58 protein-coding genes (2 of these 58 running past the window's edge) are annotated in these 55,757 nt (G+C 66.9%); 27 read left to right on the top strand and 31 right to left on the bottom strand.

Annotated elements, in window-relative coordinates:
* The 8 genes from AB0L60_RS11190 to AB0L60_RS11155 all read right to left on the bottom strand — a co-directional run.
* Positions 1–967: the start of an NADH-quinone oxidoreductase subunit G gene (locus tag AB0L60_RS11190; protein WP_364610806.1), read on the bottom strand. The gene continues 1,508 nt to the left of window position 1, outside the view; 967 of the gene's 2,475 nt are visible here — the first part of the coding sequence; its start codon is at positions 965–967; the stop codon falls past the left edge of the window.
* A complete protein-coding gene (gene nuoF / locus AB0L60_RS11185; RefSeq protein ID WP_364610803.1) occupies positions 964–2,283 on the bottom strand; it encodes an NADH-quinone oxidoreductase subunit NuoF in 1,320 nt (439 codons plus the stop codon). Before nuoF ends, AB0L60_RS11190 begins: the two co-directional genes overlap by 4 nt.
* A complete protein-coding gene (nuoE, locus tag AB0L60_RS11180) occupies positions 2,280–2,996 on the bottom strand; it encodes an NADH-quinone oxidoreductase subunit NuoE (RefSeq protein ID WP_364610800.1) in 717 nt (238 codons plus the stop codon). Before nuoE ends, nuoF begins: the two co-directional genes overlap by 4 nt.
* Entirely contained in the window at positions 2,993–4,324 is a 1,332-nt protein-coding gene (gene nuoD, locus AB0L60_RS11175; RefSeq protein ID WP_364610797.1) for an NADH dehydrogenase (quinone) subunit D, read from the bottom strand. Before nuoD ends, nuoE begins: the two co-directional genes overlap by 4 nt.
* The gene (locus AB0L60_RS11170; protein WP_364610794.1) at positions 4,324–5,073 is read right to left on the bottom strand and encodes an NADH-quinone oxidoreductase subunit C; all 750 of its coding nucleotides are present in this window, start codon (positions 5,071–5,073) and stop codon (positions 4,324–4,326) included. Before AB0L60_RS11170 ends, nuoD begins: the two co-directional genes overlap by 1 nt.
* Entirely contained in the window at positions 5,070–5,624 is a 555-nt protein-coding gene (locus tag AB0L60_RS11165) for an NADH-quinone oxidoreductase subunit B family protein (protein WP_326311010.1), read from the bottom strand. The genes AB0L60_RS11170 and AB0L60_RS11165 overlap by 4 nt, the downstream gene beginning before the upstream one ends.
* A gap of 74 nt (positions 5,625–5,698) precedes the next feature.
* Complete coding sequence (locus AB0L60_RS11160; protein ID WP_033090134.1) at positions 5,699–6,079, bottom strand: NADH-quinone oxidoreductase subunit A; 381 nt, start codon at positions 6,077–6,079, stop codon at positions 5,699–5,701.
* Between the two features lie 328 nt (positions 6,080–6,407).
* On the bottom strand, positions 6,408–6,827 hold the full coding sequence (locus tag AB0L60_RS11155) for a hypothetical protein (RefSeq protein ID WP_364610789.1): 420 nt from the start codon (positions 6,825–6,827) through the stop codon (positions 6,408–6,410).
* 409 nt (positions 6,828–7,236) lie between these two features.
* Between AB0L60_RS11155 and AB0L60_RS11150 the strand changes: the two genes are divergently transcribed.
* The 3 genes from AB0L60_RS11150 (at position 7,237) to AB0L60_RS11140 (ending at position 9,247) form a co-directional block, all read left to right on the top strand.
* Positions 7,237–7,668, top strand: coding sequence for an FHA domain-containing protein (locus AB0L60_RS11150; RefSeq protein ID WP_364610786.1), 432 nt, complete (start codon positions 7,237–7,239; stop codon positions 7,666–7,668).
* Positions 7,669–7,902: 234 nt separating this feature from the next.
* Positions 7,903–8,334: a CBS domain-containing protein gene (locus AB0L60_RS11145; protein WP_354832789.1), complete on the top strand. Its 432-nt coding sequence runs from the start codon at positions 7,903–7,905 to the stop codon at positions 8,332–8,334.
* Between the two features lie 82 nt (positions 8,335–8,416).
* Positions 8,417–9,247 carry a dienelactone hydrolase family protein gene (locus tag AB0L60_RS11140; protein ID WP_364610782.1) on the top strand — a complete coding sequence of 277 codons (831 nt, stop codon included), beginning with the start codon at positions 8,417–8,419 and terminating at the stop codon, positions 9,245–9,247.
* A 200-nt stretch (positions 9,248–9,447) separates the two neighbouring features.
* Here the strand turns inward: AB0L60_RS11140 and AB0L60_RS11135 are convergent, their stop codons facing one another.
* Positions 9,448–9,936 (bottom strand): hypothetical protein, encoded by a 489-nt coding sequence (locus AB0L60_RS11135; RefSeq protein ID WP_364610779.1) that lies wholly within the window; start codon positions 9,934–9,936, stop codon positions 9,448–9,450.
* Positions 9,937–10,273: 337 nt separating this feature from the next.
* Positions 10,274–12,673: an MMPL family transporter gene (locus tag AB0L60_RS11130; RefSeq protein ID WP_364610776.1), complete on the bottom strand. Its 2,400-nt coding sequence runs from the start codon at positions 12,671–12,673 to the stop codon at positions 10,274–10,276.
* Between the two features lie 930 nt (positions 12,674–13,603).
* On the opposite strand from AB0L60_RS11130, the gene AB0L60_RS11125 reads away from it, so the two are divergent.
* The 3 genes from AB0L60_RS11125 (at position 13,604) to AB0L60_RS11115 (ending at position 17,120) form a co-directional block, all read left to right on the top strand.
* Positions 13,604–14,884 (top strand): GNAT family N-acetyltransferase, encoded by a 1,281-nt coding sequence (locus AB0L60_RS11125; RefSeq protein ID WP_364610773.1) that lies wholly within the window; start codon positions 13,604–13,606, stop codon positions 14,882–14,884.
* A 270-nt stretch (positions 14,885–15,154) separates the two neighbouring features.
* Complete coding sequence (locus AB0L60_RS11120) at positions 15,155–15,439, top strand: hypothetical protein (RefSeq protein WP_364610770.1); 285 nt, start codon at positions 15,155–15,157, stop codon at positions 15,437–15,439.
* Between the two features lie 199 nt (positions 15,440–15,638).
* Complete coding sequence (locus AB0L60_RS11115; RefSeq protein ID WP_364610767.1) at positions 15,639–17,120, top strand: FAD-binding protein; 1,482 nt, start codon at positions 15,639–15,641, stop codon at positions 17,118–17,120.
* 68 nt (positions 17,121–17,188) lie between these two features.
* Here the strand turns inward: AB0L60_RS11115 and AB0L60_RS11110 are convergent, their stop codons facing one another.
* Both AB0L60_RS11110 and AB0L60_RS11105 read right to left on the bottom strand, forming a co-directional pair.
* On the bottom strand, positions 17,189–17,551 hold the full coding sequence (locus tag AB0L60_RS11110) for a MarR family transcriptional regulator (RefSeq protein WP_364610764.1): 363 nt from the start codon (positions 17,549–17,551) through the stop codon (positions 17,189–17,191).
* A 99-nt stretch (positions 17,552–17,650) separates the two neighbouring features.
* Positions 17,651–19,417 (bottom strand): MFS transporter, encoded by a 1,767-nt coding sequence (locus AB0L60_RS11105; RefSeq protein ID WP_364610761.1) that lies wholly within the window; start codon positions 19,415–19,417, stop codon positions 17,651–17,653.
* Between the two features lie 562 nt (positions 19,418–19,979).
* Here AB0L60_RS11105 and AB0L60_RS11100 point away from each other — a divergent pair.
* Entirely contained in the window at positions 19,980–20,627 is a 648-nt protein-coding gene (locus AB0L60_RS11100; protein ID WP_364610758.1) for an MspA family porin, read from the top strand.
* A 194-nt stretch (positions 20,628–20,821) separates the two neighbouring features.
* Complete coding sequence (locus AB0L60_RS11095) at positions 20,822–21,463, top strand: hypothetical protein (RefSeq protein WP_364610755.1); 642 nt, start codon at positions 20,822–20,824, stop codon at positions 21,461–21,463.
* Between the two features lie 150 nt (positions 21,464–21,613).
* On the opposite strand, the gene AB0L60_RS11090 is transcribed toward AB0L60_RS11095, so the two are convergent.
* Both AB0L60_RS11090 and AB0L60_RS11085 read right to left on the bottom strand, forming a co-directional pair.
* Complete coding sequence (locus AB0L60_RS11090) at positions 21,614–22,567, bottom strand: MerR family DNA-binding transcriptional regulator (RefSeq protein WP_364610752.1); 954 nt, start codon at positions 22,565–22,567, stop codon at positions 21,614–21,616.
* 91 nt (positions 22,568–22,658) lie between these two features.
* Positions 22,659–23,534 (bottom strand): LysR substrate-binding domain-containing protein, encoded by an 876-nt coding sequence (locus AB0L60_RS11085; RefSeq protein WP_364610749.1) that lies wholly within the window; start codon positions 23,532–23,534, stop codon positions 22,659–22,661.
* 123 nt (positions 23,535–23,657) lie between these two features.
* Here AB0L60_RS11085 and AB0L60_RS11080 point away from each other — a divergent pair, with 123 nt between their 5' ends.
* The 5 genes from AB0L60_RS11080 to AB0L60_RS11060 are packed head-to-tail and all read left to right on the top strand — an operon-like array spanning position 23,658 to position 28,681.
* Positions 23,658–25,106: a form I ribulose bisphosphate carboxylase large subunit gene (locus AB0L60_RS11080; protein WP_364610746.1), complete on the top strand. Its 1,449-nt coding sequence runs from the start codon at positions 23,658–23,660 to the stop codon at positions 25,104–25,106.
* A 16-nt stretch (positions 25,107–25,122) separates the two neighbouring features.
* A complete protein-coding gene (locus tag AB0L60_RS11075) occupies positions 25,123–25,545 on the top strand; it encodes a ribulose bisphosphate carboxylase small subunit (protein WP_364610743.1) in 423 nt (140 codons plus the stop codon).
* Positions 25,546–25,570: 25 nt separating this feature from the next.
* Positions 25,571–26,665 carry an AAA family ATPase gene (locus AB0L60_RS11070; protein WP_364610741.1) on the top strand — a complete coding sequence of 365 codons (1,095 nt, stop codon included), beginning with the start codon at positions 25,571–25,573 and terminating at the stop codon, positions 26,663–26,665.
* A 16-nt stretch (positions 26,666–26,681) separates the two neighbouring features.
* The gene (locus AB0L60_RS11065) at positions 26,682–27,758 is read left to right on the top strand and encodes a class 1 fructose-bisphosphatase (protein WP_354832763.1); all 1,077 of its coding nucleotides are present in this window, start codon (positions 26,682–26,684) and stop codon (positions 27,756–27,758) included.
* A 44-nt stretch (positions 27,759–27,802) separates the two neighbouring features.
* Positions 27,803–28,681 carry a phosphoribulokinase gene (locus tag AB0L60_RS11060; RefSeq protein WP_364610739.1) on the top strand — a complete coding sequence of 293 codons (879 nt, stop codon included), beginning with the start codon at positions 27,803–27,805 and terminating at the stop codon, positions 28,679–28,681.
* Between the two features lie 74 nt (positions 28,682–28,755).
* On the opposite strand, the gene AB0L60_RS11055 is transcribed toward AB0L60_RS11060, so the two are convergent.
* Both AB0L60_RS11055 and AB0L60_RS11050 read right to left on the bottom strand, forming a co-directional pair.
* Positions 28,756–29,343 carry an HdeD family acid-resistance protein gene (locus AB0L60_RS11055; RefSeq protein ID WP_364610736.1) on the bottom strand — a complete coding sequence of 196 codons (588 nt, stop codon included), beginning with the start codon at positions 29,341–29,343 and terminating at the stop codon, positions 28,756–28,758.
* 71 nt (positions 29,344–29,414) lie between these two features.
* Entirely contained in the window at positions 29,415–30,086 is a 672-nt protein-coding gene (locus tag AB0L60_RS11050) for a YoaK family protein (RefSeq protein WP_364610891.1), read from the bottom strand.
* 185 nt (positions 30,087–30,271) lie between these two features.
* Here AB0L60_RS11050 and AB0L60_RS11045 point away from each other — a divergent pair, with 185 nt between their 5' ends.
* Both AB0L60_RS11045 and AB0L60_RS11040 read left to right on the top strand, forming a co-directional pair.
* Positions 30,272–31,438 (top strand): thiolase family protein, encoded by a 1,167-nt coding sequence (locus AB0L60_RS11045; RefSeq protein WP_364610733.1) that lies wholly within the window; start codon positions 30,272–30,274, stop codon positions 31,436–31,438.
* A gap of 200 nt (positions 31,439–31,638) precedes the next feature.
* Positions 31,639–32,748, top strand: a complete 1,110-nt coding sequence (locus AB0L60_RS11040; protein WP_364610730.1) for a winged helix DNA-binding domain-containing protein — start codon at positions 31,639–31,641, stop codon at positions 32,746–32,748.
* Positions 32,749–33,739: 991 nt separating this feature from the next.
* Here the strand turns inward: AB0L60_RS11040 and AB0L60_RS11035 are convergent.
* Positions 33,740–34,660, bottom strand: coding sequence for an alpha/beta fold hydrolase (locus AB0L60_RS11035; protein ID WP_364610727.1), 921 nt, complete (start codon positions 34,658–34,660; stop codon positions 33,740–33,742).
* A 133-nt stretch (positions 34,661–34,793) separates the two neighbouring features.
* On the opposite strand from AB0L60_RS11035, the gene AB0L60_RS11030 reads away from it, so the two are divergent.
* Positions 34,794–35,342 (top strand): TetR/AcrR family transcriptional regulator, encoded by a 549-nt coding sequence (locus AB0L60_RS11030; protein ID WP_364610724.1) that lies wholly within the window; start codon positions 34,794–34,796, stop codon positions 35,340–35,342.
* A gap of 181 nt (positions 35,343–35,523) precedes the next feature.
* Here AB0L60_RS11030 and AB0L60_RS11025 read toward each other — a convergent pair whose 3' ends face one another.
* Entirely contained in the window at positions 35,524–36,117 is a 594-nt protein-coding gene (locus AB0L60_RS11025) for a TetR/AcrR family transcriptional regulator (RefSeq protein WP_364610721.1), read from the bottom strand.
* A 129-nt stretch (positions 36,118–36,246) separates the two neighbouring features.
* Between AB0L60_RS11025 and AB0L60_RS11020 the strand changes: the two genes are divergently transcribed.
* On the top strand, positions 36,247–36,633 hold the full coding sequence (locus tag AB0L60_RS11020; protein WP_364610718.1) for a hypothetical protein: 387 nt from the start codon (positions 36,247–36,249) through the stop codon (positions 36,631–36,633).
* 218 nt (positions 36,634–36,851) lie between these two features.
* Here the strand turns inward: AB0L60_RS11020 and AB0L60_RS11015 are convergent, their stop codons facing one another.
* Positions 36,852–37,328 (bottom strand): helix-turn-helix domain-containing protein, encoded by a 477-nt coding sequence (locus tag AB0L60_RS11015; RefSeq protein ID WP_364610715.1) that lies wholly within the window; start codon positions 37,326–37,328, stop codon positions 36,852–36,854.
* Positions 37,329–37,428: 100 nt separating this feature from the next.
* On the opposite strand from AB0L60_RS11015, the gene AB0L60_RS11010 reads away from it, so the two are divergent.
* The 3 genes from AB0L60_RS11010 (at position 37,429) to AB0L60_RS11000 (ending at position 40,755) form a co-directional block, all read left to right on the top strand.
* On the top strand, positions 37,429–38,832 hold the full coding sequence (locus tag AB0L60_RS11010; protein ID WP_364610712.1) for an MFS transporter: 1,404 nt from the start codon (positions 37,429–37,431) through the stop codon (positions 38,830–38,832).
* 66 nt (positions 38,833–38,898) lie between these two features.
* Positions 38,899–40,041 (top strand): serine hydrolase domain-containing protein, encoded by a 1,143-nt coding sequence (locus AB0L60_RS11005; RefSeq protein ID WP_364610709.1) that lies wholly within the window; start codon positions 38,899–38,901, stop codon positions 40,039–40,041.
* Positions 40,042–40,158: 117 nt separating this feature from the next.
* Positions 40,159–40,755: a Uma2 family endonuclease gene (locus AB0L60_RS11000; RefSeq protein ID WP_364610706.1), complete on the top strand. Its 597-nt coding sequence runs from the start codon at positions 40,159–40,161 to the stop codon at positions 40,753–40,755.
* On the opposite strand, the gene AB0L60_RS10995 is transcribed toward AB0L60_RS11000, so the two are convergent.
* Positions 40,736–41,305, bottom strand: coding sequence for an NUDIX domain-containing protein (locus AB0L60_RS10995; RefSeq protein ID WP_364610703.1), 570 nt, complete (start codon positions 41,303–41,305; stop codon positions 40,736–40,738). The two genes, AB0L60_RS11000 and AB0L60_RS10995, sit on opposite strands and share 20 nt — an antisense overlap.
* A 75-nt stretch (positions 41,306–41,380) precedes the next feature.
* Between AB0L60_RS10995 and AB0L60_RS10990 the strand changes: the two genes are divergently transcribed.
* The gene (locus AB0L60_RS10990) at positions 41,381–41,833 is read left to right on the top strand and encodes an SRPBCC domain-containing protein (protein ID WP_354832733.1); all 453 of its coding nucleotides are present in this window, start codon (positions 41,381–41,383) and stop codon (positions 41,831–41,833) included.
* 3 nt (positions 41,834–41,836) lie between these two features.
* Here AB0L60_RS10990 and AB0L60_RS10985 read toward each other — a convergent pair whose 3' ends face one another.
* The 6 genes from AB0L60_RS10985 to AB0L60_RS10960 all read right to left on the bottom strand — a co-directional run bounded on the left by AB0L60_RS10985 (position 41,837) and on the right by AB0L60_RS10960 (position 45,893).
* Positions 41,837–42,061, bottom strand: coding sequence for a hypothetical protein (locus AB0L60_RS10985; RefSeq protein WP_354832731.1), 225 nt, complete (start codon positions 42,059–42,061; stop codon positions 41,837–41,839).
* Positions 42,062–42,096: 35 nt separating this feature from the next.
* A complete protein-coding gene (locus AB0L60_RS10980; protein ID WP_364610698.1) occupies positions 42,097–42,903 on the bottom strand; it encodes an HNH endonuclease family protein in 807 nt (268 codons plus the stop codon).
* Between the two features lie 275 nt (positions 42,904–43,178).
* Complete coding sequence (locus AB0L60_RS10975; protein WP_364610695.1) at positions 43,179–43,676, bottom strand: hypothetical protein; 498 nt, start codon at positions 43,674–43,676, stop codon at positions 43,179–43,181.
* Between the two features lie 147 nt (positions 43,677–43,823).
* Positions 43,824–44,945 (bottom strand): nitronate monooxygenase family protein, encoded by a 1,122-nt coding sequence (locus AB0L60_RS10970; RefSeq protein WP_364610692.1) that lies wholly within the window; start codon positions 44,943–44,945, stop codon positions 43,824–43,826.
* 139 nt (positions 44,946–45,084) lie between these two features.
* On the bottom strand, positions 45,085–45,495 hold the full coding sequence (locus AB0L60_RS10965; protein WP_364610689.1) for an NUDIX domain-containing protein: 411 nt from the start codon (positions 45,493–45,495) through the stop codon (positions 45,085–45,087).
* Positions 45,496–45,515: 20 nt separating this feature from the next.
* On the bottom strand, positions 45,516–45,893 hold the full coding sequence (locus AB0L60_RS10960) for an ArsR family transcriptional regulator (RefSeq protein ID WP_364610686.1): 378 nt from the start codon (positions 45,891–45,893) through the stop codon (positions 45,516–45,518).
* A 217-nt stretch (positions 45,894–46,110) separates the two neighbouring features.
* On the opposite strand from AB0L60_RS10960, the gene AB0L60_RS10955 reads away from it, so the two are divergent.
* Complete coding sequence (locus AB0L60_RS10955; RefSeq protein WP_364610683.1) at positions 46,111–47,250, top strand: MFS transporter; 1,140 nt, start codon at positions 46,111–46,113, stop codon at positions 47,248–47,250.
* A gap of 61 nt (positions 47,251–47,311) precedes the next feature.
* On the opposite strand, the gene AB0L60_RS10950 is transcribed toward AB0L60_RS10955, so the two are convergent.
* On the bottom strand, positions 47,312–47,881 hold the full coding sequence (locus tag AB0L60_RS10950; protein WP_364610680.1) for a TetR/AcrR family transcriptional regulator: 570 nt from the start codon (positions 47,879–47,881) through the stop codon (positions 47,312–47,314).
* A gap of 39 nt (positions 47,882–47,920) precedes the next feature.
* Here AB0L60_RS10950 and AB0L60_RS10945 point away from each other — a divergent pair, with 39 nt between their 5' ends.
* Positions 47,921–49,165, top strand: a complete 1,245-nt coding sequence (locus AB0L60_RS10945) for a KasA/KasB family beta-ketoacyl-ACP synthase (protein ID WP_364610677.1) — start codon at positions 47,921–47,923, stop codon at positions 49,163–49,165.
* A gap of 35 nt (positions 49,166–49,200) precedes the next feature.
* On the opposite strand, the gene AB0L60_RS10940 is transcribed toward AB0L60_RS10945, so the two are convergent.
* From AB0L60_RS10940 to AB0L60_RS10930, 3 genes are all read right to left on the bottom strand, one after another.
* Positions 49,201–49,614, bottom strand: a complete 414-nt coding sequence (locus AB0L60_RS10940) for a hypothetical protein (protein WP_364610674.1) — start codon at positions 49,612–49,614, stop codon at positions 49,201–49,203.
* On the bottom strand, positions 49,611–49,892 hold the full coding sequence (locus AB0L60_RS10935; protein WP_354832698.1) for a hypothetical protein: 282 nt from the start codon (positions 49,890–49,892) through the stop codon (positions 49,611–49,613). Before AB0L60_RS10935 ends, AB0L60_RS10940 begins: the two co-directional genes overlap by 4 nt.
* A 1,030-nt stretch (positions 49,893–50,922) precedes the next feature.
* Positions 50,923–51,201: a hypothetical protein gene (locus tag AB0L60_RS10930; RefSeq protein WP_364610670.1), complete on the bottom strand. Its 279-nt coding sequence runs from the start codon at positions 51,199–51,201 to the stop codon at positions 50,923–50,925.
* Positions 51,202–51,463: 262 nt separating this feature from the next.
* Between AB0L60_RS10930 and AB0L60_RS10925 the strand changes: the two genes are divergently transcribed.
* From AB0L60_RS10925 to mtnC, 4 genes are all read left to right on the top strand, one after another.
* Positions 51,464–51,949, top strand: coding sequence for a hypothetical protein (locus AB0L60_RS10925; RefSeq protein WP_364610667.1), 486 nt, complete (start codon positions 51,464–51,466; stop codon positions 51,947–51,949).
* Between the two features lie 506 nt (positions 51,950–52,455).
* Complete coding sequence (gene mtnA / locus AB0L60_RS10920) at positions 52,456–54,117, top strand: S-methyl-5-thioribose-1-phosphate isomerase (RefSeq protein ID WP_364610664.1); 1,662 nt, start codon at positions 52,456–52,458, stop codon at positions 54,115–54,117.
* Between the two features lie 33 nt (positions 54,118–54,150).
* The gene (locus tag AB0L60_RS10915; RefSeq protein WP_364610661.1) at positions 54,151–54,729 is read left to right on the top strand and encodes a cupin; all 579 of its coding nucleotides are present in this window, start codon (positions 54,151–54,153) and stop codon (positions 54,727–54,729) included.
* Positions 54,726–55,409: an acireductone synthase gene (gene mtnC / locus AB0L60_RS10910; RefSeq protein WP_364610658.1), complete on the top strand. Its 684-nt coding sequence runs from the start codon at positions 54,726–54,728 to the stop codon at positions 55,407–55,409. Before AB0L60_RS10915 ends, mtnC begins: the two co-directional genes overlap by 4 nt.
* A gap of 76 nt (positions 55,410–55,485) precedes the next feature.
* On the opposite strand, the gene AB0L60_RS10905 is transcribed toward mtnC, so the two are convergent.
* On the bottom strand, positions 55,486–55,757 hold the 3' end of the coding sequence (locus AB0L60_RS10905) for an ATP/GTP-binding protein (RefSeq protein WP_364610655.1). Its footprint extends 286 nt past the window's final position; 272 of the gene's 558 nt are visible here — the last part of the coding sequence; its start codon lies off the right edge, out of view — the gene reads right to left on this strand; it ends in the stop codon at positions 55,486–55,488.

Here is a 55,757-nt window from a genome sequence, read left to right as displayed (position 1 = left end):
CCAGTCCACGCGCCGCGGCCCTGATCGCCTCGGACCAGGAGGCGGGCTGCAGCGTCCCGTCCTTCCAGCTGCGCACCATGGGCGTGGTGAGCCGGTCCGGTTCGGTGGCGTACGCGAACGCGAAACGGCCCTTGTCGCAGTTCCATTCCTCGTTGACCTGCGGGTCGTCACCGGCGAGGCGGCGCATGACCTTGCCGCGGCGGTGGTCGGTGCGCTGGGCACAGCCCGAGGCGCAGTGCTCGCACACCGCCGGGCTGGACACCAGGTCGAAGGGCCGGGCGCGGAAGCGGTAGGTCGAACCGGTGAGCGCGCCGACCGGGCAGATCTGCACGGTGTTGCCGGAGAAGTAGGAGTCCAACGGCTCCCCGGCGGCGATGCCGACCTGTTGCAGCGCACCGCGATCCATCAGTTCGATGAACGGGTCACCGGCCACCTGCTGGGAGAACCGGGTGCAGCGCGCGCACAGCACGCAGCGTTCCCGGTCCAGCAGGATGGCCGCCGACAGTGGAATCGGCTTGGGATAGGTGCGCTTCTCGCCGTCGAAGCGGGATTCGGCGCGGCCGGTGGACATGGCCTGGTTCTGCAGCGGGCATTCGCCGCCCTTGTCGCAGACCGGGCAGTCGAGGGGGTGGTTGATGAGCAGCAGCTCCATCACCCCCTCCTGCGCCTTGGCGGCGGCGGGCGAGGTCAGCTGAGTGTGGATCACCATGCCCTCGGCCACCGTCTGGGTGCAGGAGGCGACTGGCTTGCGCTGTCCCTCGATCTCGACCAGGCACTGCCGACAGGCGCCGACGGGATCGAGAAGTGGATGGTCGCAGAACCGCGGGATCTGGGTGCCGATGAGTTCGGCGGCCCGGATCACCAGGGTGCCGGCGGGCACGGAAACCGTTGTGCCATCGATGGTTACGGTCACCATGTCGGTGGGGGTCACCCCGCCGCCGGTCGTGGAGCTCACTGTCGAGGTCATCGCGCTCCTTCAGCCCAGACGGTGGACCGGGCCGGGTCGAACGGGCAGGCGCCGAGGCGGATGTGCTCGGCGTACTCGTCGCGGAAGTACTTCAGGGAGGAGAAGATCGGGCTGGCCGCACCGTCGCCGAGAGCACAGAAGGACTTGCCGTTGATGTTGTCGGCGATGTCGGCGAGCTTGTCCAGATCGGTCTCGTGGCCCCGGCCGTTCTCCAGCCGCTGGAGCAGCTGGACGAGCCAGTAGGTGCCCTCGCGGCAGGGGGTGCACTTACCGCAGGATTCGTGGGCGTAGAACTCGGTCCAGCGCAACACCGCCCGCACGACGCAGGTGGTGTCGTCGAAGATCTGGAGGGCCTTGGTGCCGAGCATGGAGCCTGCCGCCGAGACGCCCTCGTAGTCGAGAGCGATATCGAGGTGCTCGTCGGTGAAGATCGGGGTGGACGAGCCGCCCGGCGTCCAGAACTTGAGGGCGTGGCCGGTGCGGATGCCACCCGCGTAGGTCAGCAACTCCCGCAACGTGATTCCGAGCGGCGCTTCGTACTGCCCCGGTCGCGTCACGTGACCGGAGAGCGAGTAGATCGTGAAGCCCGGCGACTTCTCGGTGCCGAACGACCGGAACCAGTCCACGCCATTGGCGATGATGGACGGCACGGACGCAATGGATTCCACATTGTTGACGACGGTAGGGCAGGCGTAGAGACCCGCCACCGCCGGGAACGGGGGACGCAGGCGCGGCTGGCCGCGGCGGCCCTCGAGCGAATCCAGCAGGGCGGTCTCCTCACCGCAGATGTAGGCGCCCGCACCGGCGTGCACCACGATCTCGAGGTCGAAGCCCGAGCCCTGGATATCGCGGCCGAGGTAGCCTGCGGCATAGGCCTGCTGGACCGCCGCCTGCAGGCGGCGCAGCACGGTCACCACCTCGCCGCGCACGTAGATGAAGGCGTGCGAGGCGCGAATGGCGTAGGCGGCGATGATGACGCCCTCGACGAGGGTGTGCGGGCTCGCCAGCATGAGCGGAATGTCCTTGCAGGTACCGGGTTCCGACTCATCGGCATTGACCACCAGATAGTGCGGCTTGGTGGTGCCGTCGGGACCGGGGCCCTGCGGGATGAAGCCCCACTTCATGCCGGTGGGGAAGCCCGCGCCGCCGCGGCCGCGCAGGCCGGAGTCCTTCACCGTGGCGATGACCTCGTCCGGGTTCATGCGCAGTGCCTTCGGCAGTGCGCGGTACCCGCCCTGGCCGCGGTAGGCCGCCAGGGTCCAGCCCTCCGGGTCCGCCCAGTGCTTGGAGAGGACGGGAGTCAGAGCGGTCGTCACTGCGCGCCTCCGTCGGTCGGCTTCTGTTCCGCGACATGCAGATCCCGTTCGGCGACATGCAGGCCCGCGAGGGTGGCGGGTCCGGCGGCGCCGTCGGTGGCGCCCGGCCGCTGGTCCTCGTATCCGGCGAGAATGCGGGCGGTCTCGCGGAAGGTGCACACCGGGATGCCGCTGCGAGATCCGGTCACGGGCTCCCCGCGCCGCAGCGAATCCACCAGTCCTCTGGCCGATTCCGGGGTCTGGTTGTCGAAGAACTCCCAGTTGACCATGACGACCGGCGCGTAATCGCAGGCCGCATTGCACTCGATGTGCTCGAGGGTGACCGCGCCGTCGGCGGTGGTCTCTCCGTGCGTGATTCCCAGGTGCTGCTTCAGCTCCGCGAGGATCTGATCGCCGCCCATGACCGCACACAGTGTGTTCGTGCAGACACCGACGTGATAGTCACCGGTCGGCGTGCGCCGGTACATCGAGTAGAACGTGGCCACCGCGGTGACCTCGGCATCGGTCAATCCCAGCTGCTCGGCACAGAATTCGATGCCGGTCCCGGAGACGTACCCCTCCACCGATTGCACCAGGTGCAAAAGGGGAAGCAGTGCAGAACGCGGATGGGGGTACCGGTCGATGATCTCGCGGGCCTCGAGTTGCAGACCCTCACGCACCTTCTCCGGGTAGGGAATCGGCCGCGTGGTGAGGTTGAGCAGGATCTCGGTCATCGATCGACACCACCCATCACGGGGTCGATGGAGGCGACGGACGCGATCACGTCGGCCACCAGGCCGCCCTCGCACATCGCCGCCACCGCTTGCAGATTCGTGAAGGAGGGGTCGCGGTAGTGGACCCGGTAGGGCCGGGTGCCGCCGTCGCTGACCATGTGCACGCCCAACTCGCCGCGCGGTGATTCGACCGCCACGTACACCTGGCCCGGCGGGACACGCAGGCCCTCGGTCACCAGCTTGAAGTGGTGGATGAGCGACTCCATGGAGGTGTCCATGATCTTGCCGATGTACTGCGGCGAATTGCCGAGTCCGTCCGGCCCGAGCTGCAGATCGGCAGGCCATGCAATTTTCTTGTCCTCCACCATGACCGGGCCCGGCCGCAGCCTGTCGAGGCACTGCTCGACGATCTTGACCGACTCCTTCATCTCGTTGACGCGGATGAGGTAGCGGCCGTAACAGTCGCAGCCGGTGTCGACCTGGACGTCGAACTCGTAGTTCTCGTAACCGCAGTAGGGCTGGGACTTGCGCAGGTCGTGCGGGAGGCCGGTGGCGCGCAGTACCGGACCCGTGATGCCCAGCGCCATGCACCCGGTGAGGTCCAGGTAACCGACATTGCGGGTACGGGCCTTCCAGATGGGGTTCTGGTTGAGCAGAAGTTCCATGTCCCGCAGGCGCTTCGGCAGCAGGTCCAGCAGCTCGCGCACCTTCCGCACGCCGTCGGCCGGCAGATCCTGGGCGATACCGCCGGGCCGGATGAAGGCGTGGTTCATGCGCAGACCGGTGATGGTCTCGAACACGTCCAGGATCAGTTCGCGTTCCCGGAAGCCGAACAGCATGGGGGTGAGCGCACCCAGTTCCATGCCGCCGGTCGCCAGCGCGACCAGATGCGAGGAGATGCGGTTGAGCTCCATGAGCATCACCCGGATGACATTGGCGCGCTCGGGGATGTCGTCGGTGATGTCCAGCAGCTTCTCGACCGCCAGGCAGTACGCCGTCTCGTTGAAGAACGGCGACAGGTAGTCCATGCGGGTCACGAAGGTGGTGCCCTGCACCCAGCTGCGGTACTCGAGGTTCTTCTCGATGCCGGTGTGCAGGTAGCCGATGCCGCACCGGGCCTCGGTGACGGTCTCACCCTCGATTTCGAGAATGAGCCGCAGCACCCCGTGCGTGGAGGGGTGCTGCGGGCCCATGTTCACGACGATGCGTTCCTCGGCGACCCCGTTGAGGGCAGCGGAGATCTCGTCCCAGTCGTTTCCCACCACGGTGACCGCGTGTTCGGGTCGTTCCTCGGTGTTGCGACGGGACTTGGTGTCGATGTCGTTCATCAGCTGTACGTCCTCCGCTCGTCGGGCGGCGGGATGCGCGCACCCTTGTATTCGACCGGGATCCCGCCGAGCGGATAGTCCTTGCGCTGCGGGTGGCCACGCCAGTCGTCGGGCATGGCGATGCGGGTCAGCGAGGGGTGACCGTCGAACAGGATGCCGAAGAAGTCGTAGGTCTCCCGCTCGTGCCAGTCCACCGTCGGATAGACCGTGTACAGCGAGGGCAGGTGCGGATCGTCGTCCGGCACCGAGACTTCCAGCCGCACCCGGCGGTTGTGGGTGATGGAGTTGAGGTGATACAGCGCGTGCAACTCGCGCCCGGCGTCCTCGGGGTAGTGCGCGCCGCTGACACCCAGGCACAACTCGAAACGCAGGGCTTCGGTGTCGCGCAGTGTCTTCGCCACCAGCACCAGGTGCTCGCGGCGGATGTGCAGGGTCAGCTCGCCGCGGAACACTACGATCTTCTCCACGGCCTCGTCGAAGGTCTTCGCCAGCGCCAGGCGCAGATTCGCGATGATCTCGTCGAAGACGGGACCGTAGGGCGCGGGCGTGCCGCCGGGCATGGAGACCGTGCGGACCAGCCGGCCATAGCCGGAGGTGTCGCCGGTACCGGAGACACCGAACATGCCCTTGCGGACGCCGATCACCTCGTCGGCGGGCTCGGCGGCTTCGGTTGTCTCCGGGGTGTTCTCAGTGGGTTCCACCGCCGCCTCCGGGGGGCTCTCCGTGCCGGTAGGTGCATCGAAGGTCATCGCAGCAGCCCCTTCAACTGAATGGTCGGGGTGCTCGCGAGTGCGGCGCGCTCGGCCTCGCGCACGGCTTCCTCGCGATTGACGCCGAGCGGCATCTCCTGAATCTTCTCGTGCAGCTTCAGGATCGCGTTCAACAGCATCTCCGGCCGCGGCGGGCAGCCGGGCAGGTAGATGTCGACCGGCACGATATGGTCGACGCCCTGCACGATGGCGTAGTTGTTGAACATGCCGCCCGAGGATGCGCAGACACCCATGGCCAGCACCCATTTCGGTTCGGTCATCTGGTCGTAGACCTGGCGCAGCACCGGGGCCATCTTCTGGCTCACCCGGCCCGCGACGATCATCAGATCGGCCTGGCGCGGCGAGGCGCGGAACGCCTCCATGCCGAAGCGGGCGATATCGAATCGCCCACCGCCGGTGGCCATCATCTCGATCGCGCAGCACGCCAGGCCGAACGTCGCCGGCCAGAGCGAACTCTTGCGCAGATAGCCGGCCAAATCTTCCACCGTGCTCAGCAGGAACCCGCTGGGCAGCTTCTCCTCGAGACCCATGTCGGACTACATCTCCCGGATCGGGACACCCCGTCTCGCACGGGGTGTGTCATTGGAAATCCCCTGTGCGCCAATCAATCCCAGCTGAGACCGCCGCGCCGCCACTCGTAGGCGTAGGCGACCGAGACGTTGAAGATGAACAACGCCATGGCGGCCAGCCCGAACACTCCCAGCGCGTCGAAGTGCACAGCCCACGGGTAGAGGAACACGATCTCGATGTCGAAGATGATGAACAGCATGGCGGTGAGGTAGTACTTCACCGGAAAGCGCTGGCCCGCAGCATTTCCCGGCCCGCCCGCGACAGCGTGGGGGGTGGGTTCGATACCGCATTCATAGGCTTCGAGCTTTGCCCGGTTGTAGCGTTTGGGGCCGATCAGGGCCGCCAGGAAAATGGAGAACACCCCGAACGCGGCGGCCACCGCGCCGAGAACCAGGGTCGGTACCTCGATATTCACAACAGCACTACCCCTCCTGCGAGCTGGACGACGCAATACGGACGGCAGCTGCCGAGGCGCGGGCTGACATCGTCGTCCGCCGGCCAGTCTCGTTCCCCGGGCACCGCTCAGCGACGGCACGGACCTTCGGGGAGTGAGGCGGCGGCTTCATTGATACCGATGCCCGCGCTCGTGTGAGCTACGGCACAGCCTACAACTCGGACGAGAAGATACATCACGATTCGCAATCGCGTTTGATCGAATTCGGAACGGTCTTTTATGACCGATCGGACGCAATCGCGAATGTCACGTGACATGGGTTTGCCCTGATCACGAGGGCGAACGAAGATCAGGCCGCGAAGCTATTACCGAGCACACCCAAGACAGCCTCGGTGAGCCGGATGGGGTCGATGGGGTGGGGCACCGCGGCCTCGGCGCGCGACCAATTGGCCAGCCAGGCATCGTCCGGGCGGCCGGTCAGCACGACGATCGGCGGGCAGTCCGCGATCTCGTCCTTGAGTTGCTTGGCCAGGCCGAGACCGCCCTCCGGGGCCGACTCGCCATCGAGGATCAGCAGATCCAGATTGCCGGCGTCCACGCGCTCGACGGCGACCGGCCCGGTCGCCACCTCGAGGTATTCGATGGGCGGCAGATCCGGGTGCGGCCGTCTCCCCAGCGCCAGCATCACCTGGCTCCGGGTATCGGCGTCATTGCTGTAGACGAGGACCCGCACCGCGGCGGGACGTTTCGCATCGGCCACGTTCCGCATGCTACGTCCCTGGTGGGGGAGTGCGGGGCAGCTTCGCCCGAAGTCGCGCGCGCGTCGCGGAATCGCCTGTCGCGCACTACGTCGATGGCCGATTGTTCGTCATTCGCGACCGGTACCATCCAGCGAACGAGGGGACCCATCACGCAGCGCCGCATCGAAACCGACGCGTGGACCGACGGGTTGGTGGGGCAGGCGGGAGCCGGGTGAGATGAGCACCCGGGTCGAGGTGGTGCCGGGCAGCCACCTGGTGGCCAGCGTGGACGGCGTGGTCGCGTGGGGCAATCGATACGCAATGGGCAGCCGGCGAACGAGCCCGCAAGGCCGTGGGATGCCGCGTCCGGCAGTGCGGGCAAGAAGGCATCGCGTGCCACTCGGCTCGGGGTCGTCGTGCACGGATACGATTGCGCGCGTGGCCATCTCAACGATCCGCGCGTGCTCTGTGCGGCATTCGGATGGAGCCGTGACCTGTGTGCTCACCGGGGGCATCCGGCCGCCGCTGGGTGTGCTGCTGCTCGATGACGGGACCTCGTATGCGCTCGACAGCGATCTGGTGATCGGGCGGGAGCCGGAACGATCCGACCAGGTGCGGCGCGGTGCGCAGGCGATTCGGATCCCCGAAACCTCCGGAGGCATGTCGCGGGTGCACGCCGAGATCCGGCTCGTGGGGTGGGACGTGCTGGTGATGGACCGCGGGTCGGCCAACGGCACCCATATTCGCCCGCCGGGCCGTCCGGATTGGGTGCCCGCGGCACCCAGGCGGCCGACAGTGCCGCAACCAGGCAGTCAGCTACTTCTTGGCGGCCGGGTATTCATCTTCGATTCTTTGATCGATCCGGGCTAATAACTCCCGGAAGGACCGAGAATTTAGTCAGGTCCGGCATACTTCAGCGCAGCGACCACGGCGGATGATGCCAGTTGGCAACTATTGAGATAACCCTACTGCCGGAAGGTGGCACGCGGGTCTCGACGCCCGCGCATCCGGTTAGGCATCGAATCGCAATCTTTGCTGGTCACGCCCGGTTATCAGCGGCATCCTAGTAACCACGGATAGTCCCGAGCGTTGGGCGGTGGACACATGCGAATCTCTGAAATACTGCGCCGGAAGGGCAGCGGCGTGGTCACGATTGCACCCGATGCATCAGTGCGTGAACTGCTCAGGGTCCTGGCGACCCACAATGTGGGCGCGGTGATCGTCTCGCGGGACGGTGCCGCCATGTCAGGCATCGTCTCCGAACGAGACATCGTGCGCCGACTCCATGACCAAGGCGCCGCACTCCTCGACGCCTCCGTCTCTTCGATCATGACCGCCGCCGTGCACACCTGCTCGCCCGACGACCGCGTGGAAACCCTCAACGCCACCATGACCGAGCACCGGATCCGCCACCTCCCGGTCCTCCGCGACGGCCGGATGATCGGCATCGTCAGCATCGGAGACGTCGTCAAGAGCCAGATCTCCGAACTCGAAACCGAGCGCGAGGCCCTGGTCAAGTACCTGCAGCACGGCTGACGGATAAACACACTCGTTTCACCCGACTGCCTGCCCGATACGATCGAATCGATTCGTCGTATCGAGGAAAGGCCCTGCGCCCGTGCAGTCCGAAAACCCAACGCCTGACGACACTCTGGGCGATTTCACCAAGCGCACCATTGCACTGGAAGGCGCGGACAAGACCGTCTATGTGGCAGGCAGCGGGCCGGCGGTGATCGTCATGCCGGAGATGCCCGGCATCAGCCCCGATGTGCTGCGCTTCGCGCGGTGGGTCCGCGACGCGGGCTTCACCGTCTACGTGCCCTCACTGTTCGGTGTGGACGGCGCGTACCCGACGGTCGAACTGGGCGACCCGATCGCACGGAAGACCTGCGTCAGCAAGGAGTTTCGCGCCTTCCGCGGCGGCGGCACCAGCCCCGTCGCCGTGTGGCTGCGCGCCCTGGCCCGCCTGGCCCACGCCGAATCCGGCGGCCCCGGCGTCGGCGCGGTGGGCATGTGCTTCACCGGAAACTTCGCACTCACCATGACCCTCGAACCCGCGGTCATCGCCCCCGTCATCAACCACCCGTCCCTTCCACTCGACGACCCCGCCGGCCTCGAGCTCTCCCCGGAGGACGCGACCGCCATCGCCGCCCGCTTCGAACGCGACGACCTCCGCGCCCTCGCCTACCGTTTCGACAACGACAAATGGTGCACCGGCCAGCGTTTCGCCGCCTACACCCAACTCCTCGGCGACCGCTTCGACGGCCGAGTCCTCTCCGGCACCCACGCCAACCCCAACCCCCCACCCTTCTTCCAGCACATCGTCCAAACCCCCCACAGCGTCGTCACCGCCCACCTCGTCGACGAACAAGGCCACCCCACCCTCCAGGCCCGAGACGAAATCCTCGCCTACCTCCACACCCGCCTCCACCCCGAACCACCCGCGTAGTTTTCCCCAGCTGCGGAAGTATTCGACCCAGCCGCCTTACGCCGACAAGGGGTTCCGAACTCGTGACGATGGACCAGCCACTTCATGGTGCTGAGCCCCAGACAGCACATCGCCTATCAGGTTTCGGCCGCCTTCAGCGACTGATTCACCGGGGTCCCAGCCGCTTTCGTGTCAAACAATGGATGGCGGCGGCTCGACCCTCACCGACGTTTCTTGAGCCTTGGCGTCTTCGGTGTCTGTTCGACTTTCCGCGCATGTCGGCCCTCCGATTCGCGGTGGTGCCTCCGCAGGGCAACGTCCACTGGTTCTGCGCCGACGATACGGAGGTGCACTCCCGGTAGCCCTTTGTGCGCGCCGTGCTTGGACATGCGGGTCACCACCGCGTCCCCGACGCGCAGGGGTTTGTTGAAGTTCGTCGGGACATAGGCCAGGACCTGCATCGGAGCAGCGCCAGGTCTGTCGTAGGGCGTGAGGGAAACCACCCGAGGCAACGGCGACTTGGTCGGGCGGTCGGTGGACGCAGGTTCCCTGGTAGGACCGACGTCGGTCACCACAAACGTCCTGTCCGGCCATTTCTTCCGTCGTGTCGCCGCGTACCCGAGCGCGGCCGAATGATACGAGTGGTCAGAAACTGCGAGCTTGACGCCAATTTCATCTTCACCGCGAAGCTTCTGGCTGCTTCTACTCATTGCCCTCACCTTCCCGCGAGTCGTCTGCGGGTAACGGCGTGCCCGCAGCTGTGCTGAACCCAGTTGAGCAGGGGACGTATCCGCTGCTCAGCATGCCATCACGCAGGGCAGACCGAGGCCGAACCCCAGTAAATCCGCCCTGTGCCGGGCACCTCGCCCAATCGTGCTGACCGATCCGTTCCAGTAGGACATCGGTCAAGATCCTCGACCTCACCACCGCCGCGCCCGGCACGCTCTACGCGTGGGCGCAATGCTCCGTCGGAACCTGGATCCGTTATTAGACACGGTTTGTCACTGACCGTTTGACGGATTGGGTCGGCACATCCCGGCCTGTTCTTCAGGAATTCCATGGGGGCGGTGTACTGGGTGTTGCACCCCTCGGTAGGGCGGCGGTGGTGTCATCGAGGCGGACGGTCGGGGCCTCGCTGTTGATTCTGCGGGGACGGACTCTGCGGGAAGACCGTGGTTGGGTGGCCGGTGTGCCGTCGGGCAGCAGTGCTATCTGTTCGGTGACCGGGTCGGTGATCGGAGTGGTTTTGACCAGGTCCACCATTTCACCGCCGCCGGGAAGCTCGTCATCGAGGACCGGTTCGCCGAGCCCGATCTTCTGCTGAATCTTCTTCATCCATCCCGGTGCCCACCAACTGTCATCACCGAGCAGTTTCATGGTGGCCGGCACCAGCAGCATGCGCAGCACCGTGGCGTCGATGAACAAGGCCGAGACCATGCCGAAGGCGATGTACTGCATCATCACCAGATCGGAGAACGCGAACGCGCCGGTCACCATGAGCAGGATCAGCGCGGCCGCGGTGATGATGCGCCCCGTTTGCGCGGTCCCGATTCGGACAGCTTCGGTGGTGCTCGCGCCGCGGGTACGCGCTTCGACCATCCGGGAGAGCAGGAAAACCTCATAGTCGATCGACAGGCCGTAGATGATCGCGATGATCAGCACGAGCACCGGCGACGTGATCGGTTGCGGAGTGAAGTTGAGCAGCGACGCGCCATGACCGTCGATGAAGATCCAGGTCAGGATGCCGAGGGTGGAGCCGAGCCCGAGCGCGCTCATCAATGCGGCTTTGATCGGCAGCACGACCGAGCCGAACGTCAGGAACATCAGCAGCATCGTGATGGACACGACCAGCAGGATCATCCACGGTAGGCGCGACACCAGCGTGTCGACGCTGTCGTATTGGATCGCGGGCTGGCCACCGACCAGTACTTGCGTGCCTTCGGGGACGTCCATCGACCGGAGATACTCGATGGTCGGTCCGGCGTTGTTGCTGTCGGCGATCGCCGCGGAGGTTGTCCAGACGTTGGTGCCCTTGGGTGGGGTTTGGTCGATGGCGAAGGCGGCGCGTGGCGCGAGCCCGGGTGCCTGGTTGGCTTGGGAGATGATCGGGCCGACCTTGCTCGGGTTGTCGGTGACGATGACCAGTTCGATCGGGTAAGCCTTGCGCAGGGGAAAGGACCGGTCGAAGTCGGCTTGTGCGACTCGGGTCGGGTTGTCCGGCGGTAGGTAGGTTTCGTCGAGTCCGCCGAAGGCCAGGTCCTCGACCGGGATGACCAGAAGCAGCAGCCCGATCGTCAGCGGGAGTATGACTTTGAGCGGATGACGCATCACCCAGGCGGTGAGCCGGTCCCAGAAGCCGTTGTCGGTTTCGTGGGCGGTCTTGGTCTTGCGCAGTCGCTTCCAGCCCCATTTGTCCACGCGCGGGCCCAGCACCGACAGCATGGCGGGTAGCAGGGTGATCGCGGTGAGTGCTGCCAGCAGCACGGCCGCCATGGTCCCGTAGGCCACGGATTTGAGGAACCCCTGTGGAAACAGGAGCATGCCCGAACTGGCGGCGATGATCATCGTGGCAGACGACGCCACCGTACGCCCGGCGGTCATCACGGTGCGGCGCACCGCGGCGCGGGTGTCGTACCCGACGGCGAGTTCCTCGCGGAAGCGGCTGACGATGAACAGGCCGTAGTCGATGGCCAGTCCGAAGCCGATCATCGAAACAACGGCGCTGACAAAGGAGTTCACGTCGGTGAACTTCGTGATCACCATGACGATTCCGGTGGCGCCGACGATGGTGAGGCCACCGACGATCAGCGGAAGCGAGGCCGCGACGATGCCGCCGAAGATGACGAACAGCAGGATCGCCACCGCCGGCAACGCCAGCACTTCCATCCGCTGCTGGTCTTGGGCCATGGTGTCGAACAGTGCGCCCCCGATCGGCTGCAGGCCGGTGACCTGCACGGTGACGCCGTCGATGGCGAAGGCGTTCTTGACTTCTCGGAAGTGGCGCATGGTGGTCGTGTCGTCATCGCCTTTGATGGCGATCGCGGCGAAGGCGTGCCGCTTGTCGGGCGAGCCCATCATTTTGGGTGCGTATTCGCCGGTGTCGGTCTTCCAGTAGGCGCCGTTGATTTTGCTGATCTGGTCGGGGTGTTCGCGCGGTAACCGGTTGAGGTTGTCGACGATCTTCTGACTGAGCCCGGGATCATCGATGCTGCCGCCGTCGGGAGCGGTGTAGAGGACCAGGACATCGGAGAGATGGCTGCGTCCGTACGTGCGGTCCTCGAGTTGCGCGGCCTGGGCCGCCTGCGAGGTCGGATCGTCCAATCCGCCCGGGCTGAGGTGGTCATCCAGTCCCAGCCCGTAGGCACCGAGAGCTAGCAGGGCACCCACGACGACACCGATGACCGCCCAGCGGAATCGATAGACCGCGTCTCCCAAACGAGTGAACACCACAAATCTCCTTGTCTAACCCGCGCGCTGTCTCCATGGCTCAGCCCGAGCGACTACAGACTTCGAGATTCGGTGCGGGGGCGAAGACCAGGGCGGTGATGCGATGAGCGCGATGCTGAACCGAGCAGTCCTAGATCCGACCGTGTTGGCCATCGGCGTTGTGCCGGGCCCTCGAACGGAACGGCAGGCCGCGCAATCGAATACCGGTATGACGAGGCACAGCGTGATGAGCAGAGTGCCGCGCACCCCGGCGGCGGAATCGTCGCACCTGATCCACTGCAGACAACCAGCTCCCCCTGTTCGCCCGAAATGGCCTGTTGCGCAGCATCGCAACCCCCGCGGGCGGCAACACCGCACGGTCCCCGACGCTACTGACGAGGCATACCGAAGAACACCGCCGCCACGCGCAGACCGACCCTTTCTGTCCAGTTCATTAACGCTGCCACAGTGGTCTCTCAGAATCCGGGACCGGACCGACGCGGTGTACCTGCGGCGGCAGCCATGCCCGTGAAGCACGGGCACCCACCGCGCTGAACCACCTTTCGCGACCGGTCCCGACAGCCAAACTGTTCGATCGATCGGGATGTCGAAGACCGTCAACGCGGCCTGCTCGGATAGCCGCAGACCGGTGGCGGACCATGAGATCGCAGAACGTGGCATGCCGCGCCGCCCAACGCCCTTGGAATCCGCGGTCGGGCGCGGCCGATCGGTGTCCACTGGGCGCTGCTACGAGGTGGAGATCAGCCTGCTCCTGGAGCTTCTGTATGAAGCCCGCTACGGCTGGGTGTGGCCAGTGTGCCGAGAGTCCTGCAAGCTCGCCATGGTGACCAGCTGGGCCGAAACCGCATGCGCTGGGCTCGTTGTTCGTGCGTGGCGGTGTTGTCGGCGCAGCGGGGAGAATGGTGGTCCGCGATTGGGTGAGGTGGTGTCATGGCTCTGTGGCGATTGCGCGACTTCCGAGAAGGCGATCTTGACCAAGCGCTTCGGATATGGGATCAGAACCGGCAGATCGACGATGCCACGCCGGTGTTTTCCATCTCCGAGGCGATGGCGGCGGCCCGGGGCGGCCAGGGCGGCGTCGTGGCCGTGGTCGGCGAGGAACTCGTCGGCATCGCGGTAGCGCAGGTCCATGGGGAGCGCGCCTGGGTGCTTCTGGTGGCCCTGGCAGGACAGTGGCGCGAGCGCGGGATCGGCAGCGCGTTGCTCGCCGAGCTCGAGCGACGACTGCGTGCGCAAGGGGTGCGCCGCATCAGCGCGCTGCTGCCCTCACACAGCACCGGAACCAAGGCCCTGGAGAATTCCGGTTACCTCGCTCGTGGCGACCTCACCTACTACGAACGGCCCGAGCCGTCCGGAGTGGCCGATGCGGACCTGCTCGCGTTGCTCGGGGGGCGGATGCTGCCGGTGGGACTGTGGAACCAGATGGCTGGCATGGAGGCGGAGAAGCAGATCGTCGAACAGCGGATCGTGCTGCCGCTGGCGGAACCCGCCTTGTCCGAGCGGTACAACGTCGCCCCGCCGAAGGCTTTCATCCTGTTCGGTCCCCCCGGGACCGGCAAAACGAGCTTCGCCAAGGCGGTGGCTTCCCGACTGAAATGGCCTTTCGTGGAGTTGTTTCCCTCCCGGCTCGCCGCCGCCACCAGCGAGGGGCTGGCCGCGGCCCTGCGGGAGGCGTTCGCGGACCTCGCCGAACTGGAGGCGGTGCTGCTCTTCATCGACGAGGTCGAGGAGATCGCTGGTGTGCGTTCCGGGCAAGCAGTCGATCCCGGGCACGGGGTCACCAATGAGCTGCTCAAGCTGATCCCCGGATTCCGTGAGCACGATGACAGGCTGTTGGCCTGCGCCACCAACTCGGTCCGCTCCCTCGACCCGGCTTTCATGCGACCTGGCCGCTTCGACTACATCATCCCGATCGGCCCGCCGAACTCCGGTGCGCGCGCGGCAATCTGGTCCCGCTATCTCGGCTCCGCCGCTGAATCGGTGGATGTGGCCGCGCTGGTCGCGGCGAGTGAGCTCTTCACCCCTGCCGACATCGAGTTCGCTGCACGCAAGGGCTCGCAAGCGGCCTTCGAGCGCGAGGTCAGCCGGCGACTGGGCAAACCGGCCAGCACCGACGACTATCTTGACGCCATCGCCAACACGCGACCGACGCTCACCACGCAGGCCATCGAGGAGTTCACCGAGGACATCGAGACCTACAGCCGCCTCTGACCGGGGAGGGATCGACGCGGCCGGATCACCGAGCCACGACAGTGTCGTCGCGATGTAGGCATCGGATTTCGCAGGGTCATAACGGAAGTGGTGCTCGGGGCGATCTGGTACGCGTAGGCCGGAGACGAGGCGGGCTACCCGGCGCAAGACGTTGTAAGTGCCAGCGGTATCGCCGAGGCGGGCCAGGGCTCGGCCTTCCTGCGCAGTCGCTTGGATGAACGTTGAGGACGGCCGCCGCGATCGCTTGCGCGGCTCGTGAATGTGTCGGGGGTGCGGCGGCAGTGGGACGAAGCTCAAATTCGGGCGCTGGCTGCGCGGCTGGGTTATGACCTGCGCAGGATCGCGGTGTTCGGGCCGCATACTGATCGGCCTGTTCATCGGTTGCGGGTGTTGGTTGCGAATCCGGGGGTCGATGCTGTGATCGTGCTGGGTCTGGGGTATTTCGAGAAGGGTGAGCTGCCAGGGGATCTCGTGGGGCGGGCTGATGTGGTTACCGTGAGTCCGGAACAGATCTTCGCCCGGTGGCTCATTCCGCCCGACGCCCCGGCTGATTAGGGATCTCGGTAGCGAGGCGGTCGACACCCGGGCTCGATTGAGTGAATGAACAGTGGGTGAACCATGATCGAGTGGTGTTGTGTTGTTCGATGGGTATAGGTGGGTCGCGAACTTTGATATCTACAGCGAATAACCGGGTGGCGCACCGCATCTCGATCGGCCAAGGGGGATTGTTGTGAGACCCCGCTTCACCCGTAGCGTGTTTCTTCGGGGAGCGCTCGGAATCGCCGTCGCCGGTGTCGGTTTCGCCGGAACCACCCGACTGCCCGCCTCCGACGCCGCGCCCGCCGCAGGCTCCTCAGACGGCACCGCCGGCTCCTCGGACAGCGTATCCGGCTCCAGCACCGGCAGTGCCGACCCGAAATGGCGTGCGTTGCAGGACAAGCTGCGCGGCCGGGTGATACTGCCCGGCGATCTCGGATACCCGATGGCCAAAGAGGTCTTCAACACTCGCTTCGACGACGAGATGCCCACGGCCATCGTGCAGGTCGCGGATGCCGCCGATGTGGCCACGGCCTTCGGCTTCGCGGCCGAGAACGATCTCGAGGTCGCGGCGCGGGCGGGCGGGCATTCCTACGCCGGGGTCTCCACGGCGACCGGCACACTGATTGTCGACGTCCGGCGGCTGCGCGGCGTCCGAGTCGAGGCCGGACAGGCCGTCATATCACCGGGCCACACCCTGTACGAGGTATACGGGGAACTCGACCGGTCCGGCCAGAGTCTGCCGACGGGCATGTGTCCCAGCGTCGGCGTCGCGGGTCTCACCATGGGCGGCGGGTTCGGCTTCGAATCCCGTGCCTACGGCCTCACCTGTGATCGGCTGACCGCCGCCACCCTGGTCCAGCCCGACGGCACCATCACCGAGGTGTCCGCCACCGCCAGCCCCGACCTGTTCTGGGCGCTGCGCGGTGGCGGCTCGCTGTTCGGCATCGTCACCTCGCTGACCTTCGACACCATCCCGGCGACCGCGAAAGACGTGGTGCGCCTGACTTTCTCGGGCGAGAACGCGGATCGCGTCATCGGCGGCTGGCAGGAGTGGCTGCGCGACGCCGACCGCGACCAGTGGGCCGATGTCAGCCTGGACGCCGACGGCGAGGGTGGCCTCCGCTGCTGGATGCAACTGGTCTGCCCCGCGGGTTCGGCCGATACGGTGACGACCGCGCTCACCGATGCGATCGGCGTCGCGCCCGCCAACATCGATACCCGCACCCTCAGCCATATGGACACCGTTCTGTATCTGGCAGGCGGCACCGCGGATCAGCCGCGCGTCGCCTTCACCAACGGCTCCGACATCGTCTCGGACCTCACCCCCGACACCATCGGCCGGGTGCTCGAGGCCATCACCCGGTTCTCCAGCGTCGGCGGCACCGGCTGGGTACAGATCAACACCCTCGACGGCGCGATCCGCGATCTGTCGCCCACCGCCACCGCCTTCCCCTGGCGCAACCACGCCGCCATGGTGGAATGGGGTGCCTACGAACCGATTCCGCACGACGCCGCAATGGCCTGGCTCTCCGACGCCCACACCATCCTCGCCCCCGATTCGGTCGGCGCGTACGTCAACTACCTGGAGCCCGGCGATCCGCTGTCCCGCTATTACGGCGACAACCACACCCGCCTGTCCGAGCTCCGCAATCGTGTGGACCCGGACAATCGGATCCGTTCCGTCCTGACCTCCTGACCACGCGCCCGACGGTGACCGGGCACCGGGGAGTGCTGCCGGACGTCGCCTCGCTGAGCGGGGCGACGCTACTGGTCGAGGGCCTCGATGAGGGTGTTGAGGCCGGATCTGACGGACTCACGCTGGGCCGGAGTGAGGGATTCGAGGGCGCCGGCGAAGCGCTGGATGCGGGCGGAGGTGAGGCCGGTGACCAGGTTGTGGGCGGCGGCTGTGGCGGTGAGGAGTTGGGCCCGGCCGTCTTCCGGGTCGGCGTCCCGGGTCAGGTAGCCGCCCTTTTCCAGACCCGTCACTATGCGGGACATGGTTGGGGCGCTGACCCGTTCGATATTGGCGAGGTCGCCGAGGCGGAGGGGTCCGGAGCGGGCGACGGTCGCCAGGGCCGAGGCCGCCCCGGGGCTGAGGGCCCCGAGGTCGCCGGAGTGGCGCAACAAGCGTAGGAGGCGGCCGATCGAGTGGTACAGGTCGGCAGCTTCGGTGAGCTGGTCGGGGTCGGCGACGCTCGTGGGCTCGGGCAGCGTGATCTCCTCCGGTCAGATTCCCTCGCGGACGGCTTCCCGCAGTTCGGCAGCCTCGTCCGGGACGGTGGGGCTACCGGCGAACCACGAGGCCACCGCGCCGATCAGCATCATAATCGCGGCTCCCAGGAAGACCACGACCAGACCCGAGTGGAACGGGCCGGAGATCAAGTGCGGGAAGAACTCCTGGCCCGTGAGGACGTCCTTGTGCACGCCCGGGTGGTCCAGGATGCCGGTCGGGCCCAGCAGCGCCTCGATCGGATTCACACCGAGGAAGGCCGCGAACAGGCTGCCGACCGGCGGCAGACCGGAGATGTTCTCCGCGACATTGGCGGGCACACCCTGCGCCTGCAGACCCGAATTCATCGCGCTCGGCAGCGTATTGGACAGGCCGATGATCATGAGCGAGAAGAACACACCGATCGACAGCGCCATACCGCCATTGAGCAGCGTGCCGCGCATGCCGGACGCGACACCGCGCTGCGACGCCGGCACCGCGGACATGACCTCGGCGGTGTTGGGCGAGGCGAACATGCCCGAGCCCAGGCCGTTGAGCGCGATGACCACCGCGAACGCCCAGTAGGGGAAGTCCACCGGCAACACCACCAGCAGTACGAACGTCACCGCGGTGATCGCCATGCCGAGGGTCGCGAACAGCCGCGGGCCGTAGAGGTCGGACAGTTTGCCCGAAACCGGCCCGGCCACAAGGAATCCCACCGTCAGCGGCAGCAGGTAGATGCCCGCCCACAGCGGTGTGGACTCGTAGTCGAAGCCGTGCAGCGGCAGCCAGATGCCCTGCAGCCAGATGATCAGCATGAACTGCAGACCGCCACGACCCAGGGACGACATCAGTCCGGCCAGGTTACCGAGCCCGAACGCTCGGACCTTGAGCAGCGACAGGTGGAACATCGGCTGCTCCACCTTGGTCTCGATCCAGCAGAACAGCGCGAGCACCGCGATACCGCCGAACACCGCGGCCAGCACCCACGGGTTGGACCAGCCGGTATTCGAATCCCCGTACGGCTGAATGCCATAGGTGATGCCAGTGAGCAGGGCGGTCAGTCCGACCGCGAAGGTGACGGTGCCCGGAATGTCGAGCGAGCCCGCGTTGCGTTGACCGTTGTCGTGCAGCGACCGGTACGACCACACGGTCCCGAGAATGCCGAACGGCACGCTCACCCAGAACACGGCCTTCCAGTCCCACTGCGCGAGCAGGCCGCCCAGCAGCAGGCCCAGGAACGAACCGGCCACGGCCGCAACCTGATTGATGCCGAGCGCGAAGCCGCGCTGTGCGGCGGGGAACGCGTCGGTGAGGATGGCGGCCGCGTTGGCCATGAGCATGGCGCCGCCGATTCCCTGGAACACACGCCATCCGATGAGCCACACCGCACCGCCGCCGTGCGTGAACGGATCGAACGAGAGCGCGACCGCCGCGATCGTGAAGATCACGAACCCGTAGTTGTAGATCTTGACGCGGCCGACCATGTCGCCGAGCCGACCGAACATGACCACCAGCACCGCGGACGCGAGCAGGAAGCCCATCATCATCCACAGCAGGTAGCTGACATTGCCCGCCGCGAGCGGGTTGAGATCGATGCCCCGGAAGATGTCGGGAAGCGAGATGATCACGATCGAGGAGTTGATCGTGACCATGAGCATGCCCAGGGTCGTATTCGACAGGGCTACCCACTTGTAGTGCGGGTGGTCATGCTCGATTCGGAGTCGCCTCCGAATGGTCTGGACATCACCGGTATCCAAACCGGTGGTTGGGGCCGCAGCCATCAGAGCCTCCCGCAGGTCAACGAACGAACAGCGCCTAAATATAGTTGCATGCCGCTAACTAATGAAATCGTGTGATAGCTCACTCACCGGAATCGCCCGCCGCACCCGGCCACCCCGATACCCGCCCGTAGCCGATGAGCGCTCCGCCGCCACCGGCAGGATCGAGCGCGTCGCGTCGAGGGTGTGAGGACCGGGCGGATCGAGCTCGCGAGACGGCGCGGGCATGCGGCCGAGTGTGCGAGAAAGGTCCGACAAGGATTGCTGGACAACCCGACTGCTCAACACGTTTTCCGGACGCCCCGGAGTTGTTGCGGTGCTGCGGATTCCGCGCGGCGCCCGAACGGTACGAGAACCGATCGCTTTCCGGACGCGAGCGTGAATCAATAGGGGAGGCGGCTTCGGTATCGATGTGCGTCGGATCGACGGGATGGCCTGGTCGACACGCTTTGCTGTAACGCCGCCTGGCGGTGGCACCGATTAGGCTTGCCAAGCGGTATCCCCCCGTGCGGTTTGTTCCTGTGCTTTCGAGTTTCCTATCGTCGCGAACCGGAAGGCCCCAGGCATGCGACGTTCGTTCACCGACGCCGTGGCCGCTACGGCCGCTGCGAATCTGGCCGTGGTGGGCCTTTGTACCGGTGGCGCCGGGCTCGGCGGTGCCCAGCCGCCCGGCGCGGCGGTCTCCGGCGGGGGAGTCCATCTGACGGCGTCGGTCGACAGCATCGCGGCGAACCCGCCCGGTGACCGGACACCGAAGTTCCTCATGACGTTCTCGCATGCCGCGCAGATGTCCGGCGATTACTCGGTCACCGTCGACGGCGGCCGGATCACCTCCGGTGAGGCGGTCGCGGGATTCATCCTCGGCTGCGGGATCAGTGTGGACGGCGGCTTCGGTGTCGAGATCGGCACCAATCAACGGCTGGGCGCGAGAATTCCCGGTCGGGTCATCAGGCCCGGTGTCATCGGGACGCTGGGCGTGGGCGAAGGCGTGTTCGCGAACCTGGGACCCGGCCAGGTCACTGTCGCGAGAACGGAGACGGCCCGCCTGGACACCGGCACGACGTACCCGTATCGCATCGCGTTCAACAATGCCGCGCTCAATATCGCCCAATGCGCCTCGCCGGTGTCGGCCGTCCCTTTCGTCACCACCACGGTGAGCACCCCCGAGGGACTCGCGCAGACCACCGCCTATGGCGACCAGTTCACCTTCTGAAACCCGACCGAATCGGGTCCTACGGGCGAGATCCTGTACTGGGGGCCAGGCTCGTCCGCAGGCCCAACGGTCCCGGTAGCATGGGCTGCGCCCCCGCGTGTGATGTGCGCAGTTCGCACGATGCCGCGCTGCGGGGTGTCTGCTGCAAGTTCGGTTCTTCTCCGGATCTTCCCGACCACGTGAGGAGTTCGACGATGACGACTGTGGCACCAGCCAGTAACTGGCCTCTCATGCTCGGCAGCGCAGCGGTTTTTCCCGCCCGGGACGGCAGTCTGAGCGCACCGTTCATCTTGGTGGGCGACTCGGACATGACGGCCGCCGATCCCGGTGCTTTCGCTCGGCAACTCGACAGCCCGAGGTACTCGTTCCGGGAGGCGATCCGCGCCGCCGGCGCCGATTTGATCCTGGTGTCGCTAGGTAGTGACACTCTCGACGGCGCCGCCCACCGCAGTGTGCTCGAGGTCCTGTTCCGCGCGATCGGCGAGCGACCGGACTCGACTCCGTTCACGGTGTGCGGGATCGGGCGCGGAGCCCTGCAACTGCGCTACACCCTGGCCAGGTGCGAGTGCGACCGCATCGACCACCAGACCGGGCAGTTCGTGTCCTACTCCAGCACTACCCCGACCGCCGCAGAGGCCGACGAGCTCAACCAGGTCGGCTGCTGGCCAGTCATACCCCGCAGACTCGAGGTCGCGGGCCCCGGCATCACCGCGGACAGCTTCGACTACGAGAACAGTGCCTTCGATGACCTCATCACCGGCGCGGCAGCGAACCGGAACCCGCTGTTCACCGAAGAACTGGGCACCAACATCATCGAACAGACCATCGATCTTTAGGACATGCGCCCGCGTGTACCGGATCGGTAACCATCTGGACGGACACCGGGCCCGCTCGGCAAACGCTCGCCTTCACCACGCAAGGCGAGCGTTTGCCGTTCCCTTCCCCGCCGGACCAGAGTCTCTACCAGCAGCGATACAGGCGCCGCCTTACCCGGCCCGCGAGCGAGTGGTACTCGATCGAAGCCACTCGATCACCTGCTCGGCATGGCGATCGGGCGGGAAGACCGGGTAGAAGACATGCTCGATGACCCCGTCTCGGACGACGAGAGTCAGGCGCTTGTAGAGGTCTTGGCCGCCCGACTCGAAGGTGGGAAGCGATAGTTCGGCGGCCAGGTGGAAGGAGGTGTCGGAGAGCAATCCGAACGGAAGGTTCAGACGGTCGACGACCTCGCGCTGATATTCGGTGTCCTGACTGGACAGTCCGTATACCCGAGCGGCGCCGGCTGCCAGCAATTCAGCGTGATGGTCGCGAAACCCGCACGCCTCCGGGGTGCAGCCACGTGCGCCAGGGATCTCGTTCCACCCGAGGGGTATGTCGGCATCGGGCCGGCCGGTGAGTGGATAGAGGTAAATGATCGTCCGCCCAGCAGACAGCGCGGCCAGATCAACCTTCGTACCGTCCGTGCAGTCGAGCATGAGCGCGGGCAGTCTCGTACCGGGCAGATGTGCTGCCGCGCCGTCGTCCTTGGGCACGGGCAAGTCCGACGGCAGTGTGAAGAGGTCGGTCACAGGTCGTGCGACCCGGCTGTGGCGATAGGCGGCATCACGCAATCGAGCCGCGAGCGCGCCCCGACGTTCGGTCAATGCGGTAATGCGCGAGTCGATTTCATCGATGGCTCGCTGGTATTCCGCCAGTGATGCGGGACAGTCATCGACATGCTCGCCGCCCGAGGAGAGGCAGTCCAGAAACGGTCTGGTCTGATCCACCGCGATCCCGAGCCGACCCAATGCCCGGATCTCCCGAACCACGCGGACATCGTACTCGGAATACTCGCGATATCCGTTCGCCGATCGCCGCGGCGAAATCAACCCCATTGCCTCGTACCGTCGAATCGCTTTCGGGCTGACGCCCGCCAACCTCGCGACTTCCCCAATTCTCACACCCGGACCGTAAACCCTGCCCCAGGGGCAATGTCAATCAGCTGTAGGGGACCGGGCGCGATTTTCATCGATGAAAACTCGGCGATCGGTTTCACGCACCGCGAAAGGCCTTGTCCGCCACCCTGTCCGGATCGGTGATGTGGGACAGGAACAGGCGGGCGGCGGGGGCGGGGGTGCGGGTGGTGACGACGTGCCAGGGGCGGTTGAGGGGGGTGCCCTCGACCGCGATGACTTCGAGCAGACCGGCGGCCAGGTCGGTCGCGACGGCGTCGGAGTGGATGAGGGTGATGCCCAGTCCTTCGCGGGCGGCGGCCAGCGCGGCACCGTGGGTGCCGAGAGTCAGTGTGGGCGGGCGGATTTGGAGGCGGTCGAAGAGGGCCAGGGTGGTGTCGCGGGTGCCGGAGCCTTTGCCGCGCAGGAGCCAGGTGGCCTCGCAGGGGTCGGGCCAGGCGTCGGGTGCGCCGACCACGACGAGTTGACAGGGGCGGCGGGCGCGGGTGACCAGTCCGGCGTCGCGGGGTGGGCGGCCGGCGATCACGAGATCGGTTTCGTGGTGGGTCAATTCGAGGTAGAGCACATCGCGGGGCTGGATGGACAGGCCCAGTTCGATGTCAGGGTACCGGACGCGGAAGGACGCGAGCAGCCGGAGCAGCACGTATTCGCCGGCGGTCGCCACCACGCCGATACGCAACCGGCCGGTCTCGGCTTCCCGGACGGCGGCGTGCGCCTCCTTCATCAAGCCGAGGATGCTGCGGCAGTAGTCGGCGTAGACCCGCCCGGCCTCGGTGAGCGCGATACCCCGCCCGGATTTGGCGACGAGTTTCGCGCCGAGTTGTTTCTCGATGTGTGCTACGGCCGCGGAGGCCGCCGCCTCGGTGATGTGCAACTGCGCGGCCGCGCGGCGAATGCTGGAGTGCTTGGCAACGGCGAGAAAGGTTTCCATGCGCACCGCGCTCACCGTACCCATACTCAACGGTAGCAAACTCGACGAAAAGGTTGAGCGAGAACAGAAACAATCGAATTGTTTGTCGTTAGCGGCCCGGTCATCCTGGGAATCACAAGTCGCCCAACCCGGTTCGCAGGAGGAATGATGGCCGGATCTGTCGATGATCAGCGCAGCCGGTGGGATCCGGGTGTGCAGTCGTACGCGTCGATGGGATACTACGCTCCCGACTATCAGCCTAAGGACACCGATGTCCTGGCGGTCTTCCGGGTGACGCCCCAGCAGGGCGTCGATCCGGTGGAAGCGTCCGCGGCGGTGGCGGGTGAATCATCCACGGCCACCTGGACGGTGGTCTGGACCGATCGGCTCACCGCGCACGAGCGCTACCAGGGCAAGTGCTATCGCGTCGACGAGGTGCCGGGCCGCAAGGGCGAGTACTTCGCCTATGTCGCCTACGATCTCGATCTCTTCGAGGAGGGTTCCATCACGAACCTCACCTCCTCGGTCATCGGCAATGTATTCGGTTTCAAACCGCTGCAGGCATTGCGACTGGAGGACATGCGTATTCCCGTGGCGTATGTCAAGACCTTTCAGGGTCCGCCGCATGGAATCGTTATGGAACGGGAGTATCTGAACAAATACGGCCGCCCGCTGCTGGGCGCCACGGTGAAACCGAAACTCGGTCTGTCGGCCCGCAACTACGGCCGCGTGGTGTACGAGGCCTGCCGGGGCGGACTCGATTTCACCAAGGACGACGAGAACATCAACTCGCAGCCGTTCATGCGCTGGCGCGACCGCTACCTGTTCGCGATGGAGGGCGTCAACCGCGCCATCGCCGAAACCGGAGAAATGAAAGGGCATTATCTCAATGTCACGGCCGCCACGATGGAGGACATGTACGAGCGCGCGGAATTCGCGAAATCGCTCGGCAGCTGCATCATCATGATGGACCTGACGGTCGGCTACACCGCCATGCAGTCCATGTCGAAGTGGGCGCGGCGCAATGGCATGCTGCTGCACCTGCATCGGGCCGGGCACTCCACCTTCACCCGGCAGAAGACCCACGGCGTCAGCTTCCGGGTCCTGGCCAAGTGGTGTCGGCTGATCGGCGTGGATCACCTGCACGCGGGCACGGTTATCGGCAAGCTGGAAGGTGATCCGCACACGGTCAAGGGCTTCTATGACACGTTGCGCGACAACCACATTCCGATGAACCCGGTCAACGGCATCTTCTTCGACCAGGACTGGGCCAGCCTGCCCGGCGTCATGCCGGTCGCGTCCGGCGGCATCCACGCCGGCCAGATGCACCAGCTGCTGGACCTGTTCGGCGACGACGCCATCCTCCAGTTCGGCGGCGGCACCATCGGCCATCCGATGGGTATCGCCGCGGGCGCGGAAGCCAACCGGGTCGCCCTCGAAGCCGTGGTCAAGGCGCGCAACGAGGGTCGCGATCTGCTCAAGGAGGGCCCGGACGTGCTGCGCCGCGCCGCCGAGATCTGCCGCCCGCTCGATGTCGCGCTCGCCACCTGGGGTGATGTCACCTTCGACTACACCTCCACCGACGCCCCCGACGCCGTCCCGACGGCCTCCCGCTGAAAGTCGAGGAAGACCCATGCATCTGCGCCAAGGCACCTTCTCGCATCTGCCGGACCTCGACGACACCGAGATCGCCGCCCAGGTCCGCTACGCCCTGCTCAACAACTGGCCGGTGTCCATCGAGTACACCGACGATCCGCACCCGCGCAACAACTACTGGGAGATGTGGGGCCTGCCGCTGTTCGACCTGGACGAGCCCGACGGGGTACTCGCCGAGATCAACGCCTGCCGGGCGACGTTCCCGCGCCACTACATTCGCGTGAACGCCTACGACGCCTCCTACGGCCGGCAGACCACGGCGCTGAGTTTCCTGGTGCAGCGCCCGGCCCACGAGCCCGGTTTCCGCCTCGACCGGACCGAGTCCGACGATCGCCGTCAGCACTACGGCTTCCACGCCTACGCACTCGACGACCGTCCGGGCCAAAGGTATGGCGGCTGAACAGCTTTCGGAACGGGAGGATATCGTGAGCGCGGAACGCCCCGCGGTACCGGGCGGCCGGCAGCCTGCAGCCGGCCGCCCGGCGGGCGGGTTCCAGATGCATCGGCCCGGGGTCACGAGCCCCGCACCGGTGCGAGGTACGGCCGCCGATGGTCCTCCCCGACCGGAGGATTCGGCGGCCGACCACCTGCACCGCCCCGCTTCCGGCCCACCGGAGATCCTGGCCGACGACGCCCTGCTGGATCTGTCGACGGATGTGGCGGGCAAGGACGTCGAGGACACTCTCGCCCGCCTCGACGCGGAACTGGTGGGTCTGGCGAACGTCAAACGCCGTGTGCGGGAGATCGCGGCATTGCTGCTGATCGATCGCGCCCGTCAGCGTTTCGGGCTCCAGGCTACCCGCCCGACCATGCACATGAGCTTCACCGGCGGGCCTGGCACCGGGAAGACCACCGTCGCTCTGCGTATGGCCGAGATGCTGTACGCCCTCGGGTACATCCGGAAACCCAAGGTGCACACCGTCACCCGCGATGATCTGGTCGGCCAGTTCATCGGTCATACCGCGCCCAAGACCAAGGAGGCCCTGGCAAAGGCCGCCGGGGGAGTGCTGTTCATCGACGAGGCCTACTACCTGTTCCGTCCTGAGAACGAGCGCGACTACGGGCAGGAGGTGATCGAGATCCTGCTGCAGGAGATGGAGAACGAGCGCACCAGCCTGGTGGTCATCTTCGCCGGCTATCCGGACCGCATGGAGACCTTCTTCTCCGCCAATCCCGGCCTGTCCTCCCGGGTGGCCCACCACATCGAGTTCCCCGACTACACCCACGACGAGCTCATGGCCATCGCCGAACTCATGGTGCGCCAGGAGAACTTCCGCTTCGATCCGGAAGCCGCACAGGCCTTCTCGCGCTATCTGAAGCTGCGCATGGCCCGCCCCCGCTTCGCCAATGCCCGCAGCGTGCGCAATGCCCTCGAGCGCTGCCGGCTGCGGCAGGCCAAACGCCTGGTCGAACTGCACCGGCCGGTCGGTCGCACGGATCTGATCACCCTGACGGACAGCGATGTCCTCGGCAGCAGTGTGTTCGCGGACGCCCTCGCCGACGAGGGGGCCCCTCCATGACGAATTGAGAGCGATTGTGCCCGAAGGATTGAAGACCCTCACCCGCTACACCATCGAGCAGGAGCACCGGCATCCCGGATCGTCCGGCGAGTTCTCGGCGCTGCTCAACGTGCTCGCCACCGCAACCAAGATCATCGGGAATCAAGTGACCCGGGGAGCGATCGTCGGCTCCCTGGGCGCGTCCGATGCCGAGAATCTGCCGGTCACCGTGCACCGGAAGATGGACGCGATCGCCAACGACATCATGGTGGCCGAGAGCCAGTGGACCGGACCGCTGGCGGCGCTGGTGTCCGAGCAGATGCGCGAATGCCATCAGGTGCCGACAGAGTACCGGCGCGGGAAGTATCTGCTGGCCTTCGATCCGCTCGACGGATCCAGCAATATCGACGTGAATCTGCCGGTGGGAACGATCTTCAGCGTGCTGCGCGCTCCGGAGGACGGGCGCGAGGCGGCCGGCACCGACTTCCTCCAGCCGGGCGTCCAGCAGGTGTGCGCCGGCTTCACGCTGTACGGGCCCGCGACCATGCTGGTGCTCACCACCGGCAACGGGGTGGACGGGTTCACGCTGGACCGCGAGGTGGGCGCGTTCGTGCTCACCCATCCACGTATGCGAATCCCCGACGACACTTCCGGTTTCGCGATCAATGCCGCCAATGAGCGGTTCTGGGAGCGCCCCGTCCGCCGCTATGTCCACGAATGCCTCGAAGGCGTGGACGGCCCGCGCGGACGGGATTTCAATATGCGCTGGGTCGCCTCGCTGGTGGCCGACACCTTTCACATCCTGACCCGCGGCGGGCTCTACATGTATCCGCGCGATACCCGCAATCCCGAACGCCCGGGCCGGGTTTCGCTGCTGTACGGGGCCAATCCGATCGCCTTCATCGTTGAACAGGCCGGGGGTGCGGCCAGCACCGGGCACGAACGGGTGCTGGATGTGCGGCCCGAGGAGCTGCACCAGCGGATCCCGTTCATCTTCGGCTCCCGCAACGAGGTCGAACGGATCGAGCGCTATCACCGCGAACCGGAGGAGGGGCCCAGTTTCGACGCCTCGCTCTTCGGTTCCCGCTCCCTGTTCCGCGCGTCCCGGCACTGAAACGCCGGTTGTGAAAGCTGTTGTCCGGCAATCGAGGAGGTGCCATGTCGGTCAAACATCCCGTGGTCGCGATCACCGGGTCGTCCGGTGCGGGGACGACCAGCGTCACGCGAACCTTCCAGGAGATATTCCGCCGCGAGGGAATCAGCGCGGCGATCGTGGAAGGGGATTCGTTCCATCGCTACGACCGCAACGAGATGAAGCTGGCCATGGCAGAGGCCGAACAGCATCGCAACCTGACCTTCTCGCATTTCGGGCCGGAGGCGAACCTGCTCATCGAACTGGAGTCGCTGTTCCGCGAGTACGGGGAGACCGGTGTGGGCGCGGTGCGCCGCTACCTGCACGATGACGACGAAGCCAAACCCTTCGGGCAGCCGGCGGGCACGTTCACGCCGTGGGAGGAGCTCTCGCCGGGCAGCGATCTGCTGTTCTACGAGGGCCTGCACGGGGCGGCGGTCGGCGACGGCGTCGACGTGGCCCGCTATGCCGATCTGCTGGTGGGCGTGGTTCCCATCATCAATCTGGAGTGGATTCAGAAGGTGCACCGCGACAAGACCGAACGCGGCTACTCCAGCGAGGCCATCATCGACACCATTCTGCGGCGCATGCCCGACTACGTGAAGCACATCTGCCCGCAGTTCTCCCGGACCTACGTGAACTTCCAGCGGGTGCCCACGGTGGACACCTCGAATCCCTTCACCGCCCGGACCATTCCGACCGCGGACGAGAGTTTCGTGGTGATCCGCTTCGCCGATCCGAAGGTCATCGACTTCCCGTATCTGCTGTCCATGCTGCACGATTCGTTCATGTCGCGGCCCAACAGCATCGTGGTGCCGGGCGGGAAGATGGACCTGGCGATGCAGCTCATCTTCACACCGCTGATCCTGCGGCTGATGGACAAGCGGCCCAAGCGGCTGCGCTGATCCGGTTTGTGCGGCACGAGAAAACGGCGGCCGCCCGGGAGGGCGACCGCCGTGAGTTACGCGGATCGAAGCGGTCAGACGGCGGCGGGGACATCCTTGGCACGGCTCTTGACCATGAAGGCCGAGACCACCTCGAAGACGCCGATGGCGATCAGCCAGCAGCCGACCACCACGACCAGGGCCGTGATCGAGCGGAACGGCTCCACGATCAGCAGACCACCACCGACGATGAGCAGGATGCCGAACAGGATCTGCCAGCCCCGGCCCGGGACGGCGGCATCGGACATCGCGGCCACCAGCACCGCGGTGCCGCGGAAGATCCAGGTGATGCCGATCCACAGCGCCAGCAGGCCGATGGCCTGGAACTCGTTGCGGAAGCAGAAGAAGCCCAGAATGAACGACAGGATGGCGGTAATGAAGGACAGCACCCGCATCCAGGTGCTGATGTGTACTCCGAAGGCCGCGATCAGCTGGAAGACACCGGACACGAGCAGGTAGATGCCGAACAGGACACCGGCGACGACCAGGGTGGGTCCGGGCCACACCAGCACCAGGATGCCCAGCACCACCGAGAGAATGCCGGTGACCAGGATCGACTGCCACGCGCTGCGGGCCAGTGCATGGACCGGCCCTTCGTAAACTCCCTCTTTGCTGGTTGTCATGTTCAGCAGAATATGACCAGTTCGGGTCATTTGCGATTAATTAGCCAAGTGTTGCGCGGCTGTGACATGACTCAATCGTCGTCGGCGCTCCGGCGCGCGATGCGCCGCACCCAGCGAATATCGGCCCGCCAGGTGTATCCGGCGACCAGCAGCGAACCGACGACCGCGGCATTGAGCATCGAGGAACCGTTCACCACCAGCGACACCAGGCCACCGATGAGCGCGCCAGCGCTGAACGAAACATATTGCGTCGCATAGCCGAGCCAGTCACGGGCAGCGCCGTCACCGAAGATGTGCCGCTCGATGCCCTGCGCGAGTTTGACCAAGGTGCCGGTGACGTAGCTGACCGGAATCGAGACCTCGCCGTTCTTGACGAAGGAGGTGTTGAGCGCGCCCATGCCGAAGGCGACGAACAGGATCGGGATCAGGCCGATGGCACGCTCGCCGAACACTGCGTCCACGATGGCCGCGAGCAGCAGCGCGCCGGTGGTGAGCATGGTCGCGCCGTGCGGATGGTTGGTCCACCAGTACCGGCGGCAGATCGAGGCGATGAAGACGCCGGCCAGGAAGCAGAGGATGATCGCGGCCGCGCCGCCGGCCAGGGTCGGGTCGCCGGCGAAGTTGCCGAGAATCGTGCGTTCCGTATTGCCGGTCATGAAGGTGACGAAATAGCCCTCCGAGTGGGTGTACGCGGCCGCGCCGATGAATCCCGCCAGCGTTGACAGCACCGCGGACAGCCGCATCTCGAGATCCCAGAAGGGCTTCTGGGGTTGCTTGCCGGTCGCAGTCACAGCAACAGGCTAGCAATCTGCGGCAGGTCGCCCGGCGGTGAAAATTCGCGCCGGTGACGCCATGCTGCCGGTGCGGTACAGTGCGTATGTTAACCGGAATTCGCAGCTGGAATGACTAGTGGGAACAAGGAGAAGTCATGACCTTCGCCGTCATCGTCGACGCTGTCCGCACCCCCTCCGGGAAGGGGAAAACCGGTGGCGGCCTGTCGGAAGTGCATCCGGCGACACTGCTGTCGGGCGTGCTGGAGAGCCTGGTCGAGCGCACCGGGATCGATCCCGCGCTGGTCGATGATGTGATCGGCGGTTGCGTCACGCAGAGTGGAGAGCAGGCGTTCAATATCTCCCGCACCGCGGTGCTGGCGGCCGGCTTTCCGGAAGCGGTGCCCGCCACGACGGTGGACCGGCAGTGCGGATCCTCACAGCAGGCCGCCCATTTCGCGGCGCAGGGTGTCATCGCGGGGGCCTACGACATCGCCATCGCCTGCGGCGTGGAATCCATGTCGCGGGTGCCGATGTTCTCCAACGCCCAGGGCCGCGACGCCAATCGCGGGCCCATCGCGTACCGATACCCGGACGGGCTTGTGCAGCAGGGCATTTCCGCCGAGGTGATCTCCGCGCGCTGGAAGTTCGACCGGACCGCGCTCGACGAATTCGCGGCGCGCTCGCACCAATTGGCCGCCGCCACCGCGGCATCCGGAGGCTTCGACAACGAACTGGTCCCGGCGGGATCGCTCACCGCCGACGAGACCATCCGCCCCAGCACCACCGTCGAGGGCTTGGCCGGGCTGAAGCCCGCCTTCGTGGACGCCGAATTCAAGGCCCGGTTCCCGGAAATCGAATGGTCCATCACCCCCGGCAACTCCTCGCCCCTCACCGACGGCGCGTCGGCGGCGCTCATCATGAGCCAGGAGAAGGCCGCACAGCTCGGCCTGAAGCCGCGGGCCCGCTTCCACTCCTTCGCGGTCACCGGTGACGACCCGCTGCTCATGCTCACCGCCGTGATCCCGGCCACCCGCAAGGTGCTGGCGCGAGCGGGACTGTCCATCAACGACATCGATGTCTACGAGGTGAACGAGGCGTTCGCACCGGTGCCGCTGGTCTGGGCACACGAACTCGGCGCCGACCCGGCCAAGCTCAACCCGCGCGGTGGCGCCATCGCCCTGGGCCACCCGCTCGGCGCATCGGGCACCCGCATCCTCACCACCATGCTCAACCACCTCGAACAGACCGGCGGCCACTACGGCCTCATGACCATGTGCGAGGCGGGCGGCCTGGCCAACGCCACTATCATCGAACGCCTCTGAGTTCGCGCCTCGCATCGCGGGCACGATCGGCCGGAGGCCTCGACGAAGCGACCCCTTCGCCGCCGCCCGACAGCGCCTCGGGTGCCCATGCGCTGCACGCCGGATGGCTTCCTGGGCACGGGAAATCGCCAGCACTGTCGGGGACCGGCCGTAGGCTGGCGTCGGTTGCGCGGTCAGCGCGTGGAATGGGCGGAGGCGTTGTGCAGGTTTCGTGGGATCAGGTGTTCAGCTGGCGGGTCCAGCGGCAGTTCGTGGATCCGCGGACGAACAGCGATGCCGTGGCCGTGGTCGAGCGGCTGTGCGGGGTGCAGGCGCAGGTGACGTCGGCGGCGGAAACCGCTGTGGCGCTGCGGCGTTCGGTAGGTGAGCCCGGTGCGATAGTGGCAGCGCTGGGGGCGGGCGCGCTGATGAAGACGTGGGCGATGCGTGGCACGCTGCACGCACTGACGCCGGAGCAGGGGGCCGCGGCGTTGTCGCTCATGGCGTCCGCACGCACGTGGGAGAAGCCCGCGTGGACAAGGGCTTCCGGGGCGACACCGGATGATGTGGCGGCGCTGGTCGAGGCGGTCGGGGACATTCTCGACGGGCGTGTGCTGACTCGCGACGAACTGGTCGCGGAGCTGATCGCCGAGCGGCGATTCCAGCCGCTGGAGGACCGTCTGCGCTCCGGATGGGGTTCGATGCTGAAGCCCCTGGCCTGGCAGGGCGCGCTGTGCCACGGCCCGTCCCGCGGCACAGCGGTCACCTTCACCAATCCCGCGCACGTCATTCCCGGCTGGTCCGGCATCCCCGACCCGGATGCCGCCGCGCCCACCATCATCCGCGCCTACCTCGGTGCCTACGGCCCCGCCACCCCGGAGATCCTCAATACCTGGCTGACTCGCGGCTTCCTGAGCAAACCGACTGTGCGCCGCTGGTTTTCGGACCTCGGCAACGAGCTGACGGAGATCGACGTCGAGGGACGCCCCGGCTACTTCCTCACAGCCCACCTCGACGAACTCGCCAGGACCAAACCGACTTCCGCAGTCCACCTCCTCGGCCAGTTCGACCAGTACGTGCTGGGCCCCGGCACCGGCGACACCGCCCTCCTCCCCGGCGACCACCGTGCCAAGGTCAGCCGTACCGCAGGCTGGATCTCCCCACTCGTCCTGACCGGCGGCCGGATCACCGGAACCTGGGACCTCGACAAGGGCGACCTGACCGTCTCCATGTTCGACGGCGCACCCGTCCCCACCGCCCAGCTCACCGCCGAACTACCCCGCATCGCCAAGGCCACCGGCCGGCCCGTCACAACAGTCCGCGCTGCCTGAATCGCCCCGCACCCATCCGCGTCGAGGTCGGTCCGGAGCTGCGGTTCGTGCTCTTCGGCGACGAGGCGTTCGGAATCTTCGCCGCGCCCCGGCCAGGGCTCTACGGCCTCGGCGACCTCTGACCTCGATCGCGGGGACAAGCTCTAGGGCCTGCAACAGCCAGAACGGCGCCGCAAAAGCAATCACCTCGCATCGATCTCGAGCCCGTCGCAGATCGAAACCGGGTTTCCCGCACGGGTTTTCACCCCGCAGCGGAGTATGCCGGCCCGACGGCTGCGGCGAGCCGGCTGCATTCGTCGCGGACCGGGGAACGCGGCGAGTCACACCATCTTCTGGTGCCTCTCGCTATCGGGGGCAACCTCGGCAGGACCGCCCGCACGTGGGCGGTCCACGACCGCCTGCGGCCGGCATTCACTGGTGATCCGGCGTAGTTCCTCGGTTGGATTCTCGACGCTGCCGCGCAGACGGGCGCAGAACGCATCCAACGACCCGTACCGGGCCACAATGTCCGATACCAAGTGCGCCACCGTCCTGTTCGGCATCACTGGAACCCTTCTCTCCTCAATCGGAACTGGTCACCTCGCCACGCACCCCAAGTCGGCCAGGGCTGACGGGGAAGATCGTCGAGCAGGCCCAAACCATCGCGGACACTCGACAGTGCCACCGGATTCCGCGACGGCGAACGCCACCGTACAGACCACTGCAAGCTGTCAGCAAACCGGTCGGCGAGTCGACAATGCGCGTCGCGTCGTGACAACGCCCCGCCAGTGAACGTCCCTGCGGCCCAGCCGCATTCGGAACCGAGTCCAATCCGACACGGTCACCCGGTTCGCGGTGCAGCACGGATGCCGGCGGTCCTGCCAGGGCGATGATCAGGCGAGCGCAGGTCTCGGGTCGCCGGCAGCAGCGACATCGGTTCTTTGCGGTCCAACACAGCCGGATCCCGCAGGCGACCGACATTGTCGATCCACCGCACTCGAATGTTGGATTGCTATCGACCCAGCGGTCCTGTGAAGGGCAGGACGACCGTGCAGGAGACGGGTGTGGCGTGCGCGGGGTCGAGGGCATTGAGGACCACGCGCACGGTGACCGGATCCGCGGGCAGCTCGTAGTGCTCGGTGTAGTCGGTCGGGCAGAGGTCCTGCAGCACCACGTCGTCGACATTGGGTCCGTCCAGCAGGCCGGTGGTCCAGGGGGTGGCGATCTCGTCGTAGCGGGAGACCACGGTGGTGAACCGGATGTCCGGTGCCAGGGCCGGGTCCGCGTTCAGGTCGATGGCGACCTTCGAGCCGGGCGAGAGCTGGCACGGCCCGCACTGTGCGGCCAGTTCCGCTCCGGGCGCGGTGGATTCGAGCAGCGGCTGCAGGTTCGCGAGGCCGCTGACCGTGGAGCCGTGCAGCGGCGCGGCCAGCGCCACGTAGTGGTCGATCTTCGGGATGGCGCCGAGGTGGTTCAGGGCGTAGAACGGCACCGCGCCGCCCATCGAGTGGCCGACGAGATCGACCTTGTCCGAGCCGGTTTCGGCGCGCACCCGGTCGATGAAGTCGGAGATCTGCTGGGCGCTGGTCTCGACCGGCGTGATGGCGCCCATGACCGGGCCGAGCGCGCCGGTGCCGTAGGTCGTGGTGAACACGCAGTAGCCGGCGTTCGTGAGGACCGCGGACAAGGTGTTCCAGGTAACGGTGTCATTGGACAGCCCGTGCAGCAGCACCACCGGATTCGAGTGCGCGGCAGCAGGTTTGCAGGACCAGTCGTTCGCGCCGGGCGGCACCTGCCCGGGCGCGGTGAGCTCGGCCGCCAGTCCGCCGAAGTAGCTGTAGGAAGGATCCGGCTCGTGCGCCGCGGCCGGGCGTACGGCGAGCGCGGCGGCGAACACGAGGGCGGTGGTGAGGCAGCAGGTGGCCGATCGCATGGGTACTCCCGGGGATTCGTGCCGGTCGGCCTCGCGATGCCCCCTACGCGCCGCGTATGACCGACCGGTCGGTCATAGGTTAGCCGCTGTGTACCCTCGAGGGGAACACACAGCGCAAGAAAGGACTCCGGCCATGCCCCGACCCGCGGAACCGGGCCGCAACGCCCTGCTCGACGCCGGGGCGGAGGTCGCCGCGCGCACAGGCCTGGCCGGACTGTCGGTCAATGCCGTGGTCCAGGCCGCCGGCATGGCGAAAGGCACCTTCTACCATCACTTTCCGGATCGGCGCAGCTATGTGGTCGCGCTGCACCGCCGGTATCACGACGAGCTGACCGGTCTCGTCCTCGCCGCCGTCGGCGACCTCGCGCCCGGCCGCGAGCGACTGCGCGCCGGCCTCGCCGCCTACCTCGACGCCTGCCTGGCCACCCGGGGCACCAAAGCCTTTCTCGCCCAGTCTCGCACCGAGGCAGATCTGCTCGACGAGGTGACCGCCCGCAATCAGCTGGTCGCCGCGGCGATCGTGCCCGATATCGAACAGCTGGGCTGGGCGGACCCGCCCGCGGTGGCGCTCCTGGTCATCGCCATGGTGGCCGAGATCGCGCTCACCGAACTGTATTCCGATACGGCCCGCCCCGACCTGCGTGCCGCGCTCACCGCATTGATCGAGCGCACGCCGACCTGATTGCCGTCGCGGTCACCGCCCGTGTCGGCGAGTCCGGCCCAGACAAACATGGAGAGGTGGGCCGATCTCTTCCAGCAGGCCCCGACACCCCTCACCGAGGGCGCCTCACACCCGAATCCCGGGCAAATGCCGGATCGAGCCGACCGCACCCGTCCACCGGTATCGGCGCGGTCATCGGGCTTCAAGCGATGGGTGCCACGCCGGATGCCAGGGCACGGGCGGCGTCGGCGAAGTACTGCTCGTCGGCGCCGTCGGCGAGGCCGAGAATGACGCCCTGGCTCAGGCCGACGAACAGCGCCCTGAGAGCTATGACCAGGCGTTGCGCCTGGTGCACCGTCACGACGATCCCGTTGTGCGACCTTCCGGCGAACAGTTCGATCAGATGGTTCTCTTGTGTCCGGATGGACGCGGCGAGCTGGGTCCGCAAGTCCGGGTCGTGTATGGCCATGTCCAGCAGGGTGATCTGGAGCGAAAGGCCGGCCAGCGCATCGGGGCCATCGCAGCTACGCCGGTAGTACCGGGCAAAGGCATCGACTGCTTCCAGCAGATCCAGTCCCGTGGGAACCGCCTGTTCGATCTCTTCGTAGTGCGGTCGCAGGTAGTCAGTGACCAGGGCGACCACCAGGCCGTTCTTGCTGCCGAACAGCGAGTAGATGGCACCGGTGGTCACCTCGGCCAGCTCAGCGATCTCATCGAGCCTGGCGCTGTATCCATTTCGGGAAACGACCTGAAACGCGGCGTCCAGCAGGGCGCGCCGGTTGCGTTCCTTCGCCACTGCTCTAGTCATCCTCATAGGGAGATTATTACCGTAATCTGATTACGGAAGTAGTTGTAGCCCACACCGGCATCCGGAGGACCCATGCCTCAGACCCAGGCCATGACAACGACAGCTACGCGCCGGACGGTGGGGATCATCGCCGACGGCTCTGTCAAGGTGCTGCTCGCTGTCGCCTACACAATCGGCGCCGAGCCGCTCGGTCATCAGCTCGGCGTAGACGCCTGGCTGATGGTTGTCTGCGGCGTGGCGCTGCTGATCGGTGGTGGGATCGAGATCGGTTACGTGCGTAGCCGTTCGGTGCGCACGTATACGCGGCTCATGGTTGCTTACGACAGTGGCTGGGTGTTGGCGACGCTTGCCGGCCTGCTGCTGGCATGGCAGGGCCACAGCGCGGCCGGTGAGGTATGGATCGGATACCAGGCAGCAGCTCCCATTGTGCTCGCCGCACTGCTGGTAGCCGCCACCCCCATGCCGACCGGTACGGACACTCCCGCTGAGGATTCCGCACACTGACACCGACCGGGAAACTCGGGACGCCAGTCAGCAGCCGCCTACCTGGACAACGGGTTCTTTCGGATCACCGAATCGGCCGTCGGTGGCCGAGCCGGTAGGCGGCGTCCGGTCGCCCAGTAGGATGAAACCTCCTACGCCGCTGCTCATTCCGGCCGGTGAGAGTGACCGGCACATCCGGTCGGCGACGCGATCTGGCTGCTGTCGAATGGTTTTGTTCGTCAGTTGCTGCCGGGCAGGAGGGACGGATCGTGAGCGCCTGGGCCCAGTTGGGGGCGTAGGTCCTTGACGGTCAGGTGATCGCCGCATTCCGAGCAGACGGGCTGGACGGTCATGACTTGGCCGCAGGATTTGTGGACGGATTCGATCGGGGGGCCGTCGGGGGCGGCCCATTCGTCGCCCCATTGGCGCATGGCGGCCACGATCGTCCAGAGGGAGCGGCCCTTGTCGGTGAGCAGGTAGTCGTATCGGACCGGGTTGTCCTGGTAGGGGGTCTTGTCCAGGATGCCTTGGGCGACGAGGTGTTCCAGGCGCTGGGTGAGGACATTGCGGGCGATGCCGAGGCGGGAGCGGAAGTCGTCGAAGCGGGTGATGCCGAAGAGGGCGTCACGGACGATGAGCAGGGTCCACCATTCACCCACCACCTCCAGGCACTGGGCGATGGAGCAGTTCATGTCCTCGAAGCTGGTTCGCCGCATGACTCCAGCATAGTTGGTTGCTTGAAGAGACTCACTCGCCTATGGTCCGTCTCATGAAAAAACTCACTCGGGCCGACGGCCGGACGCATGGGGGAGAACGATGAGCACCGTTGTCGCGCAGGAGGAACGTCGGGTCGTCGATCCGCGGGTGGTGCTCGGGATCGTCGCGGTGGCGGTGCTGCTGTCCAGCCTGGACCTGTTCATCGTCAATGTGGCGCTGCCGCGGATCGCGGAGGATTTCTCGGGAGCCCGGATCGCGGGACTGTCGTGGGTGCTCAACGCGTATTCGATCGTGTTCGCGGCGCTGCTGGTTCCCGCCGGGCGGCTGGGTGACCGGAACGGGAACAAGACCGCGTTCCTGACCGGGCTGGGCGTGTTCGTGCTGGGGTCGGCGCTGTGCGCGGTGGCGTGGAATACCGGTGCGCTGGTGGCCTTCCGGGTCCTGCAGGCGGCGGGCGCGGCGTTGCTGACACCGTCCTCACTGGGCCTGCTGCTGGCCGGGACACCGGCCGAGCGACGGGCGACGGCGGTGCGGCTGTGGGTGGCGTTCGGCGGTCTGGGCGCGGCGTTGGGGCCGGTGATCGGCGGACTGCTGGTCGAACTGCATTGGCGCTGGGTGTTTCTGGTGAACGTGCCGTTGGGGATCATCGCGCTGGTGCTGGGGGCGCGGCTGTTGCCACGACCGAACGGCACGGGCGGATCGATGCCGGACGGGGTCGGCGCGCTCATGTTGATCGGGTCGGTGGCGTCGCTGATTCTGGCCGTCGTCAAGGGCGAGGACTGGGGGTGGGGATCGCCCGGTGTGATCGGTGCGTTCGCGGCGACCGCTGTGTTCGCGGTGGTGTTCGCGGTCTCGTCGCGTCGCCATCACAGTCCCGTCGTCGATCCGGGACTGCTGCGCGTGCCGAATTTCGCGCTCATGCTCGGCAATTCGCTGCTGTTCAATATCGCGTTCGCGGGGATGCTGCTATCGGCGGTGCTGTGGATGCAGAACGTGTGGGGGTGGTCGGCCTTGCAGACCGGGCTGGGCATCGCGCCCGGGCCGCTGATCGTGCCGCTGGTGGCGGTGTCGGCCGGCCGGCTGATCGCCCGGATCGGTGTCGGGCCGGTGCTCGCGCTCGGCGGAGTGGCGTTCGCTGCCGGAATCGTCTGGTGGGCGCAGGCGATCACGCTGCGGCCGGACTATCCGGCCGGGCTGCTCGGCGGCATGCTGGTGACCGGTCTGGGCGTCGGCCTGACCATGCCGACCAGTGTGGCGGCGGGGACCGCGGGGCTGCCGCCGCAGCAGTTCGCGACCGGGTCGGCGGTGCTGAGCATGGCGCGACAACTCGGAATGGCCGTTGGTGTGGCCGTTCTGGTGGCGGTGCTGGGTACGCCCGGCGGCGCGCAGGCGACCCTCGACGCCTTCCAGCACGGTTGGTACGTGATCGCCGGCGCTTCGGTGGCCGCGGGCGTGCTGGGCCTGGCAGCGCGAATGCCGAAGGCCACACGGGTATCCGGGTAGATTCTCAGGGACCGACTCAGGGGTTGTCCGGATGTCGCGGTCCGCGGCCGTCCCTACCGTCGAGATATGCGAATCGGGCTGACGGTGACAGTGCTGGCGCTGGTGGGGGCCGCGGGATGCGGGAGTATGACCACCTCGGTGCCGCAGCCGGTCTCCACCACCCCGATGGCGGTGTCGCCCAAGCGAGTCGAGCGGATTCGCGACGACATCGACGGGCTGGTGCGGGCCGGGACCACCGGGGTGATCGCGACCCTCACGGAGAACGGGCAGACCATCACCCTCACCGCCGGGGTCGGGGACCGCACCACCCGGGCACCGATTCCGATGGCCCCGCCGCAGCAGGTGCGGGTCGGCAGCATCTCCAAAACCTTTGCGGCGGCACTCATCATGCAATTGGTGTCGGAGGGGAAGGTGCGGCTCGACGAACCCGTCGACACCTATCTGCCCGGGCTCCTCAGGGGCAATGGCGTGGACGGGCGCGTGATCACGGTGCGCCAGATCCTCCAGCACCGCAGCGGACTGCCGGAACTCTCCGATGACCCCGAACTCGACGAGGTGCGCGCCGCGGCCGGGGGCCGCACCTTCACTCCCGCCGAGGAGATCGCGATCGCGCTGCGCCGGCCCGCGCAGTTCGCGCCGGGGGAGCGGTTCAAGTACACCAATACCAATTTCATCATCGCGGGCATGCTGGTCGAAAAGGTAACGGGCAGAACATATTCCGAGGAACTTACCGGCCGCATCGCCACACCGAATCAGCTCGCCGACACCTACCTGCCCGGTCCGGGCGAGACCGGCTTCCGCGGCCCGCACCCGCAGGGCTACACCCTCGTCGGCGGCGTCCCGACCAACGTCACCCGCTCCGAGCCATCGGTGGCATGGTCGGCAGGCGGACTGATCTCCACCGGCAACGACCTGAACCACTTCTTCATGGCCCTGCTCGCCGGAAAGATCGTCGCCGACGGCCAGCTGCACGACATGCTGACAACCCCACCCCGTTCCCCGGACAGCACCCTCGACTACGGCCTCGGCATCGGCGCGATCCAACTGCCCTGCGGCGCACAATACTTCGGCCACGTCGGCGAGATCGCCGGCTACCTCACCATTTCCGGCGCCACCCGAGACAGCCGCGCGGTAACCATCGCGATGAACGACTCACCGGACACCGACCCGGACATCACCGGCCTACTCAGCGACGCCCTGTGCCCATAGCCGTCACAACTGCCCCGACAGTCATCAGCGGGCATGGCATCCGAGCATCCCCAGGGTTCCGGCACCCGACGCGTACGATGACCTTGCCCTGACATCCCGTTTCGAGTGAGGTTGCCAGTGACCGAACTGCCTGTGTGGGCCGACGACCCCGGGGCGCTGGAGCTCACCGAGGAGCAGTACGACGAGCTCCCGGATGCCCTGCGCAAGCTGATCGAAGTCATCGACGGGAACATCATCCGCTGCCAGAGCGGCAGCGCGGAGCACAGCGATGTCGCTCGGCGGCTCGCCAATCATCTCGAAGCGGCGAAGCCCGACGACCCATGCATGCGGGTGTCGACCGACGTAGACGTCCACTTCACCCGGAGGAAGCGGCGCGACGGCACCTTCTCGTTCCGTCGCCCCGATGTGACGGTCTACCGCTGTGTCGAACGTGGCACCAAACTCACTACCGCCGATGCCTTGCTGGTCGTCGAAGTCGTATCGCCCGGTTCCGGATACACGGATACGGTCGACAAGCTTGCCGAATATGCGTACGAGGGGATTCCCGTCTACCTGATCGTCTATCTGGACTCGAGCCTTTACGTGAAGATGATCCAGGAGTACCGGCTCGATTGGGCTTCGCGGACGTATCGGCTCGCCGAGACCCATGAAGACGCGTTGCTGCTGGAGAGCCCTTATTCGGCAGTCGTTCCATTCAGTCGATTGGATGGTTAACGGGCGCTGCGGTTCTCGGGGGTCGGCGTGGGTGAAGTTCGGTGGCGAGTTCGAGTAGTTCGGGGACGTGGGAGCCGTCGGTGGCTGCCAGGTGGATGGCCTCGGCGAGGGGGAAGGCGCGGACTTCCAGGATTTGTTCTGCGTCATCGGGGTTGGTGGGGTGGCCGGTGAGGGTGACGTCGGCGGTGCACCAGAGCCAGGCTTTGTGGGGGTGGGGTTGCCAGGGGCGGTAGGGGGTGGGGCGGTCGGTGGTGGCGTAGTGCGCGCCGAGGTGGTGGAGGGGGCCGGACAGTTCGGCGCCGGCCTCCTCGGCGAGTTCGCGGATTACGCAGGACTCGATGGATTCTCCGGCCTCGCGGGTGCCGCCGGGGAGGATCCAGCGGTTCCGGTCGTCGCGGCAAAGGACTATGTGGTCGCCGAGGAAGCAGACGACGTGGATGTTGGTGACGAGGCGGTCCGGTGGGAGGTCGGTGGAGAACTGGACGTCGAGGCCGCCCCATTCCCACCGGGCAGGGGTGTGGAGGAGGGGGTAGCGGTCGGCGAGGGTCATGGTTCGACGGTACTGTCCCGCCGCAGAGTGACGGCCCGCCCCGCTGTCTAGAACTGGTTTCAGTATTGTTCCCCTATGGCCTTCGTCATCGACAAAAGCGTGGAGATCGACGCGCCCGCCGAGCTGGTCTGGCAGGTGCTCACCGACGTGGACAAGTACGGGGAATGGAATCCCTTCTGCCTGGAGTGCAAGACCACCCTCGAACCGGGGTCGCCGATCGATATGAAGGTGCGGCTGGTCGGGCCGAAGCCCAAGCAGCAGCGCGAGTTCATCCGTTCCCACACACCGGGCAAGGAGTTCAGCTACAACATGAAGCCCGCGCCGCTGGGCCTGCTCAGCAGCGAGCGCTCGCACACCCTGACCCCGCTCGAGGACGGCCGCACCCGCTACTTCTCGCACTTCCAGCTCAACGGGCCGCTGGCCCCGGTGGTAGCCGGGCTGCTGGGCGGCGCGCTGACCACCGGGTTCGAGGGCATGACCGACGCGGTCAAGACGCGGGCCGAGGCTCTGAAAGCCGTGCGCGACTAGCGCTCACGCCTCGAACGGCAGCACATTGCCGGCGGCGTCGCGGCCACCGCTCTCGTTCTCGATGGCGGTGGCCAGATCCTGCACGCTGGTCCAGCTGCGTGGTTCCTCGTCCTCCAGATTGCCGATGGTGTACCAGGTGGCGGTGCCGCGATAACGCACCAGCCCGTGGCCCGAATGATCCAGCGTCACATCGAGATCCCCGGAGACCGTTCCCTCTTCCCGGGTCATGACGGCTGCCTCGCTGCGGATTTCGACGACGGCGACTATGTGAACTCTCCCTTGCTGACACAGTCCTTCACCGCGGCCTGCAGTGCGGTCTGCTCCTTGGCATCGACGTTCAATCCGTACTTTACTTTCACCTGGATGTAGTGCCCGATATAGGCGCACCGGAAAGTCCCGGGCGGCAGATAGCTGGACGGATCCTGGTCGCCCTTGGAGCGGTTGGCGGTGGGATCGGAAATCACCAGGTTCAGCGCGTCATTGGCGATATGGCGACGGGTGTCGTCGTCGAGGTTCGCAGCGCCTGAACGCCACGCCTCGGCCAGCGCCACGATGTGGTCGATGTCCAGGGCCGACGAATCGGTGGTCCACTTGTAGGGCTTGAGGGCATTGGTCTTCTTGTCCATGACCCCGTACTGGTCGCGCCAGCCGCCATTGGTGCCGACGCTCAGTTTGCAGCTGCTCGGATCCAGCTTCACCGGCCCGGTCGCGTCGCGTAGTAGCACCACGTCACGGGTGGTGCAGCGACTGTATTGCGCGAAGGCGTCACCGAATCCGTGTTCGGGTTTGTCGGTGTCCCAGTGCGGGAATCGGTCGCGGGAGTAACCGGTCATCGGCAGTTCGTCGGCCACCTTCAGTTTACCCAGCAGACTGCTGATCTCCTTGGCCGATCCCGCCGGTTGAGCGCCGCGATCCGGAATCGGCGGGCCGCTCGCGTCCGATTTATCGGTGCCGACATGCTTTTCGAGGACGGCGGCCACGATGGCCAGCACGATCACGAACAGCAGCGACACCGCCGCTTTCAAGACGCGGCGCAGGGTGGGGGAGGAACGGATCTTCGACCATGTCACCGCGCATCACCGCCCGCGGCGGCCGGGGACAGGTGCTTCGACAGGCGTGACGGCTTCGTGTGCAACATATCCCGCAAACCTTGGCAATCAGCGACCCGAAACGGCAAGCCGCACGAGGGTTTCGGAGACGGGTGTCACATCGCGCCCCGAGAATCGGCGTCCGGAACCGGACTCGCGGCACACCCGCCGCGATTCCGTACTGAGTCGCCCCGAGATCGAAAACAATGACGGTGCAGTGATTTCCACTCGGTTTCCGGCGCGTCGACCGTGTCGCGCTAGATCTGATGCCACCAGGCTATGAAGAACATCGCGCCACCCGCGCACAACGCGATGGCCACCGGTACCGGCCACCACGGCCCGCTGCGGCCCAGCAACCGCTGGGCGAGACGCTGTTCGAGCATTCCGAACCCGGCGATGAGCAGAACCCACAGGGGGAGCGGCAGCGCGCCCCCGGCGAAATGCACCGCCCACGCCCCGGCCAATGTCGGACCGCCCCAGGAATGTTCGAAATCGTGCGCTGCCACCAGGGGATAGAAGATGCCGCGCACCGCGGCGAGCACCATCAGGAACGCGGCGAACCAGGCGACCAGTCCAATCGCGACCGCCAGCACCGTGTGCCCGGCGGTGCGCCACGGTCCCGGTTCCCGCAGCTCGAACGGCGCCCGGAACACTCGCCGCACCACCCGGGCCCGAACCCCCGTGGGCGCGAAGGCAACCGGCACCGAGAGCAGCGCGTAGTACGCGGCCCGCAGCACCCGCTCGACCTTCCCCATGGGGACAACCCTAGCGCCGGCCGATGGTCCGGCCCGGCCAGCCCGCGACCTGGTGCCGCGTCCGCCGGAAATGCGTCGGCGCGCCGGGCAGCCCCTACCCGACGCGCCGAATCGCCTGAGCATCAGGCGGTGTCGATGTCCTGAGAATCAGGCGTTGTTGAGCTTGTTCAGTCGCTCGCAGGACTCCAGGTACTCGGTGATGAGACGCTGCACCACGTCGGCGGAGCGCTCCATCTTGTTCATCATGCCGACGACCTGGCCGACCGGGTTGAAGTTCACGTCCTTGGCCTGCTCCGGGTACCGGTGACCGCGCTTGACGCCGTCGAGGGCGACCATCATCTGCAGCGGCATGCCCAGCGGCTTCGGGTTTTCCGGCTGCTCCCAGGCCTCGGTCCAGTCGTTCTTGAGCATGCGGCACGGCTTGCCGGTCCACGAGCGCGAGCGGACGGTATCGGAGCTGGTGGCGTCGATGTAGGTCTGCATCTGGGCGGGCGGCACATTGGCCTCCTCCACGGTCAGCCACAGCGAGCCGGTCCACGCGCCCGCCGCACCCATGGCGAGGGCGGCCGCGACCTGGCGGCCATTGCCGATACCACCGGCCGCGAGCGCCGGCATGTCGCCGATGGCGTCGATGACCTGCGGCCACAGCACCATGGAGGCGATCTCACCGCAGTGACCGCCGCCCTCGGTGCCCTGCATGACCACGAAGTCCAGCCCGGCGTTCTTGTGGTTGAGCGCGTGCTTGACCGAACCGCACAGCGCGCCGATGAGGCGGCCGGAGTCCTGGATCTGCTTGATCACGTCGTCGGGCGGGGTGCCCAGCGCGTTGGCGACCAGTTTCGCCTTGGGGTGCGTCAGGATCACCTCGATCTGCGGGGCGACCGTGGTGGCGGTCCAGCCCAGCAGCTGGTTGTGGTGCTCCTCCGGCGGCAGGTGCGGCACGCCGTGGTCGTTGAGGATCTTCTCGGCGAAGTCGCGGTGCTCCTGCGGAACCAGCTTGGCCAGTTGGGCTTCCAGCTCCTCGGGGCTCAGGCCCTCGACACCCTTGCCCTCGTACTTGGAGGGGATGACCAGGTCCACGCCGTAGACGCCCTGCACGTGCTCGTCGAGCCACTGCAGCTCGACCTCGAGCTGTTCGGCGGTGAACCCGACCGCGCCGAGCACACCAAGTCCGCCCGCATTGCTGACCGCGGCGGCCACGTCCCGGCAGTGGGTGAAGGCGAAGATGGGTACGTCGATGCCGAGGCGATCACAGATCTCGGTACGCATGGTGTGGTGGGCTCCTCTGAACTTTCCGGCACTGGAAATGTTGTGCTCACCACACTAGAACATGTTCTACATTCGGACCAGTCTCTCGATGCCTACCCGTAGGTCACTGTCAACAACATGTTCTAGTTGCCGGGAGCGGTCAGCCGTGTGCGAGTAGGCCGTCGGCGTGCAGATCGTCGAAAAGGAGCTGGTCCACGGGCGGGACGTGCGGCCGATCGGCGTAGGTGAACCAGGCGATCTCGTCGATCTCGCTGCTGGCCGCGAGGGCGCCGGTGTACTCGGCGGTATAGCAGGCCATGCGCACGACGGCATCGGGAATCAGGGCCTCGTAGGTGCCGACGTGAGCGACGGTGTCCGGCACGAGTTCGACCGTGAGCTCCTCGCGGATCTCGCGGATGAGGGTTTGCAGATCGGTTTCGGCGCCCTCGCGTTTGCCGCCGGGGATATAGAAGACGTCCTTGCCGCGCGGCCGCGCGCACAGGATGCGACCGTCCTCGATCCGCACCCAGGCCACCGTGTCGATCAGCCGCTGTTCCCGCTCCGTCCGCATGGGGCGCAGCCTAGCGGGCGTCAGTCCGCGGGCTCCCAGGCGGCGACGAGCTCGAGCAGGCCGGGGAAGCGGGCTTCGATGTCGTCGATGCGGACCTGGCTGCGGCGTTCGAGGCCGTACTGACGCTGGCGGGTGACACCGGCTTCGCGCAGCGCCTTGAAGTGGTGCGTCAGCGACGATTTCGGGCGGTCGATGCCGAACCAGCCGCAGGAATGGTCGTAGGCCTCGGATTCGAGCAGCAGCTTCTGGACGATGTGCAGCCGCAGCGGGTCGCTCAGCGCGCCCATGACGGTCTCGAGTCGCAGTTCGTCGAGTCCGGGTTCCGGCAACGGATCCGGCACCACGGTCGGTTCCGCGGGGAGCGTGAACTTCGGCGCGGGGCGCTGCTTGGCCGGCATCGTTGAACTCCTCACTGTCGGCACCTGTACGACTTTCATCGTACAGCATGCTATGTTCGACTCCGTTCGTACTAGTTCGAGTCTATTCGAACTTTGAGTGGAGGTAGTGGAAGTGGTTGCGACACAATCTCGTCCGGCACAGACCGCGGAGCCGATCGATCTCGGAATCGCATCTCGCGTCGCCCCGACGTGGTGGATTTGGCTTGCGGCGTGGCCAGTGACCGCGGTCTTCGTGCTCTCGAACGCGGCGACGCCGCTGTATGTGCTGTGGCAGCGCGACTTCGGGTTCTCCAAGGGCACGATGACCGTGGTCTTCGCCTTCTACATCGTCGGTTTGCTCGGATCGCTGCTGGTGTCCGGCATCGCCTCGGACCGGCTCGGCCGCAAGGCCGTGCTGATCCCGGCGCTGATCCTCGCGGCGGCCGCGTGTCTGATCTTCGCCACCGCGCCGAGTGTGATCGCGCTGATGATCGCTCGCCTGCTGACCGGCGCCGCGGTGGGCGCTGCGGTGTCGGCGGGCATGGCCGCCGTGACCGATGTCGCCGGACCTGGGCGCAAGCATCTGGGCGCGCTCTTCGCCTCGACGGCGATGGTGCTGGGCGCGGGCGTCGGCCCGCTGCTGTCCGGCGTCCTGTCCGAAACCGCTCCGGCCCCGACCGTCACCGTCTTCCTGGTCGAGATCGCGCTGCTGGCAACCGCTTTCGTCACGGTGCTGCGGATGCCCGTCGGCCGTCCGGTGCACCGGGGTGCGGGTTCATGGATCCGGGTACCCCGGGTGCCCCACGCGAACCGCCGCCAGCTCTTCCTCGGCATCGCGGTGTTCGCGCCCGGAATCACGGCCACCTCCTTCGTGCTGTCCCTGGGCCCGGCCCTGCTGTCCGGCCTGCTCGGCACGACGAGCCGAATCGTCGCCGGCGCCATGGCCTTCGCGATGTTCTTCACCGCCACCGCCGTCCAGTTCGCCGCCCGATCCCTGCCGCGCCCGGCGACCATGGCGATCTCCGCCGCCGCGACCACCCTCGCGATGCTCACCCTCGTGATCGCCGTCCACACCCAGTCACCGACCTCCCTGATCGCCTCGGCGCTGCTCGCCGGGGCGGGCCAGGGCTTGGGCCAGCTGGGTGGGCTGTCGCTGCTCAACCACGCCGTCCCGGCCGCTCGATTGGCAGAGGCCAACGCGGCGTTCAATATCGGCGGCTACATCCCCGCCGGTCTGCTGCCCGTCAGCGCCGGGTATCTGAGCGACGTCGTCGGCCTCTCGACCGGCGCGACGACCTTCGCGCTGACCCTGCTGGCGCTGTCGGTGCTGGCCGGTGGCGCAATCCTGCGCAATCGCCCCGCCCTCACGCCCGCCTGATCCGCCGGCATGCCTTGGCGCAGTAACCTTTCCGGTGGCTGCGGCAAGGCATGTTCGCCGTTCATGCGGGTGTGGGGATGGCTTGGGCTATGAGGAGGTTCACGGCGCGGTGGACCCGGGTGGTGTCGCCCGTGACCCACCAGTCCTGGATCAGGCCGCGCATACCCGAGATGAGCAGGGTGGCGGAGGCCTCGGGGTCGGGGATGGTGGGGTCGATTCGGTTGAGGGACTGGGTCATTGCGGTGATGAGCACCAGGATGGCGTCGGTCGCGTAGGACTTGAACGGGCTGTTGGGGACAGTGGCCGCTCCGAGAACCTGAAGCAGTACCGGGAGGCTGTTCGCGAACTGACCTGCGGTGTTGATCGCGAAGGACGCCGACAGTCGCTCACGGAGGACCTCCGCGGAGTCGATGCCCGAGAATAGCGCGGCGATATCGGGGCGCTGGGTTTCCAAGGCGGCGACCAGCATTGCCTCTTTCGTTCCGAAGTAGTGGATCAGCATGCGGGAGCTGGTGCCCAGATATTCCGCCAGCGGGCGCAGGGAGAGTTCGGCGAGGCCGTACTCGGCGATATAGGCGATGACGCCTTCGAGAAGCTGGGCGCGGCGGGCGTGGTCGAGTGGGCGGGGCACGGGTTGACTGTAGCGGGTGGTACAGGTATTTATGTCAGCATGAGTGTAACGACTGGTACAGAAACTCGCCGGGGCGTCGTGGTGACGGCAATGGCGGCAACCACCTGCCTGGGGGCCGATCTCGACACCACCTGGTCGCGACTGCTGGCGGGGGACAGCGGGATCGGCACGCTCACAGACGATTTCGTCACCGACAACGACCTGCCGGTGCGCATCGGCGGGCGACTCGTCGAGCAGCCGGGGGAGCAGTTGACCCGGATCGAGCAGCGGCGGATGTCGTTCGTGCAGCAGCTGGCACTGGTACTGAGCCGGCAGGTCTGGCGGGCGGCGGGGACGCCCGCCGTCGAGGCGGAGCGGCTGGCGGTCGCCGTGGGCACCGGGCTCGGCGGGGGCGAGGCACTGGTCAATGCCGTAGACCTGATGAAGGCCGGGGGCTACCGGAAGGTGCCGCCCATGACGGTGCCCATGGTCATGCCCAACGGTTCGGCGGCCACCGTCGGATTGGAGATCGGCGCGAAAGGCGGTGTGTACGCGCCGGTTTCGGCCTGCGCCTCGGGCGCGGAGGCCATCGCGCACGGCTGGCGGCTGATCGCCACCGGTGAGGCCGACGTGGTGGTGGCGGGCGGCGTCGAGGGGCACATCGACGCGGTGCCGATCGCCAGTTTCGCCATGATGCGGGCCATGAGCACCCGCAATGACGAACCCGAGCGCGCCTCACGGCCTTTCGACAGGGACCGGGACGGGTTCGTGTTCGGCGAGGCGGGCGCATTGCTGGTGCTGGAGTCGGAAGCGCATGCGCGGGCGCGGGGTGCGCGGATGCTCGGCCGGGTCCTCGGCGCGGGCATCACCTCCGACGGCTACCACATCACCGGCACCGCGCCCGACGGTGACGGCGCGGCCCGCGCCATGCGCAAGGCCCTCGCCACGGCCGGTCTGACCGGCGTGGACATCGACCACGTCAATGCCCACGCCACCGGCACCCAGGTCGGTGACGCCTCCGAGGCGAAGGCGATCATGACGGTCGCGCCGCATGCCTCGGTGTACGCGCCCAAGTCGGCCCTGGGCCACTCCATCGGCGCGGTCGGCGCCCTCGAAGCCATGCTCACCCTGCGCACGCTCAACGAGCAGATCGTCCCGCCCACACTGAATTTCGAGACCCCGGACCCGGATACCGAGCTGGATGTGGTGGCCGACAAGCCGCGCCATCAGGAGCTCCGGTACGCGCTGAGCAACTCCTTCGGCTTCGGCGGCCACAATGTCACCCTCGCGCTGGGACGCGCCTGACCGGTAGCCCTTGGGCCACAGCCGGACTCGAATGCTCAGGGCAACTTGTCCGTCTGGACACGCGGGTCCAACTTGCGCAGCATATCGGGGCGGTCGGTCAGGCACGGCCAATCCCGGCTCACCGCTTCGAGAGTCGCGTGACCCGCCGGAATGAGTGCGTCGGCGTCGGGGCGATCGGCGAGGGTGTCGCCCAGATGATCACTGGCCGGGCGGTCGAGGGGCTGGATGACGGTATTCGGCAGATCCAGCAGCACCGAGAGGATGTCCAGGCGGCCCGGTGGAATCAGCGCGCGGGCCGCGGCGAGTGCGGTGGCCGGGACGATGATGGTGTGGCCCGCGTCCGCGGTCGCCCACACCACCGATTGCACGTATGCCACGCGATGTGCCCAGGCAGTCAGCGCTGCGGTGTCGAACACGACGCCACCCAGCGTCGGGGCGGCGGGGGTCATGCCGCGCCGGCGTGATCGCCGGGATCCTCCTTATCCGATAAGGGCGGCAACCCCTGCACGGCACGGGCGCGATTGATCAGATCCAGCGGCGGGCGGCCGCCGAGCGCGTTCTCCAGGCGGGCCAGCGATTCGGCCCGATCGACCCGGGCCTTCACGGATTCGGCGACGAACGCGGAAATCGAGGCGATGCGGCCGGTGCTGCGCCAATCGTCGAGGGTGGCAGCGATCTCCTCGGGCATCGTCACGGTGATCTTGCGGGTACGACGCGGTCTCGCCATACCGCGATGGTATCCCACGCATTCCGGGAAACTCCTGGCGACCGGACGGAATTCACACTTTGGCCTGCAATTTCGGTGAAATCCGTACTGCCCGCGCTTGCCCCGGATTACACCGGTTCGCCCGCGATTTCGACCCGAAACTCGGAGCGATTTTGGATCGTACCGCCCGCAACTACCCGGGCCGATTGGGGTCGGATCGCCCGATTCGAACCGTTGCGGAGTGCAAGTGCTGTGTCTAACTGTAGCGCTTGCCGGCCGTTCTCGGGCGCAGTCGAACCAGTGCCGACCAGGTCGCCAGTCGGCGTGTCGCGCTACCGACACGTGGGCAGATTTTGGAGCCTCGCAATCAATCAGCAACCACTCGTACAAGGCTGCATCGACGAGTGGACCGAACTCGTGAGCCCCCGACACATACGCGTATGCCGATAGTGTGGTGACCCCGGCGAACCCTACTGCGGCAAACCGGCCGGTCGCAGGCTCACCGAAACCGAGCTGAACAGCTCCGTCCCCCGCTGCGCCGAGTGCCGGACACTGCACGACGGCCTGCGCTATCGCGAGCAGTACGCCGCCCACCAGGCATGGGAGGCCGCGCGACGACGCACCGGCGCTCCGATCACGTGATCGACTGGGGCACATGGTGAAATCCCTGCGCGTGGTTCATGCGGTCGGCTGCCCGGACGGACATCCGGGTTGGCGGGATCCGGCGCTGAACGGTCTGCGCGGCAGTCGCGTATCCTCGCCGCCGTCATCAATGCCGCGTTCCGCAACGCGCTGGTACGACGAAAGCCGGTCCGAATTCCCCCATTCCTGGACCGGCTTTCGTCGTTTCCGGCGGTAGCAACGCGAGATGGACGAAAAGGACTCGGCCCGAGCTCGTTTGGCGTATGCACTTCCAAGCCGATAGGTTGACCGTGCGGATATGGACATCCGTTGATGTGTCTCTCCAGTTAGCTGGTCGCCGCCGGTACGCCCCGCCATCGAATGCACGGCGGCCGACCATGAGGGCCACTTCTCCGCTGAGACACCCCGGCTACAGCATTTCGGCGTACATGTGGCCGTCGAGGATTCCGAACTCGATCCGGCAGGGGAACGCCGACGGGTGCCCGGCGGCAACAGCGTGCAGGTTCCCACCGATGACGGTGGTCGCCCAGTTTCGCAGCTGCTCGGGTAGCTGATACCGCGCGCCGTTTGTTGCCCGAAGGTAGAGCGTGTCGGCGCCGGCGGGGTCGTGGATGCCGACGGCGGCGACGTCGAGGATCATCCCTGTCTGCTGCGGCGAGGCGACTATGGGCGGTTCAAGTGGTGTCATGCCAGGAAGATAATGCTGGCAGCGGGCACTGGGGACCGCTCTGATCGATACGGCCCGATACGTCCGGGTAGGTCTCGGTTCCCGTCAAATGGACGCCATCCAAATGTCCAACGAGACAGCACGACCGGATCGCAGCGCACTACTGTTGTCCACGGATGGATGGTCGCAGTAACACAGCCGAGCACCCACCCGGATGGGTGCTGGGTCCCCGCCGGCACCCACCACCCCAAGGCTGGATCGCATCCAACGTGGTGTTGCCATCTTGACTGCGGCGGTCGACCTGCTCATCAGCATGCCGTGGCAACGAGTTTCGGCGTGGAAGCCGCTTGGCCCAGATCTGGCGACAAGGGTATGCATCAAGCTGCGCGGCGGCGACACCTACGGAGTGACCAACCTGGAGAACTCGATCGACTCGATCGAGGCGCAGGCGAAGGGCGCGGGCGACGCGATCACACGAGCCCGCCAATACCGACCCCAACTCCGTACCGAACTAACTGTCGGAACCGTTCCCGTCCGACATCCGGACGGTCATTCGAAGGAGACCCGAATGCGCGACGCCGACAGCCATCCCATCTTCTCTCGATGCCTCGCCTGCACCAATCGCATCCACTGGGTGGAATGCCCGACCGGCGGGTGGTGGAAGCACGACAAGCATCCCGGCGACGACCACGACGCGGTCTCGCCGCTGCGCGTGTTGGAAGAGAGGGACGAGAGCGGCGACTGCGTTGTCGTGGGAACCACCATATGACCGCGACCCTCCGCTGAGCACCGCCTGGGTCATCTCCGAACCCCGGGGGCTGAGTGCTGTAAAAGCCCTGTTCGCATCGAATTTGGCGGTGTGCTTGTGATCGACAGGGGCGTGTTCACTGAGGAGCGCAGCGGTACGACTTCCGGCTGGTCCACGATCCGCACTTGTGAACGCATGGAAAGGGCCGGGGGAGGGGGTTTCCGCTCTCCCCAGCCTTCTTGGTTAGCTCTGGTCGTCTCGGTCGAGCATGGCCCGAGCTCCGGTGAACCGGGTGAGCGCTGCGTCGGTGAGGACCCCGTAGATCGGGTCACCCTTCCGGTGGGCCGTCCTGTGACATCGCCATGAGGCGCGCTACCCGTTCCCGGGGCATCCCGCACGAATACCGGCCATTCGGATTGCGCTGATCCGAAACCTGCCGGTCAGGCGCGGATCCGAGTTCGATACGGTGGAGTGTGCCCACGGCCGTGGGCGTCGCCGCAATTCTCCAGTCAAGAGGACAGAACTAGATGGATCAGAGTTCGATCGCGTGGGCCGACGGTGCGCTCGTCACCATCGACCAGCGGGCGCTGCCGCACGAGGTGCGGGAGCTTCGGATCACGACGGTCGACGAGGTCATCGATGCGATCAAGACTCTGGCCGTGCGTGGCGCCCCTGCGATCGGCGTGTGCGGCGCGTTCGGTGTGGTGATCGCGGCCCGTGCCGCCAGCACCGACGGCGTGGTCGACGCCGGGCGCGTCGAGGCCGAGGCCGCGCGGATCGCGGATGCCCGGCCGACCGCGGTGAATCTGGCCTGGGGTGTGCAGCGCACGCTGGCCAAGCTTCCCGAGGGACTGCGGGCCATGCTCGACGAAGCCCTCGACATGCTGGCCGAGGACGGGCGGGTGAATCTGGCCGCCGCCACCGCGGCCGCCGATCTGATCCAGCGCCTGTGCGCGGACCGCCCGCTCCGCTTGCTCACCCACTGCAACACCGGCCGCCTGGCCACCACCGCCTGGGGTACCGCCATCGGCGCACTGCGGGTGCTGCATCAGCGGGGCGCGCTCGCCGAGGTGATCGTGGACGAGACCCGCCCGCTGCTGCAGGGCGCGCGCCTGACCGCGTGGGAGATGGCCGAAGCCGGTATCCCGCACCGGCTCACCATCGATTCCGCCGCCGCGTGGGCCATGGCCACCGAACAGGTGGACGCCGTGGTCGTGGGCGCGGACCGGATCACCGCCGACGGGGCGGTCGCCAACAAGATCGGCACCTACATGCTGGCCATCGCGGCGCAGCACCACGGCATTCCGTTCATCGTGGTCGCACCCGAGTCGACGCGGGACATCTCCACCGCGAAGGGATCCGACATCGTGGTGGAGCAGCGTGCCGCGGCCGAGGTGACCGGATTCGGCGGCGTCGCAACGGCTCCCGAGGGCACGAAGACGTTCAACCCGGCCTTCGACGTCACCCCGGCCGAGCTGGTGACCGCGGTGGTCACCGAGTTCGGGGTGCTCGAGGACCCGGCGGCCGCGCGGACTTCCGCCTCGGCGGCCACCGCCCCGAAGTCTGCGGCGGGCGCGGAGATCGCGGAGATCGCGCGCGGCCTGTACGCCAGCGGCTGGATGCCGGGCACCGCGGGCAATATCTCGGTGCGCCAGGGCGATACGGCCCTCGTCACCGCCAGCGGATTGTCGAAGGGCGAGCTCACCGCCTCCGACATGGTGACCGTCGCCGTGGTCGACTCCAAGCCCGTCGACGCTTCCGGCCGCAGGCCCTCGGCGGAGACCACCATCCACACCGCCGTCTACCGCACCCGCGGCGCCGACGCGGTGGTGCACGTGCACCCGCCGCACGCCACGGCCGTCTCGATCACGACCGCCGGATCAGGCGTCACCACAGCGCGTTTCGCGGGCTACGAGCTGATCAAGGGCCTCGGTTCGGCCCGCCCGGATGTCATCGACATCCCCGTGTTCCCGAACCACGCCGATGTCCCGCAGATCGGCGCGGATATCGAGAAGTACCTGACCGAGCATCCGGAGGCCCCGCCTGTGCTGTTCATCGCCGGGCACGGCATCACCGCCTGGGGTCCGAGCCTGGCGCAGGCGCGCGATCGCGCGGAGTGCCTCGAGGCCATGTGCCAGCTGACCACCTTGACCGGACACCGCGAGATCCCGGTGGGCGACCATGTATGAACTGAATACAGCGTTCCGAGAAAGGAACCTCCTATGACCCTGTTGCAGATCATGTCCGACAAGGACGCCGGTGATGTGGTGCTGCGCACCGACGATGACGCGGTGATCGCCGCCGAGCTGGCCAAGCGCGGCATCACCTTCGAGCGCTGGCCGCTGCTGGAGGGTTTCAGCGCCGCCACCACCACCGAGCAGCTGCTGGCCGAATACCAGAGCCGCATCGACGAATTGAATGCCGAAGGCCGCTACAAGTTCATCGACGTGGCGCGCATCCACCCAGACGACAGCGATCCGGAGTGGCCCGCCAAGGCGGTCGCCGCCCGCACCAAGTTCCTGGACGAGCACCGCCACGCCGAGGACGAGGTCCGCTTCTTCGCGGCCGGCGCGGGCTGCTTCTATCTGCACCTCGGCGACGAGGTGCTGGCGACCGTGTGCACCGCGGGCGATCTGGTCTCGGTGCCGGCGGGCACCCTGCACTGGTTCGACATGGGCACCCGGCCGGAGTTCGTGGCCGTGCGCTTCTTCGAGGAAGAGGACGGCTGGATCGGCGATTTCACCGGCGACGAGATCTCGTCCGGCTTCCCGACCCTCGACGAACTGCTGGCCCCGGCATGATCAAGGCGGTCGTGCTCGATATCGAGGGAACCACCAGCCCGACCAGTTCGGTACGGGAGGACCTCTACGGCTACACCCGCGACCGGCTCCCGGCCTGGCTGGCCGAGAACACCGGCGGCGCAGCGGATCCCATTCTAGAGGCCACCCGCGCCCAGGCGAACCGCCCCGGCGCCGACGCCGCCGAGGTGGCCCGGATCCTCATCGGGTGGCTCGATACCGACGTGAAGTTCGAGCCGCTCAAGGCCGCCCAGGGCATCATCTGCGCCGAGGGCTTCCGCAACGGGTCCCTGCACGGCGAGTTCTTCCCCGACGTGCCGCCGGTGCTGCGCGCCTGGCGCGAATCCGGTCTGGAACTCTACATCTACTCCTCGGGTTCGGTTCGCAACCAGAAGGATTGGTTCGCGTTCGCTCGGGGCGGCGATCTGTCCCCGCTGATCAGCGGGCACTTCGACCTGTCCACCGCGGGACCGAAGCGCGAAGCCTCCTCCTACGAGAAGATCGCGAGCGCCATCGGCGTCCCCGCCGACCAGATCCTGTTCTTGTCCGACCACCCCGACGAGGTCGACGCCGCCACGACGGCCGGCTGGCAGGCCATCGGCGTCACCCGCCCGGGCGAACCGAACAGCCCGCGCGGTCCGCACCGCTGGATCGGCGACTTCGCCGACGTCGTGCCCAACTGACCTGCCGCACAAGCGAAGACGAGGCGAGCCCGCCCGGATTTCTCCGGGCGGGCTCGCCTCGCGTTCGGGTCAGCTGTCAGCGCACGCCGGCGGTGGCAGCCCGGTCGATGAGGTACTCGACCAGCGTCATCAGCACGTTCTTGCACGAGCCGCGGTCGCGGGCGTCGCACAGCAGCACCGGGATACGCTCGTCCAGGTCGAGCGCGTCGCGGACCTCGGCCGGAGTGTACAGGGGCGCGCCCTCGAAACAGTTGACGGCCACCGTGAAAGCGACGCCGCGGCGTTCGAAGAAGTCGATCGCCGCGAACGAGCCCTCCAGGCGGCGGGTGTCGGCCAGTACGACCGCGC

The sequence above is a fragment of the Nocardia sp. NPDC051981 genome, from assembly GCF_040680715.1.
Lineage (GTDB): Bacteria > Actinomycetota > Actinomycetes > Mycobacteriales > Mycobacteriaceae > Nocardia.
This window is presented reverse-complemented; position numbering and strand designations above follow the sequence as displayed.

What these genes read in the sequence shown, in the direction of transcription:
- nuoE (WP_364610800.1), bottom strand. Translation starts at nt 2,996, where the DNA reads ATGACCGAGATCCTGCTCAACCTCACCACGCGGCCGATTCCCTACCCG.
- nuoD (WP_364610797.1), bottom strand. Translation starts at nt 4,324, where the DNA reads ATGAACGACATCGACACCAAGTCCCGTCGCAACACCGAGGAACGACCC.
- AB0L60_RS11170 (WP_364610794.1), bottom strand. Translation starts at nt 5,073, where the DNA reads ATGACCTTCGATGCACCTACCGGCACGGAGAGCCCCCCGGAGGCGGCG.
- AB0L60_RS11165 (WP_326311010.1), bottom strand. Translation starts at nt 5,624, where the DNA reads ATGGGTCTCGAGGAGAAGCTGCCCAGCGGGTTCCTGCTGAGCACGGTG.
- AB0L60_RS11155 (WP_364610789.1), bottom strand. Translation starts at nt 6,827, where the DNA reads ATGCGGAACGTGGCCGATGCGAAACGTCCCGCCGCGGTGCGGGTCCTC.
- AB0L60_RS11145 (WP_354832789.1), top strand. Translation starts at nt 7,903, where the DNA reads ATGCGAATCTCTGAAATACTGCGCCGGAAGGGCAGCGGCGTGGTCACG.
- AB0L60_RS11135 (WP_364610779.1), bottom strand. Translation starts at nt 9,936, where the DNA reads ATGAGTAGAAGCAGCCAGAAGCTTCGCGGTGAAGATGAAATTGGCGTC.
- AB0L60_RS11125 (WP_364610773.1), top strand. Translation starts at nt 13,604, where the DNA reads ATGGCTCTGTGGCGATTGCGCGACTTCCGAGAAGGCGATCTTGACCAA.
- AB0L60_RS11105 (WP_364610761.1), bottom strand. Translation starts at nt 19,417, where the DNA reads ATGGCTGCGGCCCCAACCACCGGTTTGGATACCGGTGATGTCCAGACC.
- AB0L60_RS11100 (WP_364610758.1), top strand. Translation starts at nt 19,980, where the DNA reads ATGCGACGTTCGTTCACCGACGCCGTGGCCGCTACGGCCGCTGCGAAT.
- AB0L60_RS11095 (WP_364610755.1), top strand. Translation starts at nt 20,822, where the DNA reads ATGACGACTGTGGCACCAGCCAGTAACTGGCCTCTCATGCTCGGCAGC.
- AB0L60_RS11085 (WP_364610749.1), bottom strand. Translation starts at nt 23,534, where the DNA reads ATGGGTACGGTGAGCGCGGTGCGCATGGAAACCTTTCTCGCCGTTGCC.
- AB0L60_RS11080 (WP_364610746.1), top strand. Translation starts at nt 23,658, where the DNA reads ATGGCCGGATCTGTCGATGATCAGCGCAGCCGGTGGGATCCGGGTGTG.
- AB0L60_RS11075 (WP_364610743.1), top strand. Translation starts at nt 25,123, where the DNA reads ATGCATCTGCGCCAAGGCACCTTCTCGCATCTGCCGGACCTCGACGAC.
- AB0L60_RS11060 (WP_364610739.1), top strand. Translation starts at nt 27,803, where the DNA reads ATGTCGGTCAAACATCCCGTGGTCGCGATCACCGGGTCGTCCGGTGCG.
- AB0L60_RS11055 (WP_364610736.1), bottom strand. Translation starts at nt 29,343, where the DNA reads ATGACAACCAGCAAAGAGGGAGTTTACGAAGGGCCGGTCCATGCACTG.
- AB0L60_RS11050 (WP_364610891.1), bottom strand. Translation starts at nt 30,086, where the DNA reads ATGCGGCTGTCCGCGGTGCTGTCAACGCTGGCGGGATTCATCGGCGCG.
- AB0L60_RS11045 (WP_364610733.1), top strand. Translation starts at nt 30,272, where the DNA reads ATGACCTTCGCCGTCATCGTCGACGCTGTCCGCACCCCCTCCGGGAAG.
- AB0L60_RS11035 (WP_364610727.1), bottom strand. Translation starts at nt 34,660, where the DNA reads ATGCGATCGGCCACCTGCTGCCTCACCACCGCCCTCGTGTTCGCCGCC.
- AB0L60_RS11030 (WP_364610724.1), top strand. Translation starts at nt 34,794, where the DNA reads ATGCCCCGACCCGCGGAACCGGGCCGCAACGCCCTGCTCGACGCCGGG.
- AB0L60_RS11015 (WP_364610715.1), bottom strand. Translation starts at nt 37,328, where the DNA reads ATGCGGCGAACCAGCTTCGAGGACATGAACTGCTCCATCGCCCAGTGC.
- AB0L60_RS11010 (WP_364610712.1), top strand. Translation starts at nt 37,429, where the DNA reads ATGAGCACCGTTGTCGCGCAGGAGGAACGTCGGGTCGTCGATCCGCGG.
- AB0L60_RS11005 (WP_364610709.1), top strand. Translation starts at nt 38,899, where the DNA reads ATGCGAATCGGGCTGACGGTGACAGTGCTGGCGCTGGTGGGGGCCGCG.
- AB0L60_RS10995 (WP_364610703.1), bottom strand. Translation starts at nt 41,305, where the DNA reads ATGACCCTCGCCGACCGCTACCCCCTCCTCCACACCCCTGCCCGGTGG.
- AB0L60_RS10990 (WP_354832733.1), top strand. Translation starts at nt 41,381, where the DNA reads ATGGCCTTCGTCATCGACAAAAGCGTGGAGATCGACGCGCCCGCCGAG.
- AB0L60_RS10985 (WP_354832731.1), bottom strand. Translation starts at nt 42,061, where the DNA reads ATGACCCGGGAAGAGGGAACGGTCTCCGGGGATCTCGATGTGACGCTG.
- AB0L60_RS10975 (WP_364610695.1), bottom strand. Translation starts at nt 43,676, where the DNA reads ATGGGGAAGGTCGAGCGGGTGCTGCGGGCCGCGTACTACGCGCTGCTC.
- AB0L60_RS10970 (WP_364610692.1), bottom strand. Translation starts at nt 44,945, where the DNA reads ATGCGTACCGAGATCTGTGATCGCCTCGGCATCGACGTACCCATCTTC.
- AB0L60_RS10965 (WP_364610689.1), bottom strand. Translation starts at nt 45,495, where the DNA reads ATGCGGACGGAGCGGGAACAGCGGCTGATCGACACGGTGGCCTGGGTG.
- AB0L60_RS10960 (WP_364610686.1), bottom strand. Translation starts at nt 45,893, where the DNA reads ATGCCGGCCAAGCAGCGCCCCGCGCCGAAGTTCACGCTCCCCGCGGAA.
- AB0L60_RS10945 (WP_364610677.1), top strand. Translation starts at nt 47,921, where the DNA reads ATGAGTGTAACGACTGGTACAGAAACTCGCCGGGGCGTCGTGGTGACG.
- AB0L60_RS10940 (WP_364610674.1), bottom strand. Translation starts at nt 49,614, where the DNA reads ATGACCCCCGCCGCCCCGACGCTGGGTGGCGTCGTGTTCGACACCGCA.
- AB0L60_RS10935 (WP_354832698.1), bottom strand. Translation starts at nt 49,892, where the DNA reads ATGGCGAGACCGCGTCGTACCCGCAAGATCACCGTGACGATGCCCGAG.
- AB0L60_RS10930 (WP_364610670.1), bottom strand. Translation starts at nt 51,201, where the DNA reads ATGACACCACTTGAACCGCCCATAGTCGCCTCGCCGCAGCAGACAGGG.
- mtnA (WP_364610664.1), top strand. Translation starts at nt 52,456, where the DNA reads ATGGATCAGAGTTCGATCGCGTGGGCCGACGGTGCGCTCGTCACCATC.
- AB0L60_RS10915 (WP_364610661.1), top strand. Translation starts at nt 54,151, where the DNA reads ATGACCCTGTTGCAGATCATGTCCGACAAGGACGCCGGTGATGTGGTG.
- mtnC (WP_364610658.1), top strand. Translation starts at nt 54,726, where the DNA reads ATGATCAAGGCGGTCGTGCTCGATATCGAGGGAACCACCAGCCCGACC.